Origin of the sequence: Thermococcus sp., assembly GCF_027052235.1 — an archaeon.
Classification (GTDB): domain Archaea; phylum Methanobacteriota_B; class Thermococci; order Thermococcales; family Thermococcaceae; genus Thermococcus.
This window is the reverse complement of the sequence record NZ_JALUFF010000037.1, coordinates 1-42492: the sequence shown is the minus strand read 5'-3', so window position 1 is coordinate 42492 and position 42492 is coordinate 1. Positions and strand designations below refer to the sequence as shown.

Here is a 42492-nt window from a genome sequence, read left to right as displayed (position 1 = left end):
CCCGTTCAGTATCTCCTCCCTCATCGCCCTGAGCTTTGCCCTCTCCATCGCCACCACGGTGAGACAGTAGTCGAAACGCACCAATAAAAAGCTACTCCTCGATTATTGCCTTCATCCAGCTCCCCCTGAGGAACCATGCGAGGGCAATAACAGCCCCTAAAAAGTTGCTCAGGCCCATACCGAGCCACATTCCGGCAGTGTCTCTCGTTAGAAGGCCCAGCCCGTAGCTGAGTGGAAGCCTTATCCCCCAGAGCCTTACCATCCCGAGCACCATGCTCTTCTTCGTCTGCCCGGCGCTCTGGAAGGTGTTGTTCACGGCCGAGAAGACTCCGAAGAAAGGAAGTGAGGCCGAAAAGTACTTTACAACTTTGGCACTCTCGGCTATAACGGCCGGGTCGTTTATGAAGAACCGGAAGATGGGCACCCGGAAGAATATGAAGAGGAGCGTTCCAACGCCGAGTATCGTAAAGTTTATGGCCATCGTCTTCTCGGCTATCTCTTTTGCCCTATCGTAGAGCTTCGCCCCTATAGCTTGCCCCACCATTGTCCCCATGGCCATGCTTATCCCGTCTGAGAAGGCGAACATGAAGTTGGTAAGCCTGTTGGTTATGCTGTAGGTGGCGAAGGCAACGTCCTCAAAGTTCGGGATTCCATGTGTCTGTCCGTAAAGCCCGCCAACGGTGAAGATGACCCTCGTGAGTATAACGAAGCCCAAAGCGGTAGTGGAGTTCCCTATGCTCGCCGGAAGGCCGACGCGGAAGATTTTAGAGTAGAACCTAACGTCCGGCTTAAGCGTCTCTGGAGTTAAGTGTATCCCCACTTTCCCGGTGAAGAGGAGGTAACCGCCCACGACCGAGCCAACGCTGTTCGAGAACATTGTGGCCACTGCAGCGCCAGTAACCCCCAGCCTAGGGAAAGGCCCGATGCCGAAGATGAGGAGTGGATCGAGAACTATGTTGAGGATTACCGTGGCGATGTTTATCTTCACCGGCGTTTTGGTGTCCCCAACGGCCCTCAGGAGAAAGTTGAAGGCGAAGAGTGTGAAGGAGAATGGTATTCCGGCGAAGATTACCATCGTGTAGCTGAGCGCGTAGGGGTATATTGTATCGCTGACGTTCATCAGACGGAGCAGTTCTGGAGCGAGAAGCACGCCCGTTACTCCAACCGCTGTGGCGAAGATGAGCATGAGGGAATAGAGCGCTCCGGCGGAACGGTTGGCCTTTTCGTATTCTCTGGCACCTACGTACTGGCTCACGAAGGCGAAGCCTGCTGTGGCAAACCCCATACCTATGCTCATGAAGAACCACACGAGGGGCCAAGCGGTTCCTGGGGCTGAAAGTTCGATCCTTCCGAGTTTGCCCAGCCAGAATGTATCGGTGAGGTTGTAGAGAACCTGAACGAGCCTGTTGATTATTAGCGGATAAGCTAACAGGATGAGAGTCTTAACTATCGGCCCGCTGAGAATCTGCTCACGCATCTGCTCCACTTTACGTCTCATTGAGATGGCTATCGAAACGTGGGAATAAAAAGCTTATCGTGGATAAAAGAGCCAGTCACCAAGGCAAAAACGCCGATACCAAGGTCAAAAGTGGTTGTTTGAAGGTTCGAGTTGAAATCGCCCCGCGCTGGAAAGAAAGACAAGAGAAAAGGTAGGAAATCAGAAGTCGAGCTCGTCCTCTTCCTCAAAAAGCCTCTTGCGAGCGGCTTCGAGCTTGATTTTCTGCTCCTCGCGGTAAACGGTCTTCCTGATGAGCTCGACGGCGTCTGGATTGGCTGAGACGCTGTCGATGCCCATCCTGACGAGGAGCCTGACCATCTTCGGGTCGCTGCCGGCCTGGCCGCAGATGCTGGTCTCGACGCCGTACTTCTTGCAGACCTTGATGACGTGTTTGATGAGCTTGAGTACTGCCGGGTGCTTCTCGTCGTAAAGCTTGAAGACGCGCTCGTTGTCTCTATCGATGGCAAGGGTGTACTGGGTGAGGTCGTTGGTGCCGAAGCTGACGAAGTCAAGGCCTTCTTTTATGAGGTCTTCGATTATGAGAGCTGAAGCTGGAGTCTCAATCATGACACCCCACTCGACGTCTTTGTGGGGTTCGAGGCCGACTGAGCGAGCTATCTCTTTAGCTTTCCTTATCTGCTCTGGGTGGCTGACAAGCGGGAGCATGACGCCGATGTTGTCGTAACCCTCATCGACGAGCCGCTTGATAGCCTTGAACTCGGCCTTGAGAAGCTCCGGCTGGTCGAGACCGCGCCTGATGCCTCTCCAGCCAAGCATCGGGTTCCTCTCGACCGGCTCGTCCTCTCCGCCCGGAAGCTCGCGGAACTCGTTGGTCGGAGCATCGAGGGTCCTGTACCAGACGCGCCTCGGATAGAAGGCTTCGACGACCTTCCTGATGCCCTCAACGAGCTTCTCGACGAGCTCCTCCTCTTTACCTTCCTTGATGAACTTGACCGGGTGGGCGCCTATGCCGAGTATCATGTGCTCAGCCCTGAGAAGTCCAACGCCGTCTGCACCGGTTGCTGCAGCCCTCTCAGCCACCTCGGGCATTGAGACGTTGACCTTGACCTCGGTGGCAGTGATAAGCGGAGCGCCTGCGACGACGACCTTGCCCTCGGTCTTCTCTTCCTTCTCCTTCTTGACGAGGCTCTTGACTATGCCCTTGTAGACGACACCTCTGGTTCCATCAACAGTAACAAGCATGCCGTCCTTGAGCTTCTTGGTTGCCTCTTTGGTTCCGACAACGGTTGGGATTCCGAGTTCTCTACCAACTATTGCGGCATGGCACGTTCTTCCACCCTCATCGGTAACGATAGCACTGGCTCTCTTCATTGCTGGAACCATGTCGGGGTTAGTCATTGTGGTTACGAGAACGTCACCCTCTTTGACTTTGTCAATCTCGCTGGCGTCAAAGATGATGACGACCTTACCGGCACCGATACCGGGTGAGGCTCCAAGACCCTTGAGTATGACCTCCATCTCCTCGGTCTCCTCGACCTCCTCGCTCTCGCTTGGCACCTCCTTAAGGGTTGTTATTGGCCTGCTCTGGACGATGTAGAGCTTTCCGTCGTCCTTGTCGTAGGCCCACTCGATGTCCTGCGGATACTGATAGTGCTCTTCAATCTTGGCTCCAATCTTAGCGACTTCAATTATCTGCTCGTCGGTGAGAACCTGCTTCTCAACGTATTCCGGACCGAGGTAGTCGGCAACTTTGACGAGAACAGTACCCTTACCTGTCTCCGGGTTGCGGATGTACATGACTTCCTTCTTGGCGATATACTTTTCTTTTATCTTCCAGGTGCCCTTCTCGACGATATATTCATCTGGAGTAACGGCACCGCTGACGACGGCCTCGCCAAGTCCCCAAGCGGCGTTAATCATTATCTCGTTCCTGTCGTTGGTGACAGGGTTCGCTGTAAACATAACACCGCTGGTCTCGCTGTTAACCATCTTCTGGACGACAGCTGAGAGGTAGACCTTCCTGTGGTCGAAGCCTTGCTTGGCCCGGTAGAAGGTAGCGCGAGCGGTCCAGAGTGAAGCCCAGCACTTCTTGACCTTGTCTATAACGTCGTCATCACCGTAGACATCCAAGTATGTCTCCTGCTGGCCGGCGAAACTCGCCTCTGGAAGGTCTTCAGCGGTAGCTGAGGAGCGAACGGCGACGTAAACGGCTTCCTTCCCGAACCTCTGGCTGAGTTTGTGGTATGCATCCAGAACCTCGGTCTTTATCTCTTCGGGCATTGGGATGCTCTCTATTAGCTCCCTAATAACGGCGGTGTTGTCAAGGAGCTCTCTGCTGTCGTCAACGTTAGTTCTGCTGACTATGTCCATAATCCAGTCCTGAAGTGGTCTTGGCTCATCAGAGGCCTCCTCAAGAACCTCTGTGAGAACGCCGCTCTTGGCTTTTTCTCCCATTATCCTTTCGATGTCACCTTTGTTAAGCTTGACGTTCTCGACGAAGTACTTGTAGGCCTCGGCGGTAACACAGAACCCGGGCGGAACTGGTATTCCGGCGTTGGTGAGCTCGCCGAGGTTTGCACCCTTTCCACCCACGAGGGGAACGTCCTTCTTGCTGAGCTCCTCGAACCACTTTATAAACCTGTATTCGCTCATGGCGATTACCTCCGTTTAATTACTGCGGGTGATATATCGAGCGGTCGTTTTTAAAATTAACTATACAGTGCTGTTCTTTGATGCATAGAAATGAAAATTGGGAAAAACATGTCCATTTAGAAACTGGGGGGATTCAGGCTATCAGAGGAGTCTCTTTGCCACGAACACCTTGAACTTCCCGCCGTAGAACTCCTTCACGAGGACGTAGTTACCGCTCGTGAGGATGTTGAGGTATGTGTTGGGGTCCTTGTGGATTATCACATCGTATTCGGCTTTAGCTATCTTCTCCTCGACACTTTTCTTCTTAAGTATCATCTCAACGTGGGCTCCGGGATAATAGAAGCCTGCCATCGTGTAAAGGTAGGGGGACACCAGAAGCTCACTTCCGGTGTAGTGTTCACTCGAATACCTAAGCACCCTTGAATCGTACTGTCCCACAGCGTTCCAGCGCTCCTTCAGGTGAACCGCGTTGAGGCCAACTGGGATGAGGAGGAGAAGTGACAGCGCGAGAACTGCGGGCTTTTTCCATTCCTTTGGGTTTATCCTCGTTGGGAGGGCTTTTTCGGTCGCTTCAATCATCAACTCGACACCCTTGAAGGCGAGAATTGCCATGACCGGGGAGAGGAAAGTTATGAACCGCGTTTCCTTGTGGGTTACTGTGAGTATGCCGAGCAAACCGACGGAGAACCAGCTGAGAATCAGCCAGCCCTCCTCGTCCTGTCTCAACCTTATGAGGCCGAAGAAAACAAGGACGAGGAAACTCCTTCCAAGGTCTTTTTCGAGCCACTTGAAGTAGGTCGAGACGTCAATGGGCCTGTCGAGGGTAACGACGCGGGAGGCAACTTCGAAGGGCCTTAAAAAGCCCCCGTAGTGAAGGTGGCCGAGGTAGAGCCAGGGGGCAAGGGTGAGGGCCAGAACTCCAAAGCCCAGCCAGTATTCGCGCCTCTTTGTCCATTCCCAGTATTCGGTCAGCCAGAGGTAGAGGAGAAAGACCCCCACTATGGAGAGGCCTGTGTATCTGGTAAGTATCGCGAGGCCCGCCGAGAGGAAGGCTAAATAAATTCTAATCCCTTCCCTTTTTCGTTTTCCCGTGTAGAGGAGGTAAACGGCCAAAGTATAGAAGAAGGTGAACTCGCTGTGGACGAGCTCCCTCGTCCCCATGGTGAAGGCAAGGGGATTGAGGATGAAAAACGCCGAGGCCATTAGGGCCTTTTTCCCGTCCTTAAGCAACTCCAGAGCGAGCAGGAAGGTCAGGACGGCCGTGAGCGAGAAGAAGATTGCCGAGACGAGCCTAGCAACCTTAAGCTGATTGAGCGGATCGTGGAGGAAGTGGAAGAAGAGGGAGAGTGTGTATGGATAGAATGGGGGACGATACATCATGTAAACACCCTGGTATGTGAAGTTCGCCGGGCTCTTCGCGAGGTTCCTGGCTATGTCGATGTAGAGGGCCCCATCGTAGGTCAGGGTGTCCCAGGGGGGAAATGTCACGAGCGAGAGCGCGAGAGCCACCCCAAAGACCACTATTGACAGAGCCTTCTTGTCCTGCAAGATACCACCTCCGTTGGGATTGAGGCAATGGCCATCAATGCCGAGAAAAAGAAGGCGTCCAACCCTATCGGAACCGCCAGGCTGAGGAGGGTTAGGCCCATTACAGTTGTCTCTTTCATCCTTATGGAGTCTCTTAGGGCCATTCCAAGGATTAGACCCTCGACGGGCCCGAGGAGGCCGAGGTCGTAAGCGGGCTGGCCGAAGAGGGTGTAGGTGTAGCCAACGTCCCTTCCAAAGAGATGGCCAACGTAAAGCTTTGGATTGCTGGAGATGAGTATCCATCCCTTTCCCCATGGAAAGCCGAGGTTGAAAAGCCTCTCGTAGACAGTATAGGTAACCCCCGGCCTGTAGAGGATGCTCTCAGCTATGCCCAGATGCCACGTGGAGTAACTGGAAAGGGTGGCGTGATACCTGACGACTAGGGCCAGAGCAAGCCCGAGGGTTATCGCAATGAGCGGGCCGGGCCTCGGCCGTTTTCTTTCAAGGAGCAGACCGAAGGTGTAGGCCAGCGCAACTCCCAAAACAACCGTCCTGAAGGTCGAGATGATCCCTATGGTAATCCCCCAGAGGAGAACCCTCCAGTCTGGCTTAGCCGAGAGCAGAACGACCACGACGTAGCCCGAGGCAAGATACAGAAACCTAAATCTTGAAAACCTGCTTGCCGGTTCCATAATGGGAACACCGGCCAGAAAAACCCCTGAGAGGGGAAGCAGGATGAGGAGGGTGATTCCGAGGGCGTAAAGGGACTTTTTTAGCAGGGTATAGGATTCGCAGAGCACGAAAAAGGCAAGGAGGAAAAACATGGGAAGCGATATCAGGAAGATAACCGGACTGGTCGCGAGAAGAACGGCTGAAAAGAGGGAAAGGTAGGTTGTCCCCCTCACCTTCTCGGGAATCCTTTCCGATATAAAAAATCCCAGGGCCATCGAGGCGAGAAAGGCAAGGGCGTAAGCTAGGGGCAACAGCCCGGGCCTTCCAAGTTCCGGGAAGATAAACTTCGAGAGAAACGCAAGGAGGAGGTAGAGGAGGGCTATGGACCAGAAAAGGTTCTCAGCCCTCACGGACGACCCTCCACCCGCGATAGAGTATGTAAACTGCCAGAAGGAAGAGGGCATAGACCGGTAGGTCGAGGAGTCCAGTCTCAACGCCCACGATACCGTAAGCTAAGGTGGAATAGTAGAGGGCCTTCGTTATTGGGTGCTCAGCCTTGGTCAGCATGCCGTAGTAAAGGCCCAGGAGAAAGCCCTCGATGAGAGCGAAGACCCCAAAGTCCAGGTACATCCCGCCCAAGAGAGTTGGTGTTATAGTTGCCCCTGTGTGGACGTAAAGGAACTTTGCAACAAGTCCCCTGGGGGCGTAGCCGTGTCCGAGGTATGACTTCATCCCCGCCCACTGGAGTGCACCCTTGTAGTAACCGCTCCACCCTCCCCGCCACACTATGACGTCGAGAACCGAGACGGTGCTCTGGATTCTGGTCCAGAGACTGGAAAGCCCGTTACCCCTCAGGAACGTCACGAGGAGGAAGAGGAGCAGGCCCCCTCCCGCTATCCCGGACAGGGCGAGCAGGCTTTTCTTCCCGGGGAGGTTTCTCTCCCGGTAGTATGCTATGCCAAGGGCGAGAGCTGAAACAACGACTGGTGTTCTGTAGGCATAGAGGGCCACTACAACCGGGTAGAGCAGGGAGTAGCGCCTGCCCTTCATAAAGAGGTAGACCGACGACGGGACGCCGAGGAAGTAAGTGAGGGCGGTGAGCCTTGGGTTCAGGTTCGTCCGCACGGCGGGGTTCAGGAGGGGAACCTTGTGGAGCATGCCAATCTGAAGACCGACTATCGCGAGGGAGAGCCAGAAGGCCCAGACGATGTACTTATCCTCAACATCAAGCCCGTAGTCCTTCCATTCGACATTCTTTCCCCTCTCGATTCCCCAGGCTATGAAGATGGCAAAGGCAACGCTCACCGCTATCGTCTTGGGCTCGGCCAGTCCGAGGGCAACGTAGAGCATGAAGAAGAGGGGTATTAGGTGGGGCAGGTCACTCATCCCGCCCTCACCTCTATAATCTTGAGGGGCATGTTCCTCTCCTCCGAGTTGACGTAGAGAATCCCGTAGGCAAAAACGCGATAATCCTTGAGGTCATTCAGGAGGTACTGGACCGGCACCATGTTGGCGGTTAGAATTGCCCCCCTCGACGAGAACTGGTTTATTGTGAGCGAACCGTAGGTCAGGTAGTCGGCCCTGTATTTCAGCTTTCCGATGGTTATGGGGGAGACGTTGCCCTCAACGTATATCTTCCCCGAAAACCTGACAGAGTAAACCTTGCCCTTGGGAATCAAGGAGGAGAACACCTTTTCTCCAATCCCCTCCATCGGTGGAACCTCGTAGAGGTAGACCTTGCCGTGGTGCTCAATCCTTATCAGCCTTGCCTTTACCTCTTCCTTAGTCGCCTCCGGTCCCCCAACTGTCATTGGAGTTCCTTTGATTACGACCGTTATCGTTGAACCCCTGACGCTGAGGAGCGTTCCGGTGATGTTTTTGCCGTCAACGGTCTCTATATGGACTGTGACGTTGAAGCCCTTAACGAGAAGGCCGTAAGCTTTGTTTGCTGCCTCATATATCTCCCCGCCCTGGTAGTGCTGAACCACCTTGTTAATGCCAAGTCCTATGAGGGCTATGACAACTATGAGAGCTACGACTTTGACAGTTTTCATGCTCATCACCTGTTTCTCACGACGGCCTGTTTTTCCACAATGAGTTAAAAAGTCTTTGGCTCCCGTTACAGGAAGTTCCTTGAAGTCCACAAGCGTCTTCTAGAACATTTTCTTGTATACTCAAGTCGAAATATTTATATCGGAGACTGCCTAGGTTTCTAGTGGTTAGTAGTCCTACCATAGGCAGAGGTGGTTTAAAATGAACAGGAAAGCGTTGGGCGTGTTAATCGCCCTGTTGATGGTGGCCTCGCTGGTGCCACTTACGGTGCCGGCTCTGGCCACGAGCGGTTCAGTGCCCCAGAGTACGACAGCCGCTTATGCTCCGTCACCTAAGATACTGAAGGGTGGAACTTCCCAGAGTGCAGTGGCACCTCAGGAAAAAATAAATCCCGTGCTCCTTAAGGCAGTAAAGGGCGAACAGCCTGACCTAATCAAGACGATCAAGGGAGAGCAGTACGTTCCAGCGTATTTCGTTGCCACCGGGGAAGTGCAGGTTCCAAGGGGCGTCAAGGTCTTTGGATACGCGAACATCGATGGCTTTTACGTCTACAACATAATGGTACCCGTTGGCGAGAGGAGCGATGCACTTCTCATAAAGCTCGCTAGCATTCCTGATGTTAAGACGATTGACGTGGTTAAGCCAGAGTTAGTGGGCTCTGGGTCAGTGGAGACTATAAGCGCAATGGAGCTTATGCAAAGCTTTGAGAAGCTTGCAAAACAGTATCCAGAGCTTCAGGTAAAGCTCAATCAGATAAGCGCCCACAGGAAGTTCATAAGCTCCCTTTACGGTAAGAAGGACAAGCTCCCGTGGGAGCTAATTGACAGGAAGAGCCTCCTCAACACCAAGGTTCCGGTTCTCAAGTCCGAGGCCTCCAAAACTCCGAGGCTTGAGCCAGACGACATGTACGTCGTCAAGCACAACGGTGCCATGAACGCTTGGAAGAAGTACGACATCAACGGTAGCGGTGTTAAGATTGCAATCCTCGATACTGGCGTTGACTTCGGCAATCCAGCCTTAATGGATGCTTATGCTGTGGACACCAACAAGGACTCACCCTACTACGGATGGCCCATAATGTACGACCCAGGAAGCCTCTTCCAGTACTTGGCCTTCGGCACGGCGTTTCCGGATGCCCTCTTTAACTACGGCTTCATGAACGAGTACGCCAACACTTCCTATCTCACAGGGTTCTATACAATCCTCAGTGCTCCTTACATAGTTGGTTACTACAACTCAACCTACAACTACAGCGTCGTCTTCTCTGGGATGAGCCTGGCCAGCATACCGAACAAGTCAGACAGGGTAAAGGTTCTCGCTGACATACTCAACTGGGTCGCCTCGAAGAGCGGAGGAATAAGCAGGGTTCTCGTCGTTGACGACGACGGTGGCCAGAACAACGGTGGCAACTACCTTGACTTTGAGAAGTACTACTACGAGGCCCTCGACGCTCTCGGCATTCCATACGACAGGATAACCATCCCCGCCGGTGAGGGCCTTCCAAATGACACCTTCAGCAACTACGACCTCGTCATAATGTTCACCGGTGAGGACAATGAGTCGTTCATTGGAAATGACACCGAAGTTATAGCCAGCTACCTCAAGAAGGGTGGCAATCTTGTTCTCTTCAGTGCCGACTACCTCTACCAGACCCTGAGCGAGCTTGAGGAGAACCAGACCGCCCTTGCGAACTTCACCGTCCAGTACCTCCACATAAACGCCACGGACTCAATGCCCGACATAGGAATACCCACAGTCCTCGACCTTGGAACATTCAACGTCTCGGTCAGGAGGTTTAACAGAGGTATAGGGATGGTTTACGACTACACTGGCTATGGCTTCAACCTCCCATTCCTGATCCCGTCACTCATAGACCTCGCGGATGTTCCCTCCCCAATGAACGGAACTGAAGTCATCGGCGATGGATACATGGCGATACCTGTCATAGCCATACCCATTGGAAACAGCACGTACTACCTCCCAATCTTCGGCGTCAGGCTCCCGATGGACAACAACCTCAACGTCCCGCTCAAGAGCGGTGAGGTTCACCTTGGGTTCCATCCAGACCTGTTCCTGGCCTTCATGAACAACTTCTATCTCGCTCCGAACGTTCTAACGGCCGATCCAAACGAGCCCGGTAAGTACGACGAGGTTTACGTCTCACTCACGACCGACTTTGGAATGTTCGTTGACTTCAACGACGACGTCGGTCATGGTAAGGACAACCCAGTCGTTGCCTGGGACTTGAACGGCGACGGGTTGCCTGACATCTCGGGTGGTCTCGTCTACTACATAGCCGACGGCCAGAAGCCGATACCCTATTCGGACATCTACTACCAGAGGTGGCACCTCGCAGACATGGGCATACCATTCAAGGTTCCTGAGGCGGGAAGTCTGGTAGCATTCATGATTGATTACTTCGGCATACCGCACGGAACCGGATGTGCGTCCTCTGCAGCTGCTAGAGGGGACAGAGTATACTACGATGGAATCAAATTCTCTGGTATAATGTACGTCCCAGCCCAGCCTGGAGAGGAGTACCCAATCTACGGAACTGCTCCTGGTGCGAAGATAATGGCAGTCCCACTGCTCACGACATGGACTTCCAGCGTTGACTGGATGAGCGCGATGTTCTTCGCGACCTCCGGTTACGATGGCATCCCGGATACGGGCGATGAGGCCCAGGTGGTCAGTAACAGCTACGGAAACTCCTACACGATAACTAAGGGCTTCAACTATGACGACAGGTTCCTCTACTACTTGACCCACTACTTCGCCCCGCACGTGGCCATTCTCTACGCGGCTGGAAACGGTGGACCGGGATACGGAACCGTGACTGACGAGGGTGCCTCTCCGGGTGTTATAACCGTTGGAGCAGCAACTGACAGTGGCTATCGCGTCCCGCTTGGATGGGACAGCGGTGAGGTTGCATTTGGCGACGTCATCGGCTGGTCAGACGGTGGGCCTAACGGTCTCGGACAGGCCAAGGACGATGTCCTTGCCACGGGTGCCTACGGTGCCGAGGCTGACTACGTCAATTACCACCTCAACGGAATGTACGCCCAGTGGCTCTTCAGCGGAACCTCGATGGCAACCCCGGTCGCGGCTGGGATAACGGCTCTCGTCTACGAGGCCTACTACAAGGCTCACGGTACTTGGCCAACCAGTGATCTAGTTAGGGACATCCTCAAGAGTTCCGCAGAGAACATAAACACCGACGTCTTCAGACAGGGTGCTGGCTACCTCAACGCGACAAGAGCAGTTGAGCTGGCACTCGGCAAGAACGGAATCCTCATACAGCCCACGAGCTGGCAGCCGGGCAAGACCGACTATCCGGCATTCCCGAACGTGATGTATCCGGGAGAAAGTGCCAGCAAGACCTTCACGCTGACCAACTACGGCTTCATAAAGAAGGTCACCGTTGAGCCAATGGTCTTTGAAAAGATAGGCGAACAGGACTTCAACGTCAACGTCAGCAATGAGAGTAGCGTCTGGATCGACCTGACCCCGTACATACCGTCTGATGCAGAACTGATGAAGGTAACGATGTACTCGACCTACTTTGCCAACCCGTTCGTCAGAGTCTACTTCTATGACCCGACCACAGGAGAGATGACCCGCGTTAACGATGACGGCAAGGAGGGCAACATAGTCTCGTTCACCGTCCACGATCCGCTCAAGAGGGCCAACGGCAGGCTCGTCCTCCTCAGGGTCTACCCGGACGAGAACTATCCGGCGACCATAAAGGTTGAGTTCTTCAAGCGCGAGCCCTGGAAGTGGGTCACGGTCAACGGAAAGCAGAGCTTCACGACCAACTTCACCGGAAAGCTCACATTCACCGCCACGATAACCCTTCCGAAAGACACACCCTACGGAATCTACGAGGGGGCAATCTACGTTAAGTACGGCAACCACGAGTCGACAATACCTGTGAGCGTTGTCGTCGCCTCTCCGAGCGCGGACTTCGCCTTTGGTGGAGAGAACAGGACAAGCAACGGCCTCTACGACAACTCCTACGTCTACGGCGTCTACGACTGGGGATGGAGATACGAGACCGGTGACTGGAGGTTCTTCTACTTCAACAGTGAGCACGAGAACGGGGTCATAGTCACAGACCTGATGTGGGATCAGCCGGGTGACATAAACGTTCACCTCCTCGGCCCGCTCGTTGACAGCTGGAGTGTCAGCAACGCCAGCGTCTTTGGACCCTACACCCTTGAGGAAATCGCACAGGGATGCGAGGGTTATGCAGGGGGAGGCTTCTTCGAGCCGTGCACCGAGACAGGAAGCTACTTCGAGGAGATAGTGAAGGCACCCGCGAGCAAGGGACTGCACTCCATAGTGCTACACAACATCTTCCTGTACCCGCTCTTCGGTTATCCAATGAAGTTCGCCGGCCATGTTGGTGTCGCCTACACGAAGCCGATGGAGTGGAAGGTCTTCGCTAACACTTCCACCGGCACTGGTGAGATAGCCGTTCATGTCCCAGACTTCCTCGGCCCGATAAGGACGGACAAGCCCTTCGGCTACATTTCCGAGACGACACCGTACCTCAACATCGTTGCTCCGCCGACAGGAAACAGCACCTACTTCAACTTCACGGTGCCCAACGACACGATGAGCATAGACATAACCACGGAGTCAGTATTCCCACCCAACATACTGGACGTTGACTTCTTCCTCTACTACAACAACAGTGGAACTCTTGAGCTGGTTGCCTCTGCAACCACATGGGGAACCAACGAGCACATCCACGTGGACAACCCAATGCCCGGCCAGTACATCCTTGAGGCATACTCATGGGACAACGAAGCCCCGGGAGAAGCGACCTTCAGCATGTACATAACCGAGGTAGTGCCCACCGACAGGATTGGCGTTTACAACGTCACATACACCGGTGACGGTGACTACGTTATAGAGACCTACTACAACATAACCAACACTACCATCCCGTTCAAGGGCTTCCTCGTGCTCGGCACAATCAAGAGATGGCCACTCATGACGGTTCCGGTGACGATACTGCCTGCCCAGGCAAAGACCGACATCGCTGTCACAACCTTTACCTACACCGGCGACGTTGAGCTCGGAGGCGACCTCAACATAACCTACGCAATCAAGAACCTCGGAGAGGTCGATGCACCGATAACCGTGGAGTTCTACAGGGACGGAGCTGAGATACCGTTCCTTACCTACAACATAGTCCTGCCAGCCAACTCAACCCTCGTGGACAGCATCCCACTGCCGATTACCGATACCGAACTGCACGAGTACATGATAAAGGTCACCAGCCCGCTCGACTACAACGACTCCAACAACGCCGGTGTCTTTGCCGTGAGACCTGTCACGGAGCAGACCATTGAGGAGGCTAAGGAGACTGGTGCAGAGGTCGTCAACGCCCTCAACGGTGAGGTCAAGATACTCAACATCACGAGAAACGAGACCAACGAGGGTGGTGTCGTCAACATCACCTTCGAAGGCGACCACGGAACGGTGGCTACCCTCTACGTCTCGATACCGTCGAGAATACATAACTACACCGTTACCGCAACTGGCGCGGACGTCCTTGACTACAAGGTCGTCGAGGACGACGGAACCACCAAGGTCCTTGAGGTGACCGTCCAGCTCCACAGCGTCGGTACGATTGAGGTTAAGTACACCTACCCGGTCTCAGTCCTCAGGACAACGACGATGACCCTCATGATGCTCAACTACATGTACTACCACAACTTCGTCAGGTACAACGAGACCTTCAGCAAGCTGTACCAGAAGGCCCTCACTGCCGGAATAGACAACGAGACCCTCCAGAAGGCGGAGGAGCTCTACAAGATGGCGATTGCAGAGTACCGGGAAGCCACCACCGCCTCAGGAGGTGCGGTAGTCCTCAACCTCGGCGATCCGAGGGTCTTCATACACCTCAGAAAGGCCTACGCCTACCTCAAGGAGGCCATTGACCTCCTGGAGGGAGCGGGAGTTTCCTGAACTCCCAAATTTTTTAACCTCTGCTTTCCCTTTTCTCCCGGTGGTCAAATGATATACGTGAAGGTTTATCGCGTTCAGGGTGAAGTTCTTTTAGCGGCATGCGATGAGGAGCTTCTCGGTAAGACCTTCAGAGAGGGGGAGCTTAAGCTGGAGGTCAAAGAGAGGTTCTACAGGGGCGAGCTCGTTGAGGAGGACAGGCTCAAAGAACTGCTGGAAGAGGCAACAATAGCAAACCTGACTGGGGAGCGGTGTGTAACCAGGGCCATAGAGCTGGGCTACATCGATCCTGGGAGGGTTCTTCGCATCCAGGGTGTTCCCCACGCACAGATGGCCAAGCTGTTCCTCTAACTTTTTAAAGGCTCCGCCTTCCCCAAATCTGGTGAGACCATGGGAGGTCGCTTTTGCTACCGTTGCGGGATAAGCGAGGAGGAAGGCGGTCCGCTCATCGAGGGGCTCTGTCAGGTTTGCTACCGGAAGGAAAACCCCGTGCTCCTCATTCCGGATGAAATCAACACGGAGGTCTGTCAGAACTGCGGGAGCTACAAGAAGAGAGGGACATGGGTCGATCCAAAGAGCTACGACCTTGAGGAGCTTATATTCGAGGTCGCCGAGAACGCTCTCCTTGAAGTCCTTGAGGACTCACTGAGCGAGAAGGTTAAGGAGTTCGAGGTCGTTTCAATGGAGGAACTTGAGGGAGTGGAGAGCCTCCCCCTCGGAAAGGCGCTTGTTGCCTTCACTCCCGTAAGCTGGCACATAGAGTACTTCCCTGCGGTAGTTACCTACGAGGTTCGCGTTAAGGCGAGAACCCACGAGCTCCAGCGCGAGCTTCACGACGAGAGGAAGTACGTCACCGTCTACGTTAGGCAGACGGTCTGCCCCCGCTGTCAGAAGTTCCTTGGTGGTTACTTCGAGGCTATCTTGCAAGTCCGCGCCGAGGGAAGACCCCTGAGTGATGAGGAGAGGAAGGCCATAGGAAAATTAGTTGAAGAGAAGGTCGATGAAATAATGCGCAGGGACAGGATGGGCTTCATACAGGATACCATCGAGAAGGAGGAGGGGCTTGACTTCTACATGGGTTCAACATCGAGCGCGAGGAAGCTTGCACAGGCGATAAAGGAGCGCTTCGGGGGTACGATAAGCGAGGCTTACGAGCTCGTTGGCATGGACAGGCAGACGAGCAGGGAAGTCTACCGGACAAGCGTCAGCGTGAGGATTCCAAAGTTCAGGAAAGGGGACATAGTTGCCGACAGAGAGGGTAACGTTTACGAGGTAACCGATGTGGGTGGAAGGGGAATCTCCCTGAGGAACCTCTCGACGGGTAGGGAAGAGCACAGGGACTGGAAGACCGCGAAGAGGGAGGGAGTTGATACTGTGGAGCACGAGGAGAGTGAAGCTATGGTGACGAGCATCGGAAGAGATGAAGTCCAGATGATGGACATGGAGAGCTACCAGACCTACGAGGTCGAGAAGCCCCCGATGGCAATCAGGGAGGGGGACGTTTACAGGATGGTCGAGGTGAAGGGGAGGAAGTACTTCCTCTCGAAGAAGGAAAGCTCCGATTAACCGTTTCTGCCCATCAACCTTTTTAACCAAAGGTTTAGAACCCCTTCTGGTGGTGCAGTCATGGAGAAGAAGACGGTCGTTGTCATAGGCGGCGGTGCCGCTGGAATGAGCGCTGCCTCAAGGGTTAAGAGGCTCAGGCCAGAGTGGGACGTCAAGGTCTTTGAAGCAACTGAATGGGTAAGTCATGCCCCCTGTGGGATTCCGTACGTGGTCGAGGGCATCTCGCCAACGGAAAAGCTCATGCACTACCCTCCGGAGGTCTTTATAAAGAAGCGCGGTATAGACCTTCACCTCAAGGCTGAAGTTGTCGATGTCGAGCAGGGAAGCGTCAGGGTTCGCGAGGAGGGTGGAGAGAGAACCTACGAGTGGGACTACCTCGTCTTTGCCAACGGAGCTTCCCCGAGGATTCCGGCCGTTGAGGGGGTTGACCTTCCCGGGGTTTTCACGGCTGATTTGCCCCCGGATGCCGTCGCTATAAGGCGGTACATGGAGGAGAACACCGTTGAGGACGTCGTGATAATAGGCGGCGGCTACATCGGTGTTGAGATGGCTGAGGCCTTCTCCGCCCAGGGGAAGAACGTCACCCTCATCGAGAGAAACGAGAGGGTCATGAAGAAGGCCTTTGACAAGGAGATCACCGACATCCTTGAGGAGGAGATGAGGAAGAGGATAAACCTCAGGACGCAGGAGATAATCCTGCGCATCGAAGGTAAGGAAAGAGTCGAAAAGGTCATCACCGATGCCGGTGAGTACAAGGCGGATATAGTCATCCTCGCCACTGGCATAAGGCCGAACGTCGAGCTTGCCAAGGAGCTGGGCGTCAGGCTAGGCGAGACAGGGGCGATATGGACGAACGAGAGGATGCAGACGAGCGTTGAGAACGTTTATGCAGCAGGCGACGTCGCTGAGACGAGGCACATAATAACCGGGAGGCGCGTGTGGATTCCCCTCGCTCCCGCGGGCAACAAGATGGGCTACGTGGCCGGGAGCAACATAGCCGGGAAGGAAATTCACTTCCCCGGAGTCCTCGGGACGAGCATTACGAAGTTCTTCGACGTTGAGATAGGAAAGACCGGCCTGACAGAGGCTGAGGCAATAAAGGAGGGCTACGACGTCAGGACGGCCTTCATAAAGGCAACCACCCGCCCCCACTACTACCCGGGAGCGAGGCCCATATGGCTTAAGGGTGTCGTTGACAACGAGACCAACAGGCTCCTCGGCGTTCAGGCGGTAGGTGCGGACGTGCTGGCGAGGATTGACACCGCCGCTGCTATGCTAACGGCCGGGTTCACAACTAGGGATGCCTTCTTCACAGATCTTGCCTACGCCCCGCCCTTCGCTCCGGTTTGGGATCCCCTCATAGTACTCGCGAGGGTTCTGAAGTTCTGAGGCTCCGGAAAACCTTTATACTATTTTTCCCAACTCCGCGCGATGTGCGAGTACACCTATGAGAATGGCAGAAAGTGCAGGCTGAAACCCCTTGAGGGGTCAAAATACTGCCCTCTCCACGTTCCCTACGAGGAGGGGGAGGCCCTTCTCGGCGAGAGAATAAAAGATGTAAAGGCGAGCACCTTCCAGAGGAGGCTTAGAGCGGGGCAGAGCTACTTCGAGGGCGTCTACCTCTACGATGTCTCCATAAAGGACTACAGGAGTGAAAAGGTTCTCGTCTTCAAGAACTCCACAATCAAAAGCCTCGTCATTGAGGACTCCGAGTTTAAGGGCCTGATACTCCTCAACACGACGGTCGAAAGGGTAATCCTCTTCCAGGTTAAGCTCGACTTCATATTCGTGAAGGACTCAACGATTTACGGGCTAAACATTCTCAGGGTGGATTTTGCAAGTCACGTTTCAGTTAGGGACTCAAGTGTCAAATACCTGATGGTGAACTCAACCCAGTACACCGGAAAGGAGGAGGAAGAGGCCTATGGCGAGAAGAGCGCAAGGGGCACGGTGGAGATTTCCGGCCTTAGGGACGTCCGCAGGATAGGTATTAACACCCGCTATCCCCTACTGAGGAGAATCCTTGAGGAACACGATGTCAAGGTCTCCGAGGCTGGAAGGAGAATGGTAAAGGCCAAATCCCTCGTAATCGGGAACGTTTCTTTCGACACCACTCCACGATTCAAAAGACAGGTTCGCCTGACGGTGGCGGGCTTTCACGGCAACCTCGTCCTCGAAAACCTTGAGGTCTTCGGCCACGTTGAAATAAGCTGGAGTCACCTGATTGCCCCAGAGTTCGTTCACGTTCTCATCCACAGCAACTTCATCCTCAGGAAGTCCCGGATTAAGGCCGATGCAACGTGGGGTCTGACCGTCTTGCCAAGTCTTCCGGTAGAGCTGACGGTTCAGGGCTTCATGATAATCGAGGAGTGCCAGTTCAGCAACCCGCACGCAGAGGAGATCTTCTACCGCCTCGCCAGAACAAGCTGGGAGAAGAGTGGGGACTTTGAGAAAGCCGACGAATACTACTACCTTGAGATGCTCGCCCGGAGGAAAATAAAGCTCCTTTCAAGGAGAAAAGGACTGAGAAAAATTCTGGACAGGGGCGAGGCCCTCTTCGAGTGGCTCTTCGCCGACCTGACCTGCCGCTACGGAACCGACTGGAAGAGGCCGATACTGATATGGCTAGTTGCCGTCAACGTCTTTTTTCCCATCCTCTTCTACATGACCGGGAGCGTCGAGGGACTCTCCTCCAAGCTCGGCTTCCTCGACTACGAGTACTTCAGCATCGTAACGGCTACAACCCTCGGCTACGGTGACTACCACCCGATAGGTGTTGGAAGGGCTATAGCGTCCCTTGAGGCCCTCTTCGGAATGTTCATGTGGGCGGTCTTTCTTACCGTCTTCGCGAGGAAGTACATGAGGTAGCGCAAAGTTTAAGCTCTGTCCCCTTTCAGTAAGATGGGGATAGAAATGGGAAAACTCAGGCTGGGCCTCATAGTCAACCCAATAGCCGGGATGGGGGGCAGGGTGGCCCTTAAGGGTACAGACGGGGTCGTTGAGGAGGCAATAAGGCGGGGTGCCCGTCCCATCGCCCAGGACCTTGCGCGCCTCTTTCTCCACGAGCTGGCCCACTACGAGGAGTCGAAGGACATCGAGTTCCTAACCGGGCCCGGGCCACTGGGGGAGGACGTCTTGAAGGACTTTAACTTTCCCTTCGAGGTTATCAGACACAGGGACATCGGTTATCTCGAAATCCTCGGCGTCAGGATTCCTGACACGAGCGGTGAGGACACAAAGATGCTTGCCAGAGAGATGGCCGAGAGAGCTGACCTGATAGTCTTTGCAGGAGGAGATGGAACCGCTAGGGACGTCTTCAGCGCCGTTGGAAGGAAGGTCCCCATTCTGGGGGTTCCCACAGGGGTCAAGATGTTTTCCGGGGTTTTCGCATCGTCTCCGGAGGACGCCGCGAGGCTGGTCGTTGAGTTCCTTAGGGGGAACGCGGAGCTGGTTGAGAGGGACGTCATGGACCTCGATGAGGATGCCTTCAGGCGGGATGAGGTTAGGCCGAGGCACTACGGGAAGGCGTTAACTCCCTACGCCGAGCTCCTCCTTCAGGGGGCGAAGGAGCCCTCGAAAACGGACGAGGCAGAGGACGTTGAAGCCATAATAGAGGCCCTAGCTGATGAGCTTGAGGACGGGATATACTTTCTGGGAGCTGGCTCAACGGTCAAGAGACTGAAGGATAGGCTGGATATCGACGGGACTCTGCTCGGTGTTGACGTGGTCGAGATAAAAGACGGGAAGGCCAGACTCCTGGTGAAGGATGCAACCGAAAAAGACCTCCTTAGGTTCGTTGAGAGGAACCCGAGGATTGTCGTTACGGTCATAGGTGGCCTCAACTTCCTCTTCGGCAGGGGGAACCAGCAGTTCTCGGCGGAGGTTTTGAGGAGGGTTCCAAAGGAGAACATAATAGTGATCGCCACGCCCTCGAAGGTTAAAGACGGCTTCGTCAGGGTTTACACCGGCGACAGGGAGGTGGACGAGAAGCTGAGGGGCTACATCAGGGTAAGAGTGGGCCCCTGGCGGGAGAGGATTGTCAAGGTGATTTAGAAAGCCGTTTATAGTTTCCCGTCTATTTCTCTCCGGTGAAAGCCATGAGACCGAGCCCGATTGCCGTCAGGATAATGGAACACGAGGGTGGGGACGTCTTCTATGACCCGGTCTTTCAGGGCAGGACCCTGAAGGTCTTCGGGATGGACGACTACCCGAGGCGCTTCCTTGAGTACATCGCCGGGGAATACGAGAGGATAGGCTACGACAGGATAGTTTTTGACACGACCGGTCAGTTCGAGGGGAACTTTGACACGGTAATCGAGATTAAAGACGGCCAACCGACGGGGATAGACCCGATAAAGTTTGCCCTTAAGGGGCTCATCGACCCATACTCCGCTGTGACGATAGTGGAGACCCTCTACGGCCTCGACAGGGCCCTGACCGATAGGCTCTATGCGGACGTCCTCTTGGGCAAGGTGAAGAGCGTGCCCGACGCTGTAAAGGCCAACCAGAAGTACTCTGAGGTGATCCTTGAGAGCTACACGGCCCTCGACGAGGCCTTTTACTCCGGAGACGTTCCAAAGCTTGAGGGAAGTGTCCTCGTGAACCTCGGCGAGACCCACAGCATAACCCTCGTCGGAATAGCTTTTCTGGCCCTCTCGGCGGTCTTTGAAAAGAGAAGGAAGGCCATGGTCGGACTCCTCGACGGGGCAGTTCTCGGCTACACCTCAGCCGGCAGTGCCGGGATTCCCCTTCTCACGAGACCGCTCAGGAAGAGGGTCACGGTGATCGCGAGTGAGTACGCCCTAGATGCTCTCCTGAACCTCGCTGGTCCAACGCTTCTCCTGTACCACGAGCCCGACGTTCAGGCCATGATATATGAGAGCAACGGTGTTCCGCCGGGTTCTATGAGAAAGCTCGTGACGAAGGGGCAGGGGGCCCTCATAGTTCGCACTCCGGAGACAATAGACGTCTTCCACGGCAGGGTTCTCCCCTGAGCCGGAACTTTTTAATATTCCCTGAACTACCCCTTTCGGTGGGAGGGAATGGTCTACCTTGAGCACGCGACGACTCCGGTCATTTTCGGTGCTCTGCTCGTCGTATACTACTTCTCAATCCCCTCAGCTTTCCTGCTCTGGTACGGGAGCTCTCACAAGTACCTCAGAAAACGCAACTTCCAGCTGAAGAAGCTCGTCACCTACCTGCTGGTGGCCTTTTTCCTGACGAGTCTCTCTGCCTACAAGATTACCTCGATATACTTCTACGTCCACTCTCCTGCGGAGGGAGAGCTCTGCCTTAGCTCCTCCTGCGTCCTTTCATCCCACCTGCTCCAGAAGTACGGGGTGAAACCTGAGACCCTTGAATCCGTCGGCCTGCCGTCGTACGGCCCGATGATGGTGTACAGGATATATGACCTCGGAACGAACGCCACGCTGGGCCTCCCGGTCAGGATGAACTACGTCGTGATAATAAGGCCCCTCCTGCTTCTCCCCTCGGCGGAGGTCAGCGTTTACTACATCTCCGGCGAGAGAGCCGTCCGTAGAAAGACCTTCTACGTGACGTGGCCATACTCTCCAGGGGATGTTATAACAAAGGCCCTCGACGTCAGGTTTACCGTTCTCATAGTTGGAGGCGGTGGGGGGCCGGGGGCCTAGCCCCTCAAGCTTTTTACAAGCTTCTCAAGAACATCCAGAAACACGTCAACCTCCCCAACGCTGTTGTAGACGTGGAAGGAGGCCCTCACGGTGCCGTTTATCCCGAGCTTTTTCATCACTGGCAGGGCGCAGTGGTGGCCAGAGCGAACCATTATGTTGTGCTCGTCGAGTATCGCCGCAACGTCGTGCGGATGAAGGGGCGGAACGTTGAAGCTGACCACACCGGCGTGTTTCTTAAGATCCCTCGGCCCGTACCAGGGGATTTCCAGTTCGTCAAGCCCCTCAACGGTTCTCCTCACGAGCTTTCTCTCCTGCCTCTCAATCCTCTCAAGGCCTATCCTCTCGATGTATCTGATGCCCGCCGCCAAACCTATTGCCCCGCCGATGTTCGGCGTTCCCGCCTCGAAGCGCTCCGGGGGCTCGGCAAGCCTGTAGTCGTTAAGGTCAACGTCCTCGATCGTTCCCCCACCGATTAAGGGTGGTTCAAAAACCTCGAAGAACTCCTCGTTGATGTAGAGAACGCCTATCCCCGTCGGTCCCATCGGCCCCTTGTGGCCTGAAAACGCTAAAAAGTCCGCGTTCAGTTTCCTCACGTCAACCTCCATGTGGCCGGCGCTTTGAGCCGCGTCAACAACGAATATCGCCCCTTCCTCCTTCGCGAGCTTTCCAAGCTCCTCCACCTCATGGATAACGCCGAGGGCGTTGGAGACGTGCTGAACTGCCGCCAATTTCGCGCCCCTTATCTTCCTCTCGGCATCGCTTAAATCGAGGTTGCCCTCGTTATCCCCTTCAATGAACTCCAGCCTCAGGCCCTTCCTCTTCGCCAGTCTCTGCCAGGGGAGCAAATCCGAGTGGTGCTCGTAAGGAGTGGTGACTATCTTGTCCCCGGGCTTGAAGATGCCCTCCAGCCCGAGAGCGACGAGATTTAGGCTCTCGCTCGTGTTCTTGGTGAAGACTACCTCCTCGAACCTCGCGTTGATGAAATCTGCAACGACCTTCCTGCTCTCCTCGTATTTGTGCGTCGCCATCTGGGAGAGCCTGTGAACCCCGCGGTGGACGTTGGCGCGGTACTTCAGGTAGTACTCGTCCATCGCTTTAATTACGGGCTTCGGAGTTAGCGAAGTGGCCGTGTTGTCGAAGTAGATGACCTCGCTGGTCAGCGGGATGTCCTTCCTAACGTCCTCCGGAATCCTCATGATACCACCTCCAGAACCCCGGCGCAGTCGTAAACGGCCCTTGCAATTTCCTCGCCCAGCTTTGCGTCCTCCAAAAGCTTAACGATTATCTTTCCGCTCGGGTAAACGCTCACCTCATAGCCCTCCATCTCAACGATGAGCATCATGCCCGGGATGAGCTTTTTGACAATGTAGCCCCTCCCCTTAAGACACTGGGCCGTTTTCGTCAGGTCTATCTTTATAGGCCTCTCCCAGGAGTACGCGCCTATGACGATGCCCTTCATCGTGACACAGGGCTTTGAGATTATCATCAAATCACCGCTGACCTTTGGACTGGGAATCTTATAGGGCTTTCCTGAACCGAAGGTTTGAAATCGGAGGTAACTGCTTACGCTTCATACTCGACAGTCTGAAGTGAAGGCATTGGCAAGGCTCAGATTTGGGGAGCTCTTGGAGACAATCACTGGATGAGTACATTTGAAAAAACTTGACGTTCTGACACACTCCTCAACTTTTTTAACAAAACTCTGGCAAACTCTTTCGGGACTTTTTCTTTCCCTTAACTTTTCCCCGCGATTAAATGTAACTCTACCCCTGATTTCGGCAAACGGCTATTTATATTTCGTCTTTTGGCTAATTAAGCTGACCTAACTTATTTTCGTCATCAGCCGGTTGTCACCTTGACAATCAACGAAAAAATTTTAAGGAAATTCCCCATCATTTTTCGAAAAATCGGGTGGTTGCCATGCAGGTAGGCGAAGGGTTTTTGAAGGAACGCTATATTCCACTGCAGGCCTTTCGGGAAGAGCACAGGAAGTCCATCGAGAACCTTGAGGAGTTCTGGGCCGAGCAGGCGAAGGTGATAGACTGGTTCAAGACCTGGGATAGGGTGCTCGATGATTCCAACGCACCGTTCTTCCGCTGGTTCGTTGGAGGCGAGCTAAACGCGAGCTACAACGCCCTCGACAGGCACATAAAAGCGGGAAAAAGGAACAGGGCCGCGATAATCTGGGAGGGTGAGAAGGGCGAAACGAGAACTCTAACCTACTACGAGCTCTACCGCGAGGTCAACCGCTTCGCCTCAGTCCTGAAGAACCTCGGCGTCGGAAAGGGCGATAGAATAGTAATCTACATGCCCCTCGTTCCCGAGGTCGTCATAGCCATGCTCGCCAGCGCGAGGATCGGGGCAATTCACAGCGTCGTCTTCTCCGGCTTCTCCGCGGAGGCTTTAGCCACGAGGATAAACGACGCAAAGGCCAAGGTGGTAATCACCGCCGACTACCTCTACAGGCGTGGCAGAGCTCTGAACCTCAAGGAAATCGTTGACAAAGCCCTCGTCGAGACTCCGAGCGTCGAGAGCGTCGTGGTTCTCAAGAGGGGTTCCGATGAGATTAACATGGTCGAGGGAAGGGACTATTACTGGCACAACCTCCTTGAGGGCGCTGAGAAATACGTCGAGCCCGTCCCGGTCGAGAGCAACCACCCGCTGTTCATCCTCTACACGAGCGGCACAACGGGAACGCCGAAGGGTATAGTCCACTCCACTGGCGGATACCTTGTTTACGTTGCCAAAACCATGCAGTGGGCCTGGGGGATAAGGGAGGACGACCTCTTCTGGAACACCGCCGATGTCGGCTGGATAACCGGACACAGCTACCTCGTCTACGGGCCTCTAACCCTCGGCCTGACTGTGATGATGTACGAGGGAGCGCTCAACTATCCAAGGCCAGACAGGCCCTGGGAGATAATCGAGAAGCACGGCGTTACGATATTCTACACCGCGCCGACGGCGATAAGAATGCTCATGCGCTATGGAGATGAGTGGGTGAAGAAGCACGACCTCTCAAGTCTCCGTCTCCTCGGTTCCGTCGGCGAGCCGATCAACCCCGGCGCTTGGAAGTGGTACTACGAAGTCGTCGGAGGAAAGCGCTGTCCCATCATCGACACATGGTGGCAGACCGAAACCGGCGGCTACATGATTTACCCCTCGGCCGGGATACAGCTACCTCCTCTCAAGCCCGGCTCCGCAACATTCCCCGGGCTGGGGGTTGATGCAGACGTCTTTGACTCGGAGGGCAAGCCTGCAAAGCCGAACGAGAGAGGTTTTCTGGTAATCAAGAAGCCCTGGCCCGGAATGCTCCTTGGAATCTGGGGCAACGACGAGCGCTACATACGAACCTACTGGCAACGCTTCAGCAAACCTGATGAAGGGGTCTGGATTTACTACCCGGCTGACTACGCTATGAAGGACGAGGAGGGCTACTTCTGGATATTCGGGAGGGCGGACGAGGTTCTCAACGTCTCCGGCCACAGGATTGGAACGGCAGAGATAGAGCACGCTTTAGTCCTTCACCCTGCGGTAGCGGAAGCGGCAGTAATAGGCAGGCCCGACGAGATAAAGGGTGAAGTGCCGGTTGCCTTCGTAATCCTCAAGGCCGATTACGCCCCGACCGAGAGGCTGAAGAAGGAGCTGATAGACTACGTCAGGGAAACCCTCGGGCCGATAGCGGCTCCAGCCGAGGTCTTCTTCGTCAACAAACTGCCGAAGACGAGGAGCGGGAAGATAATGCGCAGGGTTTTGAAAGCCCTCGCAAGCGGAAAGAGCCTTGGCGACCTCTCAACGCTTGAGGACGAGGCGAGCGTTGAGGAGGTGAAAAAAGCTTTGGAAGGCTTCGAGATGCGCTGAATGGCTTTTCTTTATCTCTTCCCAATTCGCCAAAAGAATAAGGAAAAGTCAGCATATCCTCGGAACGGGGTCGCCTTCAGGAGGCTCCATAAACCTTTTTCCACCGATTCCCGTCTCAAGGATGACCTTCCCGCGGTACTCTGGGATTACCTCACCGATTATCGCGGCGTTCCCTCCCTTCTCGGTTTTCCTCATCGCTTCAAGGGCATCTTCCGCGTACTCCCTCGCGACGACCATCACAACCTTGCCCTCGTTGGCAACGTCGTAGGGACTTATTCCCAGCATCTCGCTCGCGGCCCTAACTTCGGGCCTTATCGGAATGTCTGATTCCCTCACGAGGATTCCCATATTGCTCTTACGAGCGATCTCGTTGAGCGCGTTGCTCAAACCGGCCCTAGTTGGGTCTTTCATCGCGTGGATGTTCTCCCAGCCTATGGCATCCCCCACCGCTTTAACGACGTCCCATATTGGAGCGACGTCGCTCTTCAGCTCGGTCTCAAAGGCTATTCCCTCGCGGTGGCTCATCAGCGCTATACCGTGGTCTCCTATCGTCCCGCTGACCAAAACAGCGTCACCGACTTTGGCCCCGGCATCGCTTACCGGCCTCTCAGCAATGCCTATTCCAGCGGTGATTACGAACATCTCTATGCTGTCTTCAACGACCTTCGTGTCGCCCGTGACTATCGGGACGGGCACTTCCTTAGAGGTCTCGTCCATCGAGCGGAGAACCCTCTCAAGGACTTCCATGTCGAGGCCTTCCCCTATTATCATCGAGTTTGCCAGGGCTAAAGGCTCCGCCCCCATGACGGCCAAATCGTTCACCGTCCCGCTGACTGCCAGCCTGCCGATGTCCCCGCCCGGGAAGAAGAGGGGCCTTACCGTGTGGCCGTCTATTGTAAAGACTATGTGCTTATCGCCGAAGGGTATCGTTGCCCCGTCGTCTAAAGCGTCCAGTCCAATTCCACCGGCGCTCTTGAGGGTCAGCGTTTTGAGTATCACGTCCCTCAAAAGCTCCTCCATTATTTCTCCACCGGCTCCGTGTTCGAGCTTTATCTTTTCCCCCATCTTCAACCCTCCAAAAGGTCCTTTTCGCGAAGGTAATTGATTGTGAATTCCAAAAACTCACGGGCATGTTTTATCTCTGTCTGAGCCTCCTCTTCCGTCACCTGAATTTCAAAGGAGTAATCCGCAACCTGCCTTGTCTTAAACGCGAGGTTCACGTAGGTTAGGTATTTTCTGGGGACTTCCCCACCCTTAACGAACTCCCTCCCAAAGAGGGCAATCGCAGAGGAGTGCTTTGACACTTCTATTCCTTTCGTTCTCAGGAAAGCCTCAACGCAGTAGAACATGGTGTAATACGCCCTTGATGCAGCGAACTCCGGCATGCCTTTTCTCAGAAGCTCCTCTGCCGCTTTCAGACTTCTCTCGGCTTTCTGGATTATCTTTCTGTATTCATCGCTCATACTTTTATGCCCTCCTCCATCGCGGTGAGGAAGAACGGGTCTTTTGGCTCTTCTCGCTTGGGATACACTACGAGCGAAACCACGACTCCATACCTGAGAACGATATCTGTCATCAGTTCTCCCAGCTCCCAGTCCTCCTCTGGAGTGGGTTTCCTGCGCGTAATGACGAGCACGTCAACGTCGCTCCCTTCTCTGGCCTCGCCCCTCGCGTAAGAGCCGAAGAGGATGACCTCAACTAAGTCGTCGCCGAGTATCTCCTTCAGCTTTCCCTTGACCTCCCGCAGGATTTCTAGGAGTTCGTACCTGGGGATGACGGGCATCAGATAACCTCCACTTCCAGTTCTGAAATTTCAGCAATATCCTTGAAGTCAGAATCTCTCGTGATGAGTTTCTCACCGTTTGCTATGCATATGGCCGCTATCATAACGTCTGCAAATGGTTTGGGCTTCCCGATTTTTCTCAACCGTTTCTGGAGTTCAATCGCTATCCCAATGCTTTTTCGAGTTATCAGAAGCACGTCTCCCTGAAACTTTCTGCACTCAACCACAGGCGGGTACTCAACGGCTGTGACTTCTGTAATGTTCTCCCTAATTATCTCCCTCTCCTTTACTCGGGTCATGACTATGTTTGTGTCAATGACTACCATCTGCCCTCGCCTTTTCCCTTTTTCTCATTTCTTCTAGCAGTTTCTCTTCGTTTTCAAGGAAAACGCTCTCAGTGGAGCCGTATGTTTCAACGAACTTGAGGTACGTCTCCCTATCGACCCTACCAGATGAGAAAGCCCTCTCTATCTCCTCCTCAATTAGCTTTTCAATCCTCTTAACGAAATCATCACCCACCCAATCGGGCACTCTAATCGTGATTACCTTCCCCATCTCTTTCACCGTAGAGTTTTGCTCCATTCCAAACTTAAACCTTACAGCATCAAATCCTCCCTGCTCAGGTAGCCCTCAAGGTAGAGGCCACCAAGGAAGGCCTGGCCGACGTTTATTCCGTTGTCCCCGCGCGGAATCTCCGTCGTCGCGTGGAACCTCAGTCCGGAGGCTTCAACGACTTTTCTAATCGTCTTCACGATGAGCTCGTTGTAGGCGACGCCTCCACTTATCGCGACGTCTTTAACGCCGAACTCCTTCGCTTTTTCTACGGCAGCGTCCGCGAAGGCCCTCGCGAGAGCCAGGTGAGCTGAATACGCTATGTCCGCTGGAGGTGCCTTCTCAACGGCATCAAGGGCCTGAAGGAACAGCTCCTCAACTTTTATCAGCTCCCCTTCTACCGGGATTTCAAACTTTAGGTCGTTCTTTCCCTTCATCGCAAAGCTCTCCAGCTTCATCGCCGGTTCACCCTCGTAGTGCCTCCTGTAGGCGACGTTGAGCAGGACGGCTAATGCATCGAGAACCCTTCCAGTCGAGGATGCGTAGGCCGTGTTTACCCCCTTGGCGAGCTGGTTGAGGATAACGCTGAACTCAACCTTTCCGTACTTGAGGCTCTCAACCGCTTTGGGACAGCAGCGGCTTATGACTCCTTCAAGCTCCTCGATGGAGTAGACCTCGCTCAGAATCCCCATCAAGGCCCTCAGCGGGTAGTAGCTCGCCAAATCACCGCCGGGGAGCGGGTAGTAGTCTATGTGGGCTAATCTTTCGACGTCCTCGTAGCTCAGGTAGAGAACCTCACCGCCCCAGACGTTTCCATCTGCCCCGTAGCCGACTCCGTCGAGGGCTATCCCAACGGCAGATTCGAGGTTTTTCTCAGCCAAAACGCTCGCTATGTGGGCGTAGTGGTGCTGAACCTGGAGGAGCTCAACGTCCAGCTCGTTTGCCAGCTCCATCGCTAATTTCGTCGTGTTATAAGCTGGATGGAGGTCGGCTATGATTAAATCGAAGTCCTTAACGCGGAGTATCCGCTTGAAGTGCGCTATTGCCTCCCGCATGAACTCAAGGACTTCAAGCTTCCCCGTGTTGCCTATGTACTGGCTCGGGTAAACCTTCCCGTTCTTTGCAACCCCAAAGGCGTTCATAAGCTCAGCTCCAACGGCCAAGCCGCGGTAATCGAAGGGAATCTCTACCGGCAACGGCACGAAACCCCTGCTCCTCCTTATTACCGCCCTCCTCCCGTCAACGAAGCGAACAACGCTGTCGTCCGCCCTGTTGAGTATCTTCCTGTTGTGCAGGAGGAGGTAGTCTGCCATCTCCCTGAGTTCTTCAAACGCTTTCTCGTTGTCCTTGACCATCGGCATTCCCGGATAGTTGGCCGAGGTCATCACGTAGACCTTGGTTTTGCTCCAGTGGAAGAGTATGTAGTGGGTTCCCGCGTAGGGGAGCATGACTCCGATGGTGTGCAGGCCCGGCGCGAGGTTCTCGGGCAGGGGGAAGGGTTCCCTCTTGCGGAGCGTTATTATCGGCCTCCGGTAGGAGGTCAGCTCCTCTTCCTCCTCTTTACTCACGTAGGCGAAGCTTTTAACCGTCTCAAGGGAGTCGGCCATTATCGCGAAGGGCTTCTGCGGCCTGAAGGTTCTCTTCCTCAGCTCGGCAACGGCCTCTTCGTTGGTCGCGTCGCACGCTAAATGTATCCCTCCGATTCCCTTTATCGCCACTATGTAGCCCTTATCTATCAGCTCGGCCGCCTTCCTCAGCGGGTCGCCGGTTAGCTCCCTTCCATCGTTCGTGTACAAGCGGTAGCTCGGCCCGCAGACTGGACAGGCTATCGGTTCAGCATGATAGCGCCTGTTGAGGGGGTCTTCATACTCGCTCCGGCAGAAGTCGCACATCGGGAACTCTCTCATGGTCGTGTTCTCGCGGTCGTAGGGCAGATCCTCGATTATCGTGAACCTCGGACCGCAGTTGGTGCAGACTATGAAGGGGTACATGTACCGCTTGTTGGTCGGGTCGAAGAGCTCCCTCAGGCAGTCGTCACAGATGGCTATGTCGGGCGGGATTATCGAGTCGCCGCCCTTTCCACCCTTCGAGCTCTTCTCGATGTAGAACTCGGGAAAGCCCTGGGGCGGGATTTCCTTCTTATCAACCTTATCAATCCTCGCGAGCGGCGGCTTCTTTTGGTGCAGATCCCTGAGAAAGGCCTCGATGTCCTCCTCCCGGCCTTCAACCACTATCTCCACGCCAGCATCGCCGAGGTTCTTGACGTAGCCCTTGAGGTTGTGCTCGTGCGCTATTCTGTAAACGAAGGGCCTAAACCCGACGGCCTGAACGATTCCCTGAACGTGAAGGTGATACGCCTTCATCCTCTCACCTGTCCCTTCTTTGCAATCGGAGGCTTTATAGGTTTCCAAAACCAAAAGTTGAAAACGATAGGGGAGTTTTGAACCTTTGGTGTTCTACTCAACCGGCAATTCCTCTGGAGTCGTCCCCCTTCTCAGCCCTGCAACCCGCTCAAAATCCGAATCGAAGCTAACTAGAGGAATGCCCTCCTTTAGGCACGTTAACGCTATGAGCGCGTCATTAGGAAGGAGTCCTGATTTGTTCACGAGGTCAAAGAGTTCGGTTGGATTAGGATTGACTTCCAAAATCTGGAAGGGTTCTAAAAGCTCGCGGATTGGAGTTAAATCAACGTTCATCTTGGGCAATTTTCTTTTCAGGTCGTAGGGCCTCATGTTGGTCGTGAGCCTTAAGTAGCCGAAGATGACCTCGGAGAGAACCACCCAGCTGACGACTCCTTCAACTTTTCCTTCAAAGGCCAAATCCAAGAGCGCTCCAGCCTCGCTCTCTCCGCCCAAAAATTTAAGGAAGACGTTACTGTCATAGAACACCCTCATTCTCGATCTCCTCTATGACCTTCTCGACGTCTTCCTTTTTGAAGATGCCAAAGTACCTGCGCGGGGCCTTTTTCTTGATGATTACCGTCACCTCCTCCCCTTCCCTGAGGTTTAGGCTTTTAAGGGGCACTAAGACGCCCTTATGGTAAACCGCCCTTACCTCCTCCATGTTCCCACCGTTCTATCTTGCGCTCTCATCGTATTTATGCCTCACTAAAACAGAACCCCGTACTTGTAGAATATCTGGCAGGTTCCCTCGTAGGACACCATGCACGGCCCAACCGGATGCCTCGGCGTGCAGGTCTTGCCAAAGTGCGGGCAGTCGGTCGGGAGTGCCAGTCCCCTAAGCACTGCTCCACAGAGACAGCCCTTTTCGAGGTCTGGCAGGTTCTTTGGCACCTCAACCTTGTAGATGTTCTTGATGTCGAGTTCCTTCCACTCGTCCCTCAGCTCAAGGCCCGTTCCCGGGAAGATGCCTAAGGCGCGCCACTTGGCATCAACAACCTTGAAGTACTTGTTGATGAGCCTCTGCGCTGTAACGTTCCCCTCGTACTTAACGGCCCTCCTGTACTCGTTTACCACTCGCGCGTCGCCTTCCTTGTACATCCGGATTAGGAGGAGGATGGCCATGAGCACGTCGTTGGGCTCGAAGCCGGCAACAACTTGCGGGATTCCATACTTCTCGCTCAGGAACTCCCAGCCTTTCACGCCAATTATCGTTGAGACGTGGCCGGCATCTATGAGGGCATCTATCCTGCTCTTCTGCTTTATGAGAACCTCTATTCCCTGGGGCGTTAGCCGGTGAACTGAGTATATCTTGAAGTTCTCAAGGCCCTCGTTGACGACGGCGTTTATCATTCCCGCAGTTGGCGCGGTTGTCGTTTCGAAACCCGGGCTGAAGTGGACGACGGTTTTGTCCGGGTTCTCCTTGGCCATTTTGTAGGTGTCGAAGATTGAGTAGACAACGCGGACGTCAAAGCCCTCGCTCTTCAAATCAGCGAAGCTCCCCATCGGAGTCGGAATCTTGTACATGTCTCCAAAGGTGGTCAGGATTATCTCCTCGCCCTCTTCCCTCGCTTTCCTCATTATGAGCTGCATCGCCACTATGTCCTCAACGGGGGTAATGCAGACGGGACAGCCCGGCCCGCTCACGACTTTGACGTTCTCCGGGAGGAGAGAGCGTATTCCGGAGCGGGTTATGGTGTCCTCATGAGTCCCGCAGACGTGCATTATCCTTATTTCGCCGTCCAGCGTTTTTGCCTCTTCTTTGATTTTCTCAACGAGCTTCTGGGCTATTCCCCTGTCCCTGTAGGGCTGAACGACTTCTTCAACGGTCATCTCAATCACCCGGGTAGTAGTAGCCTCCTATCGCGTCCTCCTCGACCTTGAAAACCTCTTCCCACGCGCTCAGGATTTCTCTGGCAGTCTTTTCGTCCACGCGCTCTATAATGAAGCCCGTGTGTATCAGGACGTACTCACCGACCTTGACATCGGGCATCAGGTCTATTCTGGCCTCCCTTTTAACGCCCCCGAAGTCAACCCATGCAGTTCCCTTCTCGGGGTTCACCTCAAGCACCTTCGCAATCGTCGCGAGACACATCTCTCTCACCGTCCAGAAATACCAACGGTTGTTATTTAGCCTTTCTAAAACCTCAGGTTTTCAACCAGCGAAAACTTCATCTCGACCTTTGCTCCCCTGTGATAGGAGCAGTGCTCCAGCGTTTCCCTGGCATCTTCCTCGCTCACCTTCTCAAGTACTATGCCGTAGTAAATCGTTACGTAGTCGCCCGGCTTGACGTCCCTGATGAAGTCGAGCTTAGCCTCCTTAAGCTGGCCTTCAACATCCACTACCGCCATATCTCCCCTGACCTCAACCACTCTACCCGCTAGCATCAGGGCCATGGTTATCAACCAAAGGTTCACGAAAAGGATTTATATTTCTTGCTCTGACTAGTCAGTCAGGTGATTTCCATGGAGGAAGTAATGAGGCAGATGGTGAAGGGGGTTAGGAGCAGGTACGGCTTTGAGGAGACCCTTGAGAGGCTGAAGAAGAAGACCGAAGAAGTCGGCTGGACGGTTATAGGGGAGTACGACTTCAGGGAGAAGGTTGGAATTCAGTTTGCTATCATCGAGGTCTGCAACAGGGACTTTGCAACTAAGGCCATCAGCAAGCCTGAAAACAGGTGGATTTCAGCTATGATGCCTTGCAAGTTCTCGGTTATAGAGATGCCCGACGGGATATACGTCTTCGGCATGAACATGGGGCTCTTCGCGAAGATGGTTCCCGGTGAACTGGGCGAACTCCTCTCAGAGGTCGCGGAGATAGACGAGAAGATAATCTCGGCGGTTCTTTGATCGAACTATTACTTGTCTTTATTTTCAACTTTTTGGTTCCCTTCCCGTCCACAGAAAAGCTTAAATCCTTCTATACCCACAACTGTCCAATGGGTCAATGACTGTGCGGTCAGAGGTGTCAGAATGTCCACGAAGTCCCCGGGGAAAACAAGGGAAAAGCTCGTTTCAGCTGCCATGGAGCTTTTTGCTAGAAAGGGCTTTGATAAAACGACGGTAGATGAGATTGTTGCAAAGGCTGGCGTCGCCAAGGGGACGTTCTACCTCTACTTCAAAAGCAAGGATGACCTGATCAAGGAGCTTGCCTTCGAGGTTATGCCGATAATGGCAATGCCCTCTCTGAATGACCCATACATAACCCTCAGCTACCCGACCCTTGAGAGCTACCTCCTCCAGATTGGGAGGGAGTTTCTCGACTTTTACTCCGAGAACTACAGGGCCGAGATGTTCTTCCACATGCTTTCTGTGAGGAAAAGGATGAAGAGCCTCGACGATATTTACAGCCAGTCCTGTTCCGAGCTTCTTCGGGAGGGGGCGAGGAGGATAACGGCTTACGTTAAAGTGGGCTTTGAGGACGCACTCATAGCGTTCCAGATGTTTCTGGCCTCCCTCATGCACTACCTCCACGCCGGGGAGTGCTTGGGCTTCTCCAGGGAGCACTACCTAAAGAAGGTTATCTTGGCAGTAATAAACCACCTTAAGCTTTCCGCCAGCGTATAATTCTGTTTAACATTCCTCAGTTTGTTTAACTGTATGAACTTCATTGTTCAAAAAAACTATATAAAGTGTTGTTCACCAATTTTAATGACTAGTCAGTCATTACAAGGGTGATGCCCATGGCAGAGAAGTTAGTGCCTGTTGTATGCCCGTGGTGTTCCGTGGGCTGTCGCTTCTACGCGGTCAGCGCCAACGGCTACATCAGGCGGATAGAGTTTGACTACGACCACCCGACGATAGCCAACAGGGGCAAGCTCTGTCCCAAGGGGGTTGCCTCCTACCAGTTCATCAACAGTCCCCAGAGGCTTAAGAAGCCCCTCAGGCGCGTTGGAGAAAAGGGTGAGGGGAAGTTCGAGGAGATAAGCTGGGAAGAGGCCTACAGGATAATCGCCAGCAAGATTAAGGAGATCAAGGAAACTTACGGCCCGGAGGCGATAGCCTTCCTCGGAAGCGAGAAGATAACCCTTGAGGAGAACTACCTCGTCCACAAGCTCTCCAAGGCCATAGGGACCAACCACCTCGACTTCCCCGGAAGGTACTGCCAGTACTCAAACAGTCCCGCCAGAACCGTGGTGTTCGGAAGCGCAGCAGCCACAAACCCCTTCGAGGACATAGCCAAGGCCGAGCTCGTGGTGTTCTGGGGACACAACCCGGCCGAGACGGCCCCGGTTCTCTTCGGGCAGTACATCGAGAAGGCCATCCTCGACAACAACGCCCCGCTCATCGTTATAGACCCGCGCTCAACGAGGGGCCACAAGTACGCCTCGCTCCACCTCAAGCCCTATCCGGGAACCGACCTGGCGATAGCGCTCGCCATGCTCAACGTGGTTATAAGTGAGGAGCTCTATGACAAGGACTTCGTCAGGGGGAGGACCGTTGGCTTTGAAGGGCTTAAGGAGTCGGTTAAGGACTACACGCCGGAGTGGGCCGAGAAGATAAGCGGTGTTCCAGCCGAGGACATAAGGAAGGCCGCTAGACTTATCGCAACAAAGAGGACCGCCTTCCTCGTCAACGAGGGTATGAACCAGCATGTGAACGGTCTGAACACGGCCATTGCCATAGCGAACCTCATAGCGATAACAGGCAACATCGGCAGGGAAGGTGTCTGGAGCGGTGTCTTCCCCGGAGCGCAGTGCGGTTTCTGTGCTGCGATGAGCGGTATAGCCCCGAACAAGCTCCCGACCGGAAAGCTTGTCACTGACGAGGCAGCGAGGGCTGAACTAGAGAGACTCTGGGGCTTCCCGATACCGGACTGGGTCGGCCTCGACCTGACAACGATGGTCAGGGAGATAGGCAACAAGATACGTATGATGTACATCGTCGGTGGGAACATAGCCAAGTCAATGCCCAACAGCGGATGGGTTCGCGAGCAACTCAAGAAGCTCGACTTCCTCGTCGTGCAGGACATATTCCTCACCGAGACGGCCATGTACGCCGATATCGTTCTTCCAGCCGCTGCATGGTTCGAGAAGACGGGAACGGCAATAAGCGCTGAAAGAAGAGTCCAGAGAACCTACAAAGCCGCTGAGGCACCGGGTGAGGCGAAGCCCGACTGGCTCATCATTGTGGAGCTCGCTAAAGAGCTGGGCCTCGGTGAGTACTTCAAGTACAGCCATCCGGACGAGATACTCCGGGAGATCAACAAGGTCATACCCGTCTTCAAGGGGGCAACGCCCGAATACCTTGCCGAGCACCCAGAGGGCTGCTTCTTCCCGTGCAGTGAGCCCGGAGAGGGAACGAAGGTTCTCTTCAAGACCGCCTTCAAGACGTCCGACGGAAAGGCCCACCTCCAGCCCGTCAGCTGGCGCGAGCCACCGGAGATGCCCGACGAGGAGTACCCGTTCTGGCTCACCAACTTCAGGCTCGTCGGCCACTGGCACACCGGGAGCATGTCCTTTGAGAGCCCGAGCCTGAAGAAGCGCTGGCCCGAGGAGTACGTCATGATAAACCCAAAGGACGCCAAGAAACTTGGAATAAAGACTGGCGACCTCGTGAAGGTCTCGACGAGGCGCGGAAGCGTCCTCGTCAGGGCGGAGGTTACCGAGCACATCAGGGAAGGGGTCATAGCGATGCCGTGGCACTGGCAGGCCAACTTCCTGACCTTGGACGAGATACACGAGAAGACCAAGATGGCCGAGCTGAAGGCCGTAGCTGCCAAGGTCGAGAAGGTGGAGGAGTGAGGTGGTTGAGATGGCCCACAAGAAGATTTTCCTTGACTATAAGCGCTGTATAGGGTGTAAAGCCTGTGAAGTGGCCTGTGAAATGACGCACGGTGAAGCGCGCATCAAGGTCTTCGAGTTCCCCGACCTCTTTACGGTTCCCTTCAACTGCAGGCACTGTGAAAAGGCTCCCTGCCTGAACGTCTGTCCAACTGGAGCGCTCTTCAGGGATGAAGACGGAGCGGTTGCCTTCGACCCGCTCAAGTGTATCGGCTGTCTCATGTGTGCCGTTGCCTGTCCCTTTGGCGTTCCCAAGCTGGACGAGGAGAACAAGATCATGGACAAGTGCGACCTCTGTGCCGACAGAAGGGCGGAAGGCCTTCTTCCTGCATGTGTCTCAGCCTGTCCAACTGAGGCCCTGAAGTTTGGGGAGATAAACGACGTCCTCTGGGACAGGGAGGGCAAGATAGTAGCGAACCTCAAGAGCTCGGCAGAGAAGGGTGAGGGCGAGAGGGCCCTCATCGTCCTTTGACTCTTATTTTTTGCGAAGGAAACCAAGGGTTAAAAACCAACGGGTGATGAAAGGTGAACGGAGAAATCTTCCTTGCATCGTCCTTGCTCCCGTTCCTGCTGCTGCTCATCTTCAAACTTGAGGGCAGAGCCGCCGATGCAGTGGCCTCGACGATAATCGGCATCGCCCTCCTCATAAACGCCTACGGAACCTACGACTTCTTCCAGGGAGGGGCAGGGAAGGTCTATCACTACGCCTACACCAGCGGGGGCAACCTCGGTGAGGTCTTCGGCCTGAGCATCGATATCGCCTCCGTCATCATGGGCTTCACGTCCATTCTCGTCAGCTTCCTGATAGTCCTCTACACCGCGGACTACATGAGCTCAACCAACAGGTCGTTTCCACTTGAGAGCGGCAAGGGTAGGTTCTACGCCCTCTTCGGCCTGCTGACTGGTTCCTCAATGGTCTTCATATACTCAACGAACCTCATCCAGTTCCTGGTTGCCCTCGAACTGATGGCGATAGCCCTGCTCTACCTCGTTGACTTCTACGGAAACGCCAAAGGGCCAGCCATCAAGGGCTTCCTCGTGCTGAACTTGGCGGTATTCCTGATTCTCGGAGCCAGTGCAGTTCTGGGGAACTCTCAGGAGCTGGCAAAGATGGGCTCAGTAGCACAGTCAACCAAGGACACAGCGTTTGCCCTGCTTATCTTCGCGGCGCTGGCTATGAGCTCCCAGCTGTTCTTCTACTCCTGGCTTCCAGATGCAACGGCCGGCCCGGTTCCGGCTTCAGCGTATATACACTCTGCCTCAATAGTCCCGCTCGGGAGTTTCATGCTCTTCAGGGTCATACAGTACATGAACCCGGGCAAGGACGACTTCTGGCTCCTAGGACTACTCACGGTGGCGCTGATAATTCTGATGATGATCTACTACCCGCTCCAGACCGACGGTAAGAAGCTCATTGCCTACTCTACCATAGCTCAAGCGGGCGTTGCGTACATAATCCTGGCTTACGCGCTCCTCGGCCACGTTGAGGGCCTTCAGATTGCAGTTTACCAAGTGGTAAACCACGCCTTCGTCAAGGCGCTGGCGTATCTGAGCGTTGGGGCCTTCGCCTATTCCCTCGGAACAACGGACTTCAGCAGGATAAAGGGCATAAGGAAGAGTCTCCCGTGGGCGAGCATTGGCTGGTTCCTGAGCTTCCTCGGCCTCGCTGGAGTTCTACCACTAGGACTGTTCTTCAGCAAGGCCTTCACCATAATGAGCACCAGACACGCCCAGGGCGTAGCCTCATGGCTCTTCCCGGGGACGGTTCTCTTTGATGCTGCCATATTCTTAGTTGTGGTACTCCTGTGGTTCAATAGGATGTTCTTCGGCGAGCCAGAGCCAGCAGCGGAAGGCCACTCGACCAAGCTGATGTGCGCGGTGATGATAACGCTGATTCTCATCGGCATAGTAGCGCCCTGGGTCACCCTGAACGTTGTCATGAAGATCGGGTTTATGAGGTGATGCGAGATGTTCATGGAATACGCCCTCGGAGCGTTCATCATCGGTGGCCTGCTCGGCTTCATTAAGGACTACAAGGCCTCTGTAAAAGCTTCGAGCTTCATGGCACTCATAGGTTCCCTCGCGCTTCTCGGGGAGGTCTACAACGTCTACACGAACGGTCCCGAGAGGCTGAATCTCTACAGAATACCCCTCCACATCACCGCTACATCCAACGTCTTTCTCCTGATAATCGGCATCGTTGGAACGGCAGCCTCGCTCTACGCGATAAGCTACATGGACATCTTCGAGAAAACCGGCAAGGGCTGGGTGTACGCAATAGCCTACAACACCTTCCTCGCGAGCATGGCGCTAGTGGTTACGGTAAACAGCATGGAGTACTTCGTGATGAGCTGGGAGCTTATGACGCTCAGCTCGTTCATACTGGTGTTCTTCAGCGAGAAAGCCAGGGACGTTGGGGCGAGCATCAAGTACTACATCACTATGCACTTCCTCGACACGATACCTCTCTTCTTGGCACTCGGTACGGCCTACTCACTCGTCGGGAGCTTTGAAAAGCTCAGCTTCGACAACATCGCCACAGCCCTCGCGAGCGCTCCAGCTCATACCAAGATTGTCTTCGGCGGACTTCTCCTGATAGCGTTCATGGCAAAAGCGGGAATAGTGCCCTTCCAGTTCTGGGTTGCTGAAACCTACCGCGCTGCACCGACCAGCGTCTCGGCTATTATGGCCGGTGCAATGGAGAAGGTTACACTCTACGGCCTGATCGCACTCGTCTGGGGTCTCGTTGGAACTACTTACATCTTCGGAATAGCCATAGCCCTCCTCGGTGCGACAACGCTGACCGTTGGAACGCTCTACGCCCTCAAGGAGACCAACGCGAAGAGGCTTTTGGCTTACCACAGCATCGGTCAGATGGGCTACATCTGGCTCGGCATAGGCATAGGCATGGCCCTCATACCGAAGGGAGGTGCCCTCGCTGCTGTAGGCGCGCTCGGAGCCTTCGCCGGGCTTTTCCACGCACTCAACCACGCGATATTCAAGGGCTCCCTCTTCCTCTCGGCTGGAGCGGTTGAGTACAGGACTGGAACAGTGGAGCTTGAGGAGCTCGGCGGTCTCGGAAGGCAGATGAGGTGGACTGCCCTGGCGGCTCTCTTCGGCTCGCTGGCAATAGCGGGAGTTCCACCCTTCAACGGCTTCATAAGCAAGTGGCTGATCTACGTTGCCGGCTACCAGTCAGAGGACTTCCTGCTGGCCTTTGGAGCCCTATTGGCGGTCTTCATCAGCGCGGCAACGCTCGCTTCATTCGTCAAGTTCTACGGAACCCAGTTCGGCGGCGAGATGAAGAGATACAGGGAAGTCAGAGAAGTGCCCGGAACGATGCTCCTGGGCCAGTGGATTTTAGCAGGTCTGACACTCTTGATAGGCGTCTTCCCGGGAACGGTAACCGGAATCCTCAACATCTTCAACGCTCCAATAAAGGACGGCGTTTACAGGATAGGCTTTGGCTCGGTGCTCTTCAGCCCGGTGCTCTTCATAGTCCTCGTGGCAGTCATAGCGGTTGGCCTTTACCTGAGCTTTAGGCCCGAATACGGCAAGGAGGTAACGCCCTGGGACTGCGGAACAACAGCTTTGAACGAGGACGAGTACAGGGTGAGCTCGGAGGGCTACTACATCAAGTACGAGGAGAAGATCGGCTCCTTCTACCGCTTCAGCGACTGGTTCTACATGATCGGCGAGGGAATAATCCACTACATAGTCAGGGGATACATGTGGATCGCCAGCTACTTCGTCAAGATAGTCGACACCCCATACACTAAGATTGAGACCCTCGACGACCTCAGGAGGGGCCGGGTTCTCAACGCCGACGAAGAAGCACTCAAACCGCTCATCAGGTTCCTCAGGATAGCCTGCGACGTGCTCCCAGGGATAAGGCTCGGAACCTTCGTGGTGATAGCCCTGATCGTCGTTGGGGCCGTCATAGGAATACTCATGGCGCTGTGAGGTGATGAAAATGGCGCTCGACATCGTTAAACTCGGTTTCAGCCTCGCCGGCATCTTGATAATGCTGCTCCTGCCCCCTTACCTGGACGGTATAGCGAGACGTGTGAAGGCCCGCCTCCAGTACAGGCGCGGACCACCGCTCATGCAGACATGGTACGACCTCCAGAAGCTCTTCGCGCTCCCGTCCGTCAGGTCGACCAAGAGCACCCTCTTCACGTGGGCACCCTACATAGCCCTCGCCTCGGCAATATCAGCTGCACTCCTGCTCCCCTACGGCAACGTGGTCCCAGTGGACTTCGGCTTCAACTTAGTGGTCTTCTTCTACGTCATCCTGATGGTCAGCGTCGCCCTGATGTTCGCAGGACTGAGCGTCCAGAACGCCTTCAGTCACCTCGGTTCAGCGAGGGAGATGCAGATAGTTCTCACTGTCGAGCCACTAATAGCCATACTCTACGGCGTCCTCGCCTACAACGCGGGCTCGCTTAACATAGCCGACATAATAGCGAAGCTCCACGCGACGCCCTCGGTTATACTGACCTACATCCTGCTCGCCTACGCTCTCTACGTCGAGAGCGGTTTCGTGCCCTTCGACATAGCCGAGGCCGAGCAGGAGGTAATCGGCGGCCCTCTCACCGAGTACAGCGGAAGGCTCCTCGGTGTCTTCTACTACGCCATACACATCAAGCGCTTCACCCTGCTGTGGTTCTTCGTCAGCCTGCTGACGCTCCCGTGGCTCGGCCCGATAGGCACGCCGGAGAGGGCAGCGCTCGCTTTAGCTTTACAGTTCATCCTGACGGTGTCGTTCTACCCGGTCATAGCGGCGCTCGAAGCGACGAACGCAAGGCTCAGAATAGACCATGTCGTCAAGATGAACACGAGGGCGTTCTTTGCCGGGATTATAATACTCGCGATGGCGTTCATGGGGTGGTGAAAGATGGTGGGAACTAAGGATTTGGAGGCTCACTTCGAGTTTGAATGCAAGGCCTGTGAGGACGGCCGCTGTGCAAAGGCCGACGTGGAAAAAGTACTGGCCGAAAGAAAGGGCCTCAAGGACTTTTACGAGGCCTTCAAGGAGCACATAAGGGAATGCAAGAGGATGACCTACGGGCAGTACATGTTCGTGATAGACAGGGGGGTTCTCCCGGAGGCGGTACTCTGGTGGCACAACCACCCTGAGTTCAAGGAGACCCACATGTCAACGGCAGTTGGAACGGACGAGAGACCCCTCAACGGCCACTTCGCTTACATGCCCTTCCTGAACGTCCAGGTTGAGCCCTTCAAGATGGACGAGAACTACTGGGTCTTCCTCAAGGTCTACACTCCAGCCGACGACCCGAGCTTTCCGAGCGTCGCGGCAAAGCTTCCGGCTGCACTCTGGATAGAGAGAGAGGTCAAGGACTTACTCGGCTTCAAGCCCGTTGGCCATCCCGACCCGAGGAGGCTTATATTGCCGGAAGACTGGCCCAACGGGGTTTACCCGCTCAGGAAGGACATGGACTACAGGCACTCACCGATAACGGAGCCGAAGCCCGAGTACAGGGAAACCCCAGAGGGGACAACGCTGGTCCCAATGGGGCCCGCCCACATGGGTATTGAGGAGCCGGCCCACTTCAGGCTCTTCGTCAAGGGTGAGGAGATCGTTGATGTCGACTACCGCGGCTTCTACTCCCACCGCGGCATTGAAAAGACCGGCGAAGGAAGGCTTACCTACAACCAGGTGCTCTTCCTTGCCGAGAGGATATGCGGTATCTGCGGCTACCAGCACTCGGTCAGCTACGCGATGGCCGTTGAGAGGCTTGCGGATGTAGAAATACCCGACAGGGCCAGGTACATCAGAACCCTGCTCCTTGAGCTTGAGAGGATTCACAACCACCTTCTCTGGGTCGGCATAGCGGCGCATCTGGTTGGCTACGACACAGGCTTCATGCACGCCTGGCGCATCCGCGAGCCGGTGATGTGGCTCGTTGAGCGCTTAACCGGCAACAGGAAGCAGTACGGTATGAACATCGTCGGCGGTGTCAGGAGAGACCTCCTCGACTACAGAAAGGAGGAAGTCCTAAAGGTTGTTAAGGAGATCCGCGAGGGAACGAAGAAGTTCCTCGATATAGCCCTGAACACCAACACCTTCATCAAGCGCGCTGAGGGGGTGGGAATACTGCCCTACAAGGTGGCAAAGGCCTACTCAGTCCTCGGGCCGACGGCTCGCGCGAGCGGAAGGAAGATTGACGTGAGGAAGGATCAGGCCGTTAAGACCGCCATGGCCTACCACGAGGTGGACTTCAAGGTTCCCGTCTACAAGGAGGGCGACGTTTTGGCGAGGGTCCTCGTCAGGATGGACGAGCTCTTCGAGAGCCTCTGGATAGTGGAGCAGCTGATAGACCAGATGCCCGATGGGGACATCTTCACCCCAATAGGCAACCTGCCCGAGTACCAGGAGGCCTTAGGCTTCACCGAGGCCCACCGCGGTGAAGTGGTTCACTACGTAATGACCGGCGAGAAGAACAAGGTCTACCGCTGGAAGGTCCGCGCTCCAACTTACAACAACCTGCCTGCTGTTCCGGAGATGCTCAAGGGCTATCATGTGGCAGATGCGCCG

The 42492-nt window shown here is 54.7% G+C and carries 36 protein-coding genes; 17 read left to right on the top strand and 19 right to left on the bottom strand.

Annotated elements, in window-relative coordinates; genetic code table 11:
* Nucleotides 1-91: 91 nt before the first annotated feature.
* The 6 genes from MVC73_RS04300 to MVC73_RS04275 all read right to left on the bottom strand — a co-directional run bounded on the left by MVC73_RS04300 (nucleotide 92) and on the right by MVC73_RS04275 (nucleotide 8370).
* Nucleotides 92-1498, bottom strand: coding sequence for an MATE family efflux transporter (locus MVC73_RS04300; protein WP_297507353.1), 1407 nt, complete (start codon nucleotides 1496-1498; stop codon nucleotides 92-94).
* A 159-nt stretch (nucleotides 1499-1657) separates the two neighbouring features.
* A complete protein-coding gene (ppsA, locus tag MVC73_RS04295) occupies nucleotides 1658-4111 on the bottom strand; it encodes a phosphoenolpyruvate synthase (protein WP_297507347.1) in 2454 nt (817 codons plus the stop codon).
* A 141-nt stretch (nucleotides 4112-4252) separates the two neighbouring features.
* Nucleotides 4253-5659 (bottom strand): glycosyltransferase family 39 protein, encoded by a 1407-nt coding sequence (locus MVC73_RS04290; RefSeq protein WP_297507345.1) that lies wholly within the window; start codon nucleotides 5657-5659, stop codon nucleotides 4253-4255.
* The gene (locus MVC73_RS04285; RefSeq protein ID WP_297507342.1) at nucleotides 5632-6720 is read right to left on the bottom strand and encodes a hypothetical protein; all 1089 of its coding nucleotides are present in this window, start codon (nucleotides 6718-6720) and stop codon (nucleotides 5632-5634) included. Before MVC73_RS04285 ends, MVC73_RS04290 begins: the two co-directional genes overlap by 28 nt.
* The gene (locus MVC73_RS04280) at nucleotides 6710-7696 is read right to left on the bottom strand and encodes a hypothetical protein (RefSeq protein ID WP_297507339.1); all 987 of its coding nucleotides are present in this window, start codon (nucleotides 7694-7696) and stop codon (nucleotides 6710-6712) included. Before MVC73_RS04280 ends, MVC73_RS04285 begins: the two co-directional genes overlap by 11 nt.
* Nucleotides 7693-8370, bottom strand: a complete 678-nt coding sequence (locus MVC73_RS04275; RefSeq protein ID WP_366938928.1) for a hypothetical protein — start codon at nucleotides 8368-8370, stop codon at nucleotides 7693-7695. The genes MVC73_RS04280 and MVC73_RS04275 overlap by 4 nt, the downstream gene beginning before the upstream one ends.
* Nucleotides 8371-8563: 193 nt before the next feature.
* Between MVC73_RS04275 and MVC73_RS04270 the strand changes: the two genes are divergently transcribed.
* The 8 genes from MVC73_RS04270 to MVC73_RS04235 are packed head-to-tail and all read left to right on the top strand — an operon-like array spanning nucleotide 8564 to nucleotide 21555.
* A complete protein-coding gene (locus tag MVC73_RS04270; protein WP_297507336.1) occupies nucleotides 8564-14341 on the top strand; it encodes a S8 family serine peptidase in 5778 nt (1925 codons plus the stop codon).
* A 48-nt stretch (nucleotides 14342-14389) separates the two neighbouring features.
* Nucleotides 14390-14689 carry a DUF424 domain-containing protein gene (locus MVC73_RS04265; protein ID WP_297507333.1) on the top strand — a complete coding sequence of 100 codons (300 nt, stop codon included), beginning with the start codon at nucleotides 14390-14392 and terminating at the stop codon, nucleotides 14687-14689.
* Nucleotides 14690-14728: 39 nt separating this feature from the next.
* The gene (locus MVC73_RS04260) at nucleotides 14729-15904 is read left to right on the top strand and encodes a 60S ribosomal export protein NMD3 (protein ID WP_297507329.1); all 1176 of its coding nucleotides are present in this window, start codon (nucleotides 14729-14731) and stop codon (nucleotides 15902-15904) included.
* 60 nt (nucleotides 15905-15964) lie between these two features.
* Nucleotides 15965-17293 (top strand): CoA-disulfide reductase, encoded by a 1329-nt coding sequence (gene cdr, locus MVC73_RS04255; protein ID WP_297507326.1) that lies wholly within the window; start codon nucleotides 15965-15967, stop codon nucleotides 17291-17293.
* 42 nt (nucleotides 17294-17335) lie between these two features.
* A complete protein-coding gene (locus MVC73_RS04250) occupies nucleotides 17336-18772 on the top strand; it encodes a potassium channel family protein (protein WP_297507322.1) in 1437 nt (478 codons plus the stop codon).
* Between the two features lie 45 nt (nucleotides 18773-18817).
* Nucleotides 18818-19957, top strand: a complete 1140-nt coding sequence (locus tag MVC73_RS04245; protein ID WP_297507319.1) for an ATP-NAD kinase family protein — start codon at nucleotides 18818-18820, stop codon at nucleotides 19955-19957.
* Between the two features lie 44 nt (nucleotides 19958-20001).
* Nucleotides 20002-20898 (top strand): hypothetical protein, encoded by an 897-nt coding sequence (locus tag MVC73_RS04240; protein ID WP_297507362.1) that lies wholly within the window; start codon nucleotides 20002-20004, stop codon nucleotides 20896-20898.
* A gap of 48 nt (nucleotides 20899-20946) precedes the next feature.
* Entirely contained in the window at nucleotides 20947-21555 is a 609-nt protein-coding gene (locus tag MVC73_RS04235; RefSeq protein ID WP_297507316.1) for a hypothetical protein, read from the top strand.
* On the opposite strand, the gene MVC73_RS04230 is transcribed toward MVC73_RS04235, so the two are convergent.
* Together MVC73_RS04230 and MVC73_RS04225 are read right to left on the bottom strand one after the other, a co-directional pair.
* Nucleotides 21552-22751: a cysteine desulfurase gene (locus MVC73_RS04230; RefSeq protein WP_297507313.1), complete on the bottom strand. Its 1200-nt coding sequence runs from the start codon at nucleotides 22749-22751 to the stop codon at nucleotides 21552-21554. The genes MVC73_RS04235 and MVC73_RS04230 overlap by 4 nt on opposite strands.
* Nucleotides 22748-23041, bottom strand: a complete 294-nt coding sequence (locus tag MVC73_RS04225) for a hypothetical protein (protein ID WP_297507310.1) — start codon at nucleotides 23039-23041, stop codon at nucleotides 22748-22750. Before MVC73_RS04225 ends, MVC73_RS04230 begins: the two co-directional genes overlap by 4 nt.
* 434 nt (nucleotides 23042-23475) lie before the next feature.
* On the opposite strand from MVC73_RS04225, the gene acs reads away from it, so the two are divergent.
* On the top strand, nucleotides 23476-25416 hold the full coding sequence (gene acs, locus MVC73_RS04220) for an acetate--CoA ligase (RefSeq protein WP_297507307.1): 1941 nt from the start codon (nucleotides 23476-23478) through the stop codon (nucleotides 25414-25416).
* A gap of 48 nt (nucleotides 25417-25464) precedes the next feature.
* On the opposite strand, the gene hypE is transcribed toward acs, so the two are convergent.
* From hypE to MVC73_RS04165, 11 genes are all read right to left on the bottom strand, one after another.
* Nucleotides 25465-26481: a hydrogenase expression/formation protein HypE gene (gene hypE / locus MVC73_RS04215; RefSeq protein ID WP_297507304.1), complete on the bottom strand. Its 1017-nt coding sequence runs from the start codon at nucleotides 26479-26481 to the stop codon at nucleotides 25465-25467.
* 2 nt (nucleotides 26482-26483) lie between these two features.
* Nucleotides 26484-26879 (bottom strand): HEPN domain-containing protein, encoded by a 396-nt coding sequence (locus MVC73_RS04210; RefSeq protein WP_297507301.1) that lies wholly within the window; start codon nucleotides 26877-26879, stop codon nucleotides 26484-26486.
* Complete coding sequence (locus MVC73_RS04205; protein ID WP_297507298.1) at nucleotides 26876-27199, bottom strand: nucleotidyltransferase domain-containing protein; 324 nt, start codon at nucleotides 27197-27199, stop codon at nucleotides 26876-26878. Before MVC73_RS04205 ends, MVC73_RS04210 begins: the two co-directional genes overlap by 4 nt.
* Nucleotides 27199-27525, bottom strand: coding sequence for a type II toxin-antitoxin system VapC family toxin (locus MVC73_RS04200; RefSeq protein ID WP_297507295.1), 327 nt, complete (start codon nucleotides 27523-27525; stop codon nucleotides 27199-27201). Before MVC73_RS04200 ends, MVC73_RS04205 begins: the two co-directional genes overlap by 1 nt.
* The gene (locus MVC73_RS04195) at nucleotides 27512-27754 is read right to left on the bottom strand and encodes a hypothetical protein (protein ID WP_297507292.1); all 243 of its coding nucleotides are present in this window, start codon (nucleotides 27752-27754) and stop codon (nucleotides 27512-27514) included. Before MVC73_RS04195 ends, MVC73_RS04200 begins: the two co-directional genes overlap by 14 nt.
* Nucleotides 27755-27795: 41 nt before the next feature.
* Nucleotides 27796-30114 (bottom strand): carbamoyltransferase HypF, encoded by a 2319-nt coding sequence (gene hypF / locus MVC73_RS04190; RefSeq protein WP_297507289.1) that lies wholly within the window; start codon nucleotides 30112-30114, stop codon nucleotides 27796-27798.
* A gap of 93 nt (nucleotides 30115-30207) precedes the next feature.
* On the bottom strand, nucleotides 30208-30645 hold the full coding sequence (locus tag MVC73_RS04185; RefSeq protein ID WP_297507286.1) for a type II toxin-antitoxin system VapC family toxin: 438 nt from the start codon (nucleotides 30643-30645) through the stop codon (nucleotides 30208-30210).
* Nucleotides 30629-30814, bottom strand: a complete 186-nt coding sequence (locus MVC73_RS04180) for an antitoxin family protein (protein WP_297507283.1) — start codon at nucleotides 30812-30814, stop codon at nucleotides 30629-30631. The genes MVC73_RS04185 and MVC73_RS04180 overlap by 17 nt, the downstream gene beginning before the upstream one ends.
* Nucleotides 30815-30858: 44 nt before the next feature.
* Nucleotides 30859-31983, bottom strand: a complete 1125-nt coding sequence (gene hypD, locus MVC73_RS04175; protein WP_297507280.1) for a hydrogenase formation protein HypD — start codon at nucleotides 31981-31983, stop codon at nucleotides 30859-30861.
* A 1-nt stretch (nucleotide 31984) separates the two neighbouring features.
* The gene (locus tag MVC73_RS04170) at nucleotides 31985-32245 is read right to left on the bottom strand and encodes a HypC/HybG/HupF family hydrogenase formation chaperone (protein WP_297507359.1); all 261 of its coding nucleotides are present in this window, start codon (nucleotides 32243-32245) and stop codon (nucleotides 31985-31987) included.
* 44 nt (nucleotides 32246-32289) lie between these two features.
* Nucleotides 32290-32547, bottom strand: a complete 258-nt coding sequence (locus tag MVC73_RS04165; protein ID WP_297507356.1) for a HypC/HybG/HupF family hydrogenase formation chaperone — start codon at nucleotides 32545-32547, stop codon at nucleotides 32290-32292.
* Between the two features lie 69 nt (nucleotides 32548-32616).
* On the opposite strand from MVC73_RS04165, the gene MVC73_RS04160 reads away from it, so the two are divergent.
* The 8 genes from MVC73_RS04160 to MVC73_RS04125 all read left to right on the top strand — a co-directional run.
* The gene (locus tag MVC73_RS04160) at nucleotides 32617-33000 is read left to right on the top strand and encodes a DUF302 domain-containing protein (protein ID WP_297507276.1); all 384 of its coding nucleotides are present in this window, start codon (nucleotides 32617-32619) and stop codon (nucleotides 32998-33000) included.
* A gap of 123 nt (nucleotides 33001-33123) precedes the next feature.
* Complete coding sequence (locus MVC73_RS04155) at nucleotides 33124-33717, top strand: TetR/AcrR family transcriptional regulator (protein ID WP_297507274.1); 594 nt, start codon at nucleotides 33124-33126, stop codon at nucleotides 33715-33717.
* 110 nt (nucleotides 33718-33827) lie between these two features.
* The gene (locus MVC73_RS04150) at nucleotides 33828-35894 is read left to right on the top strand and encodes a molybdopterin-dependent oxidoreductase (protein ID WP_297507270.1); all 2067 of its coding nucleotides are present in this window, start codon (nucleotides 33828-33830) and stop codon (nucleotides 35892-35894) included.
* A 10-nt stretch (nucleotides 35895-35904) separates the two neighbouring features.
* Nucleotides 35905-36405: a 4Fe-4S dicluster domain-containing protein gene (locus MVC73_RS04145; RefSeq protein WP_297507267.1), complete on the top strand. Its 501-nt coding sequence runs from the start codon at nucleotides 35905-35907 to the stop codon at nucleotides 36403-36405.
* A 53-nt stretch (nucleotides 36406-36458) separates the two neighbouring features.
* Complete coding sequence (locus MVC73_RS04140; RefSeq protein WP_297507264.1) at nucleotides 36459-37895, top strand: hydrogenase 4 subunit D; 1437 nt, start codon at nucleotides 36459-36461, stop codon at nucleotides 37893-37895.
* Nucleotides 37896-37901: 6 nt separating this feature from the next.
* The gene (locus MVC73_RS04135; protein WP_297507260.1) at nucleotides 37902-39896 is read left to right on the top strand and encodes a proton-conducting transporter membrane subunit; all 1995 of its coding nucleotides are present in this window, start codon (nucleotides 37902-37904) and stop codon (nucleotides 39894-39896) included.
* 4 nt (nucleotides 39897-39900) lie between these two features.
* Entirely contained in the window at nucleotides 39901-40827 is a 927-nt protein-coding gene (locus MVC73_RS04130; RefSeq protein ID WP_297507256.1) for an NADH-quinone oxidoreductase subunit H, read from the top strand.
* A gap of 3 nt (nucleotides 40828-40830) precedes the next feature.
* Nucleotides 40831-42492, top strand: a 1662-nt coding sequence (locus tag MVC73_RS04125) for a hydrogenase large subunit (protein ID WP_297507253.1), incomplete at its 3' end; no start/stop codon positions are given.

What these genes read in the sequence shown, in the direction of transcription:
- MVC73_RS04170 (WP_297507359.1), bottom strand. Translation starts at nt 32,245, where the DNA reads ATGTGTCTCGCGACGATTGCGAAGGTGCTTGAGGTGAACCCCGAGAAG.
- MVC73_RS04130 (WP_297507256.1), top strand. Translation starts at nt 39,901, where the DNA reads ATGAAAATGGCGCTCGACATCGTTAAACTCGGTTTCAGCCTCGCCGGC.
- MVC73_RS04300 (WP_297507353.1), bottom strand. Translation starts at nt 1,498, where the DNA reads ATGAGACGTAAAGTGGAGCAGATGCGTGAGCAGATTCTCAGCGGGCCG.
- MVC73_RS04135 (WP_297507260.1), top strand. Translation starts at nt 37,902, where the DNA reads ATGTTCATGGAATACGCCCTCGGAGCGTTCATCATCGGTGGCCTGCTC.
- MVC73_RS04250 (WP_297507322.1), top strand. Translation starts at nt 17,336, where the DNA reads ATGTGCGAGTACACCTATGAGAATGGCAGAAAGTGCAGGCTGAAACCC.
- cdr (WP_297507326.1), top strand. Translation starts at nt 15,965, where the DNA reads ATGGAGAAGAAGACGGTCGTTGTCATAGGCGGCGGTGCCGCTGGAATG.
- MVC73_RS04280 (WP_297507339.1), bottom strand. Translation starts at nt 7,696, where the DNA reads ATGAGTGACCTGCCCCACCTAATACCCCTCTTCTTCATGCTCTACGTT.
- MVC73_RS04205 (WP_297507298.1), bottom strand. Translation starts at nt 27,199, where the DNA reads ATGCCCGTCATCCCCAGGTACGAACTCCTAGAAATCCTGCGGGAGGTC.
- ppsA (WP_297507347.1), bottom strand. Translation starts at nt 4,111, where the DNA reads ATGAGCGAATACAGGTTTATAAAGTGGTTCGAGGAGCTCAGCAAGAAG.
- hypD (WP_297507280.1), bottom strand. Translation starts at nt 31,983, where the DNA reads ATGACCGTTGAAGAAGTCGTTCAGCCCTACAGGGACAGGGGAATAGCC.
- MVC73_RS04180 (WP_297507283.1), bottom strand. Translation starts at nt 30,814, where the DNA reads ATGGAGGAGGTAAGGGCGGTTTACCATAAGGGCGTCTTAGTGCCCCTT.
- MVC73_RS04160 (WP_297507276.1), top strand. Translation starts at nt 32,617, where the DNA reads ATGGAGGAAGTAATGAGGCAGATGGTGAAGGGGGTTAGGAGCAGGTAC.
- MVC73_RS04245 (WP_297507319.1), top strand. Translation starts at nt 18,818, where the DNA reads ATGGGAAAACTCAGGCTGGGCCTCATAGTCAACCCAATAGCCGGGATG.
- hypE (WP_297507304.1), bottom strand. Translation starts at nt 26,481, where the DNA reads ATGGGGGAAAAGATAAAGCTCGAACACGGAGCCGGTGGAGAAATAATG.
- MVC73_RS04185 (WP_297507286.1), bottom strand. Translation starts at nt 30,645, where the DNA reads ATGAGGGTGTTCTATGACAGTAACGTCTTCCTTAAATTTTTGGGCGGA.
- MVC73_RS04260 (WP_297507329.1), top strand. Translation starts at nt 14,729, where the DNA reads ATGGGAGGTCGCTTTTGCTACCGTTGCGGGATAAGCGAGGAGGAAGGC.
- MVC73_RS04225 (WP_297507310.1), bottom strand. Translation starts at nt 23,041, where the DNA reads ATGATAATCTCAAAGCCCTGTGTCACGATGAAGGGCATCGTCATAGGC.
- MVC73_RS04165 (WP_297507356.1), bottom strand. Translation starts at nt 32,547, where the DNA reads ATGGCCCTGATGCTAGCGGGTAGAGTGGTTGAGGTCAGGGGAGATATG.
- MVC73_RS04210 (WP_297507301.1), bottom strand. Translation starts at nt 26,879, where the DNA reads ATGAGCGATGAATACAGAAAGATAATCCAGAAAGCCGAGAGAAGTCTG.
- MVC73_RS04230 (WP_297507313.1), bottom strand. Translation starts at nt 22,751, where the DNA reads ATGAGGATTCCGGAGGACGTTAGGAAGGACATCCCGCTGACCAGCGAG.
- MVC73_RS04235 (WP_297507316.1), top strand. Translation starts at nt 20,947, where the DNA reads ATGGTCTACCTTGAGCACGCGACGACTCCGGTCATTTTCGGTGCTCTG.
- MVC73_RS04275 (WP_366938928.1), bottom strand. Translation starts at nt 8,370, where the DNA reads ATGAGCATGAAAACTGTCAAAGTCGTAGCTCTCATAGTTGTCATAGCC.
- MVC73_RS04195 (WP_297507292.1), bottom strand. Translation starts at nt 27,754, where the DNA reads ATGGGGAAGGTAATCACGATTAGAGTGCCCGATTGGGTGGGTGATGAT.
- MVC73_RS04200 (WP_297507295.1), bottom strand. Translation starts at nt 27,525, where the DNA reads ATGGTAGTCATTGACACAAACATAGTCATGACCCGAGTAAAGGAGAGG.
- MVC73_RS04155 (WP_297507274.1), top strand. Translation starts at nt 33,124, where the DNA reads ATGTCCACGAAGTCCCCGGGGAAAACAAGGGAAAAGCTCGTTTCAGCT.
- MVC73_RS04240 (WP_297507362.1), top strand. Translation starts at nt 20,002, where the DNA reads ATGAGACCGAGCCCGATTGCCGTCAGGATAATGGAACACGAGGGTGGG.
- hypF (WP_297507289.1), bottom strand. Translation starts at nt 30,114, where the DNA reads ATGAAGGCGTATCACCTTCACGTTCAGGGAATCGTTCAGGCCGTCGGG.
- MVC73_RS04150 (WP_297507270.1), top strand. Translation starts at nt 33,828, where the DNA reads ATGCCCATGGCAGAGAAGTTAGTGCCTGTTGTATGCCCGTGGTGTTCC.
- acs (WP_297507307.1), top strand. Translation starts at nt 23,476, where the DNA reads ATGCAGGTAGGCGAAGGGTTTTTGAAGGAACGCTATATTCCACTGCAG.
- MVC73_RS04270 (WP_297507336.1), top strand. Translation starts at nt 8,564, where the DNA reads ATGAACAGGAAAGCGTTGGGCGTGTTAATCGCCCTGTTGATGGTGGCC.
- MVC73_RS04265 (WP_297507333.1), top strand. Translation starts at nt 14,390, where the DNA reads ATGATATACGTGAAGGTTTATCGCGTTCAGGGTGAAGTTCTTTTAGCG.
- MVC73_RS04145 (WP_297507267.1), top strand. Translation starts at nt 35,905, where the DNA reads ATGGCCCACAAGAAGATTTTCCTTGACTATAAGCGCTGTATAGGGTGT.